General features: G+C 54.7%; 52 protein-coding genes and 1 other RNA gene (2 of these 53 running past the window's edge). 39 read left to right on the top strand and 14 right to left on the bottom strand.

Annotation, left to right across the window (positions count from 1 at the left end; genetic code table 11):
• Both argO and F3I20_RS13830 read left to right on the top strand, forming a co-directional pair.
• A protein-coding gene (gene argO, locus F3I20_RS13835) for an arginine exporter ArgO (protein WP_150038766.1) crosses the window boundary here: on the top strand, nt 1-381 show its 3' portion. Its footprint begins 243 nt before the window's first position; 381 of the gene's 624 nt are visible here — the last part of the coding sequence; the start codon falls outside the window, past its left edge; the stop codon is at nt 379-381.
• Nucleotides 382-525: 144 nt separating this feature from the next.
• The gene (locus F3I20_RS13830; RefSeq protein WP_150014177.1) at nt 526-1,248 is read left to right on the top strand and encodes an oxidative stress defense protein; all 723 of its coding nucleotides are present in this window, start codon (nt 526-528) and stop codon (nt 1,246-1,248) included.
• Nucleotides 1,249-1,280: 32 nt separating this feature from the next.
• Here F3I20_RS13830 and F3I20_RS13825 read toward each other — a convergent pair whose 3' ends face one another.
• Nucleotides 1,281-2,186, bottom strand: coding sequence for a LysR family transcriptional regulator ArgP (locus F3I20_RS13825; RefSeq protein ID WP_010248822.1), 906 nt, complete (start codon nt 2,184-2,186; stop codon nt 1,281-1,283).
• Nucleotides 2,187-2,368: 182 nt separating this feature from the next.
• Between F3I20_RS13825 and rpiA the strand changes: the two genes are divergently transcribed.
• Together rpiA and serA are read left to right on the top strand one after the other, a co-directional pair.
• Nucleotides 2,369-3,028: a ribose-5-phosphate isomerase RpiA gene (gene rpiA, locus F3I20_RS13820; protein WP_013358954.1), complete on the top strand. Its 660-nt coding sequence runs from the start codon at nt 2,369-2,371 to the stop codon at nt 3,026-3,028.
• 279 nt (nt 3,029-3,307) lie between these two features.
• Complete coding sequence (gene serA, locus F3I20_RS13815) at nt 3,308-4,546, top strand: phosphoglycerate dehydrogenase (protein ID WP_033733680.1); 1,239 nt, start codon at nt 3,308-3,310, stop codon at nt 4,544-4,546.
• Nucleotides 4,547-5,214: 668 nt separating this feature from the next.
• Here serA and F3I20_RS13805 read toward each other — a convergent pair.
• The 3 genes from F3I20_RS13805 to zapA all read right to left on the bottom strand — a co-directional run bounded on the left by F3I20_RS13805 (nt 5,215) and on the right by zapA (nt 6,458).
• Nucleotides 5,215-5,808, bottom strand: a complete 594-nt coding sequence (locus F3I20_RS13805) for a 5-formyltetrahydrofolate cyclo-ligase (RefSeq protein WP_150014230.1) — start codon at nt 5,806-5,808, stop codon at nt 5,215-5,217.
• A gap of 92 nt (nt 5,809-5,900) precedes the next feature.
• Nucleotides 5,901-6,084, bottom strand: a non-coding RNA gene (ssrS, locus tag F3I20_RS13800) — 6S RNA.
• Between the two features lie 44 nt (nt 6,085-6,128).
• Nucleotides 6,129-6,458 carry a cell division protein ZapA gene (gene zapA, locus F3I20_RS13795; protein WP_008925677.1) on the bottom strand — a complete coding sequence of 110 codons (330 nt, stop codon included), beginning with the start codon at nt 6,456-6,458 and terminating at the stop codon, nt 6,129-6,131.
• Between the two features lie 170 nt (nt 6,459-6,628).
• On the opposite strand from zapA, the gene F3I20_RS13790 reads away from it, so the two are divergent.
• The 8 genes from F3I20_RS13790 to F3I20_RS13755 all read left to right on the top strand — a co-directional run bounded on the left by F3I20_RS13790 (nt 6,629) and on the right by F3I20_RS13755 (nt 16,671).
• Nucleotides 6,629-7,207, top strand: coding sequence for a YecA/YgfB family protein (locus tag F3I20_RS13790; protein WP_033733679.1), 579 nt, complete (start codon nt 6,629-6,631; stop codon nt 7,205-7,207).
• A 46-nt stretch (nt 7,208-7,253) separates the two neighbouring features.
• On the top strand, nt 7,254-8,576 hold the full coding sequence (gene pepP, locus F3I20_RS13785) for a Xaa-Pro aminopeptidase (RefSeq protein ID WP_150037810.1): 1,323 nt from the start codon (nt 7,254-7,256) through the stop codon (nt 8,574-8,576).
• A complete protein-coding gene (gene ubiH, locus F3I20_RS13780; protein WP_150037809.1) occupies nt 8,573-9,751 on the top strand; it encodes a 2-octaprenyl-6-methoxyphenyl hydroxylase in 1,179 nt (392 codons plus the stop codon). The genes pepP and ubiH overlap by 4 nt, the downstream gene beginning before the upstream one ends.
• A 13-nt stretch (nt 9,752-9,764) precedes the next feature.
• The gene (ubiI, locus tag F3I20_RS13775; protein ID WP_150037808.1) at nt 9,765-10,967 is read left to right on the top strand and encodes an FAD-dependent 2-octaprenylphenol hydroxylase; all 1,203 of its coding nucleotides are present in this window, start codon (nt 9,765-9,767) and stop codon (nt 10,965-10,967) included.
• 432 nt (nt 10,968-11,399) lie between these two features.
• Nucleotides 11,400-12,497, top strand: a complete 1,098-nt coding sequence (gene gcvT, locus F3I20_RS13770) for a glycine cleavage system aminomethyltransferase GcvT (RefSeq protein WP_150037807.1) — start codon at nt 11,400-11,402, stop codon at nt 12,495-12,497.
• 23 nt (nt 12,498-12,520) lie between these two features.
• Nucleotides 12,521-12,907 (top strand): glycine cleavage system protein GcvH, encoded by a 387-nt coding sequence (gene gcvH, locus F3I20_RS13765; protein WP_033733675.1) that lies wholly within the window; start codon nt 12,521-12,523, stop codon nt 12,905-12,907.
• An 80-nt stretch (nt 12,908-12,987) separates the two neighbouring features.
• Nucleotides 12,988-15,861 carry an aminomethyl-transferring glycine dehydrogenase gene (gene gcvP, locus F3I20_RS13760; protein ID WP_150037806.1) on the top strand — a complete coding sequence of 958 codons (2,874 nt, stop codon included), beginning with the start codon at nt 12,988-12,990 and terminating at the stop codon, nt 15,859-15,861.
• A 66-nt stretch (nt 15,862-15,927) separates the two neighbouring features.
• Nucleotides 15,928-16,671, top strand: a complete 744-nt coding sequence (locus F3I20_RS13755) for an SDR family oxidoreductase (protein WP_150037805.1) — start codon at nt 15,928-15,930, stop codon at nt 16,669-16,671.
• Nucleotides 16,672-16,701: 30 nt separating this feature from the next.
• On the opposite strand, the gene F3I20_RS13750 is transcribed toward F3I20_RS13755, so the two are convergent.
• Together F3I20_RS13750 and F3I20_RS13745 are read right to left on the bottom strand one after the other, a co-directional pair.
• A complete protein-coding gene (locus tag F3I20_RS13750; protein WP_150037804.1) occupies nt 16,702-18,141 on the bottom strand; it encodes a 6-phospho-beta-glucosidase in 1,440 nt (479 codons plus the stop codon).
• 115 nt (nt 18,142-18,256) lie between these two features.
• Nucleotides 18,257-18,976: a MurR/RpiR family transcriptional regulator gene (locus tag F3I20_RS13745; protein ID WP_150019343.1), complete on the bottom strand. Its 720-nt coding sequence runs from the start codon at nt 18,974-18,976 to the stop codon at nt 18,257-18,259.
• A 168-nt stretch (nt 18,977-19,144) separates the two neighbouring features.
• Between F3I20_RS13745 and trhA the strand changes: the two genes are divergently transcribed.
• On the top strand, nt 19,145-19,810 hold the full coding sequence (trhA, locus tag F3I20_RS13740; RefSeq protein WP_150037803.1) for a PAQR family membrane homeostasis protein TrhA: 666 nt from the start codon (nt 19,145-19,147) through the stop codon (nt 19,808-19,810).
• 51 nt (nt 19,811-19,861) lie between these two features.
• Here the strand turns inward: trhA and ygfZ are convergent, their stop codons facing one another.
• On the bottom strand, nt 19,862-20,848 hold the full coding sequence (gene ygfZ, locus F3I20_RS13735; RefSeq protein ID WP_150037802.1) for a tRNA-modifying protein YgfZ: 987 nt from the start codon (nt 20,846-20,848) through the stop codon (nt 19,862-19,864).
• A gap of 226 nt (nt 20,849-21,074) precedes the next feature.
• Here ygfZ and sdhE point away from each other — a divergent pair, with 226 nt between their 5' ends.
• Nucleotides 21,075-21,341, top strand: a complete 267-nt coding sequence (gene sdhE, locus F3I20_RS13730) for an FAD assembly factor SdhE (RefSeq protein WP_013358937.1) — start codon at nt 21,075-21,077, stop codon at nt 21,339-21,341.
• Complete coding sequence (locus F3I20_RS13725) at nt 21,316-21,726, top strand: protein YgfX (RefSeq protein ID WP_150014148.1); 411 nt, start codon at nt 21,316-21,318, stop codon at nt 21,724-21,726. Before sdhE ends, F3I20_RS13725 begins: the two co-directional genes overlap by 26 nt.
• A 72-nt stretch (nt 21,727-21,798) precedes the next feature.
• On the opposite strand, the gene fldB is transcribed toward F3I20_RS13725, so the two are convergent.
• A complete protein-coding gene (gene fldB, locus F3I20_RS13720; protein WP_150037801.1) occupies nt 21,799-22,317 on the bottom strand; it encodes a flavodoxin FldB in 519 nt (172 codons plus the stop codon).
• 102 nt (nt 22,318-22,419) lie between these two features.
• On the opposite strand from fldB, the gene xerD reads away from it, so the two are divergent.
• From xerD to F3I20_RS13665, 11 genes are all read left to right on the top strand, one after another.
• A complete protein-coding gene (gene xerD / locus F3I20_RS13715) occupies nt 22,420-23,313 on the top strand; it encodes a site-specific tyrosine recombinase XerD (protein ID WP_150014144.1) in 894 nt (297 codons plus the stop codon).
• A 21-nt stretch (nt 23,314-23,334) separates the two neighbouring features.
• A complete protein-coding gene (gene dsbC / locus F3I20_RS13710; protein WP_150014142.1) occupies nt 23,335-24,048 on the top strand; it encodes a bifunctional protein-disulfide isomerase/oxidoreductase DsbC in 714 nt (237 codons plus the stop codon).
• A gap of 3 nt (nt 24,049-24,051) precedes the next feature.
• A complete protein-coding gene (gene recJ, locus F3I20_RS13705; RefSeq protein ID WP_150037800.1) occupies nt 24,052-25,788 on the top strand; it encodes a single-stranded-DNA-specific exonuclease RecJ in 1,737 nt (578 codons plus the stop codon).
• A 218-nt stretch (nt 25,789-26,006) separates the two neighbouring features.
• Nucleotides 26,007-27,105 (top strand): peptide chain release factor 2 gene (gene prfB, locus F3I20_RS13700; protein WP_150014138.1). Its coding sequence is split into 2 segments (ribosomal slippage): nt 26,007-26,081 and nt 26,083-27,105, totalling 1,098 coding nucleotides; the frame shifts between segments, so codons are not numbered across the junction.
• Nucleotides 27,106-27,114: 9 nt separating this feature from the next.
• The gene (lysS, locus tag F3I20_RS13695) at nt 27,115-28,635 is read left to right on the top strand and encodes a lysine--tRNA ligase (RefSeq protein ID WP_150014136.1); all 1,521 of its coding nucleotides are present in this window, start codon (nt 27,115-27,117) and stop codon (nt 28,633-28,635) included.
• A gap of 557 nt (nt 28,636-29,192) precedes the next feature.
• Nucleotides 29,193-29,771: a LuxR C-terminal-related transcriptional regulator gene (locus tag F3I20_RS13690; protein WP_190286162.1), complete on the top strand. Its 579-nt coding sequence runs from the start codon at nt 29,193-29,195 to the stop codon at nt 29,769-29,771.
• Between the two features lie 750 nt (nt 29,772-30,521).
• On the top strand, nt 30,522-31,076 hold the full coding sequence (locus tag F3I20_RS13685; protein ID WP_150014132.1) for a fimbrial protein: 555 nt from the start codon (nt 30,522-30,524) through the stop codon (nt 31,074-31,076).
• A 140-nt stretch (nt 31,077-31,216) separates the two neighbouring features.
• Complete coding sequence (locus tag F3I20_RS13680; RefSeq protein ID WP_150037798.1) at nt 31,217-31,921, top strand: fimbrial biogenesis chaperone; 705 nt, start codon at nt 31,217-31,219, stop codon at nt 31,919-31,921.
• Nucleotides 31,922-31,955: 34 nt separating this feature from the next.
• Nucleotides 31,956-34,562, top strand: a complete 2,607-nt coding sequence (locus F3I20_RS13675) for a fimbria/pilus outer membrane usher protein (RefSeq protein ID WP_150014128.1) — start codon at nt 31,956-31,958, stop codon at nt 34,560-34,562.
• Nucleotides 34,563-34,601: 39 nt separating this feature from the next.
• Nucleotides 34,602-35,561, top strand: coding sequence for a fimbrial protein (locus tag F3I20_RS13670; protein ID WP_150014126.1), 960 nt, complete (start codon nt 34,602-34,604; stop codon nt 35,559-35,561).
• A 14-nt stretch (nt 35,562-35,575) separates the two neighbouring features.
• Nucleotides 35,576-36,088, top strand: coding sequence for a fimbrial protein (locus F3I20_RS13665; RefSeq protein ID WP_150014124.1), 513 nt, complete (start codon nt 35,576-35,578; stop codon nt 36,086-36,088).
• Between the two features lie 81 nt (nt 36,089-36,169).
• On the opposite strand, the gene F3I20_RS13660 is transcribed toward F3I20_RS13665, so the two are convergent.
• The gene (locus F3I20_RS13660; RefSeq protein ID WP_150037797.1) at nt 36,170-36,796 is read right to left on the bottom strand and encodes a serine protease; all 627 of its coding nucleotides are present in this window, start codon (nt 36,794-36,796) and stop codon (nt 36,170-36,172) included.
• Nucleotides 36,797-37,156: 360 nt separating this feature from the next.
• Here F3I20_RS13660 and F3I20_RS13655 point away from each other — a divergent pair, with 360 nt between their 5' ends.
• Entirely contained in the window at nt 37,157-38,320 is a 1,164-nt protein-coding gene (locus F3I20_RS13655) for an MFS transporter (RefSeq protein ID WP_150037796.1), read from the top strand.
• On the opposite strand, the gene F3I20_RS13650 is transcribed toward F3I20_RS13655, so the two are convergent.
• Entirely contained in the window at nt 38,317-39,237 is a 921-nt protein-coding gene (locus tag F3I20_RS13650; RefSeq protein ID WP_150014118.1) for a LysR family transcriptional regulator, read from the bottom strand. The two genes, F3I20_RS13655 and F3I20_RS13650, sit on opposite strands and share 4 nt — an antisense overlap.
• 102 nt (nt 39,238-39,339) lie before the next feature.
• Between F3I20_RS13650 and lysA the strand changes: the two genes are divergently transcribed.
• Together lysA and F3I20_RS13640 are read left to right on the top strand one after the other, a co-directional pair.
• On the top strand, nt 39,340-40,596 hold the full coding sequence (lysA, locus tag F3I20_RS13645; protein ID WP_150037795.1) for a diaminopimelate decarboxylase: 1,257 nt from the start codon (nt 39,340-39,342) through the stop codon (nt 40,594-40,596).
• A gap of 3 nt (nt 40,597-40,599) precedes the next feature.
• Complete coding sequence (locus tag F3I20_RS13640) at nt 40,600-41,049, top strand: GNAT family N-acetyltransferase (protein WP_150014114.1); 450 nt, start codon at nt 40,600-40,602, stop codon at nt 41,047-41,049.
• Between the two features lie 40 nt (nt 41,050-41,089).
• On the opposite strand, the gene F3I20_RS13635 is transcribed toward F3I20_RS13640, so the two are convergent.
• The 4 genes from F3I20_RS13635 to mutH form a co-directional block, all read right to left on the bottom strand.
• The gene (locus tag F3I20_RS13635; RefSeq protein ID WP_061063274.1) at nt 41,090-42,130 is read right to left on the bottom strand and encodes an NADP(H)-dependent aldo-keto reductase; all 1,041 of its coding nucleotides are present in this window, start codon (nt 42,128-42,130) and stop codon (nt 41,090-41,092) included.
• A 139-nt stretch (nt 42,131-42,269) separates the two neighbouring features.
• On the bottom strand, nt 42,270-42,488 hold the full coding sequence (locus F3I20_RS13630; RefSeq protein WP_150014112.1) for a YgdI/YgdR family lipoprotein: 219 nt from the start codon (nt 42,486-42,488) through the stop codon (nt 42,270-42,272).
• A gap of 118 nt (nt 42,489-42,606) precedes the next feature.
• Nucleotides 42,607-43,317, bottom strand: a complete 711-nt coding sequence (locus F3I20_RS13625) for a TerC family protein (protein ID WP_003853954.1) — start codon at nt 43,315-43,317, stop codon at nt 42,607-42,609.
• Nucleotides 43,318-43,417: 100 nt separating this feature from the next.
• Entirely contained in the window at nt 43,418-44,095 is a 678-nt protein-coding gene (gene mutH / locus F3I20_RS13620; protein ID WP_150037794.1) for a DNA mismatch repair endonuclease MutH, read from the bottom strand.
• A 684-nt stretch (nt 44,096-44,779) separates the two neighbouring features.
• Between mutH and rppH the strand changes: the two genes are divergently transcribed.
• From rppH to ptrA, 10 genes are all read left to right on the top strand, one after another.
• On the top strand, nt 44,780-45,307 hold the full coding sequence (gene rppH / locus F3I20_RS13610) for an RNA pyrophosphohydrolase (RefSeq protein ID WP_009087042.1): 528 nt from the start codon (nt 44,780-44,782) through the stop codon (nt 45,305-45,307).
• Nucleotides 45,308-45,319: 12 nt separating this feature from the next.
• Complete coding sequence (gene ptsP, locus F3I20_RS13605; protein ID WP_150037793.1) at nt 45,320-47,566, top strand: phosphoenolpyruvate--protein phosphotransferase; 2,247 nt, start codon at nt 45,320-45,322, stop codon at nt 47,564-47,566.
• A 138-nt stretch (nt 47,567-47,704) separates the two neighbouring features.
• Complete coding sequence (lgt, locus tag F3I20_RS13600; RefSeq protein WP_150037812.1) at nt 47,705-48,586, top strand: prolipoprotein diacylglyceryl transferase; 882 nt, start codon at nt 47,705-47,707, stop codon at nt 48,584-48,586.
• Nucleotides 48,583-49,377, top strand: a complete 795-nt coding sequence (thyA, locus tag F3I20_RS13595) for a thymidylate synthase (RefSeq protein WP_150014105.1) — start codon at nt 48,583-48,585, stop codon at nt 49,375-49,377. Before lgt ends, thyA begins: the two co-directional genes overlap by 4 nt.
• Nucleotides 49,378-49,565: 188 nt before the next feature.
• A complete protein-coding gene (locus F3I20_RS13590; RefSeq protein WP_150037792.1) occupies nt 49,566-50,036 on the top strand; it encodes a prepilin-type N-terminal cleavage/methylation domain-containing protein in 471 nt (156 codons plus the stop codon).
• Nucleotides 50,033-50,560, top strand: a complete 528-nt coding sequence (locus F3I20_RS13585) for a prepilin peptidase-dependent protein (protein ID WP_150037791.1) — start codon at nt 50,033-50,035, stop codon at nt 50,558-50,560. The genes F3I20_RS13590 and F3I20_RS13585 overlap by 4 nt, the downstream gene beginning before the upstream one ends.
• Nucleotides 50,557-50,961: a DUF2509 family protein gene (locus F3I20_RS13580; RefSeq protein WP_150037790.1), complete on the top strand. Its 405-nt coding sequence runs from the start codon at nt 50,557-50,559 to the stop codon at nt 50,959-50,961. The genes F3I20_RS13585 and F3I20_RS13580 overlap by 4 nt, the downstream gene beginning before the upstream one ends.
• Before the next feature lie 46 nt (nt 50,962-51,007).
• Entirely contained in the window at nt 51,008-51,247 is a 240-nt protein-coding gene (locus F3I20_RS13575; RefSeq protein ID WP_190285934.1) for a prepilin-type N-terminal cleavage/methylation domain-containing protein, read from the top strand.
• A gap of 101 nt (nt 51,248-51,348) precedes the next feature.
• Entirely contained in the window at nt 51,349-54,726 is a 3,378-nt protein-coding gene (gene recC, locus F3I20_RS13570; RefSeq protein ID WP_150059920.1) for an exodeoxyribonuclease V subunit gamma, read from the top strand.
• Between the two features lie 108 nt (nt 54,727-54,834).
• Nucleotides 54,835-57,671 carry the 5' portion of a pitrilysin gene (ptrA, locus tag F3I20_RS13565; protein ID WP_150037788.1) on the top strand. Its footprint extends 55 nt past the window's final position, so 2,837 of the gene's 2,892 nt are visible here — the first part of the coding sequence; the start codon lies at nt 54,835-54,837; the stop codon falls past the right edge of the window.

Genomic DNA, 57,671 nt, shown 5'->3' with positions numbered 1-57,671 from the left:
TGGTATGGCTGGGGCGCGTTGCGCAGTGCTTTTCGCGGTGAGGCCGATCTGACGGATGGTGCGCCGTTAAAGCAGAGCAGGGGGCGCATCATCGCGACGCTGCTGGCGGTGACCTGGCTCAATCCGCACGTCTACCTCGACACCTTTGTGGTGCTGGGCAGTCTTGGCGGTCAGTTGCCGACCACCACGGCGCGTCAGTGGTTCGCGCTGGGCACCGTCAGTGCGTCAATCCTGTGGTTCTTCGGCCTGGCTCTGTTGGCCGCGTGGCTCTCACCACGCCTGCATACCGCGAAAGCTCAGCGCATCATTAACCTGCTGGTAGGCGCGGTAATGTGGTTTATCGCCCTGCAACTGGCACGCCAGGGCATGGCCGGTTTTTGATCACGGCTGCGATCCGTGCCGGTAATTGCCGCGCCGCGGGCGAACTTTTGCCATAATGACCACTCAAAGCATGGCGCATACCGATGCGCTGTTGGGCTTCGCCGGTTAGAAGCCGTCATAGTGACCTTTTCAAGGAGGACTTTCATGAAACTGAAAGCATTGGCTCTGGCCGCAATCATGAGCGCCGGGGCATTGCCTGGCGTATACGCTGATGAGTTACCAAACGGACCGCACGTGGTGACCTCTGGCAAGGCAACGGTCGATGCCCGTCCCGATATCGCCACGCTCTCTATCGTGGTGAACGTCTCGTCAAAAGATGCCGCAGATGCGAAAAAGCAGGCGGATAGCCGGGTTGCGCAATATTTCGATTTTCTGCAAAAAAACGGCATTGAGAAGAAAGATATCGATGCAGCTAACCTGAGCACACAGCCTGAGTACGATTACACCAAAGAGGGTAAATCGGTACTGAAAGGCTACCGCGCGGTGCGTCAGGTGCAGGTCACCCTGCGTCAGCTGGACAAGCTGAACGATCTGCTGGACGGGGCGCTGAAGTCCGGTCTGAATGAGGTGCGCAGCGTCGAGTTAGGCGTGGCAAACCCGGAAAGCTACAAAGAGCAGGCGCGCAAAGCCGCGATTAAAAACGCGACTCAGCAGGCATCACAGCTGGCTGAAGGCTTCAACGCGAAGCTGGGATCCATCTACAGCATTCGTTATCAGGTTGCCAACTATCAGCCGATGCCAATGAACCGCATGTATAAAGCGGCGGCGGCGGCAGATACTTCGGCGCAGGAAACCTACGATCAGCAGAGCATTAACTTTGACGATCAGGTCGATGTGGTGTTTGAGCTCAAGCCCAACACGCCATAATGCAAAACGGGGCTTTCGCCCCGTTTTTGTTTTCAGGCTGCCACGTCATCCTGCCGCAGCACCCGATGTCCATGCGCAATCAGCGCATCGGTCACCCGACGCATTAACCGGCTTTCCGGCGCAAACCGATGCCAGTAGAGCATCCGCCGCTGACACAGACCCGGCGTCAAATCGATTAACTCACCGCTTGCCAGCTCACGCTCAATCTGAAGATGTGGGATCATACAGCAGGTTGAACCCTGCCGAGCCATCTGCACAAAGGCTTCAGAGGAGTTCACAATGTGACAGGGCACGCTGCCCGGTGAAAGATCAAAGTTCTGCTGCAGGAAGGCCTGATGCATATCATCAAGATGGTCAAACGCTACCGCAGGCGCTTTCAGCAGAGCAGATCGGGTGACGCCGTTTGGAAAGAAGCGATCGGCAAAGTCGCGTGATGCCACAAACAGATAGTCGAGCGCACCGAGCTGATCCACCAGGCAACTTGGCAGCGGCTGCGGCTGAATACTCACCGCACCCACCACTTCACCCCGACGCAGACGCTCCTGAGTGCGGGTTTCATCTTCGACCTGCAGATTCAGACGCACAGGTGAATCCGCCAGTACATCTTTCAGTGCGGGCAGCAGCCAGGTCGCAAGACTATCGGCATTGACCGCCAGCGACAGCAGCAGCGGCGTGGTGCCACTGTTCTCATCGCCCAGCCACTCCTCTTCCAGCAATTCTACCTGATGCAGCAACGCCAGCAGTTTTTGTCCCTGTTCGGTCGGACGCGGTGGCACGGTGCGCACCAGCAGCGGCTGACCAAACAGGTTCTCCAGCTGCTTGATACGCTGTGAAACCGCCGACTGGGTGATACACAACTTTTGTGCGGCACGCTCAAAGCCGCGTTCGCGGATCACTGAATCCAGCGCCTGAAGCGTTCGATAATCCGGGCGTTTCATTCTTCTTCTCTCTCCTTCAGGGTGGACGTCACTATGCCACAAAAGTGTCACCTGTGATGGCTCTCTTGTTTTTTGTGGGCTGGCTTCCAAAGCGATAAATCCACGTCGGACAGCCGAGCATTTTCAGCAAGCCTTGTTTTATACTACGCGCACTTCGTTGTCGCACAGGTTTTAAACATACCATGACCCAGGATGAACTGAAAAAAGCCGTTGGCTGGGCTGCACTTGACTATGTGCAGCCGGGCACCGTTGTTGGTGTAGGCACCGGATCCACCGCTGCCCACTTTATTGATGCGCTGGCCACGGTCAGGCATCAGATCGAAGGTGCTGTCTCCAGCTCCGACGCCTCTACCCAGAAACTGAAAAGCCTGGGCATTCAGGTGTTTGATCTGAACGAGATTGACCTGCTGTCGGTTTACGTTGATGGCGCGGATGAGATCAACCCACAGATGCAAATGATCAAAGGCGGCGGCGCAGCGCTGACGCGTGAAAAGATCGTGGCCGCGGTGGCCGAGACCTTTATCTGCATCGCAGACGCCTCAAAAGAGGTCGATGTACTGGGGCGTTTCCCGCTGCCGGTCGAAGTCATTCCGATGGCGCGCAGTTACGTGGCACGTCAGCTGGTGAAAATGGGCGGCTTACCTGAGTATCGTCAGAACGTGGTGACCGATAACGGTAACATTATCCTCGATGTGCATAATCTGCGCATTCTCGATCCGATTGAGCTGGAAAAAACTATCAATGCCTTACCTGGCGTCGTTACCGTTGGCCTTTTTGCCGCACGCGGTGCCGATATCGCCTTGATCGGCGGTCCTGATGGCGTGAAAACCATTAAAAAATGATCTGTCTGGCGCTGTAAAGGCGCCGGTTATTTCTGCCTGCAAATCATCTTTTCTCACGTCGGTGAAATTTGGTGACTTATGTCACATAACCGTCATCGACAGTAGGTTCGTTCTCTCTTCATCGCTGACCTCATGATTTTGTCCGGCAATGTGCTGTTGCCAGCCATTGCCATGCTGGCTGGCGGGCAATCGTTTGTATTGCCGGACGCGATTTTTTTGATATTTTGACAGAAGGCTGGCTTATGGTAGTCCTCATTGAATGCTGAATAGGATCGGGAAATGGCAAAGGTATCACTGGAAAAAGATAAGATTAAGTTCCTGCTGGTGGAAGGTGTCCATCAGAGCGCGCTGGAAAACCTGCGGGCTGCAGGCTATACCAACATCGAATTCCACAAGGGCGCACTGGACTCCGACGCGTTAAAAGCATCCATCCGCGATGCGCACTTCATTGGTATCCGTTCCCGCTCCCAGCTTACTGAAGAGATTTTTGCGGCGGCTGAAAAGCTGGTCGCCGTGGGCTGTTTCTGTATCGGCACTAACCAGGTTGATCTGCAAGCGGCAGCGAGCCGGGGTATCCCGGTGTTCAATGCGCCTTTCTCGAATACCCGCTCGGTGGCGGAGCTGGTCATTGGTGAGATGCTGCTGATGCTGCGTGGCATCCCGGAAGCAAACGCAAAAGCACACCGTGGCATCTGGAATAAGATTGCCAAAGGCTCATTTGAAGCGCGTGGCAAAAAGCTGGGAATCATCGGTTACGGCCATATCGGTATGCAGCTGGGCGTGCTGGCAGAAAGTCTGGGCATGCATGTTTTCTTCTATGACATTGAAAACAAGCTGCCGCTGGGTAATGCCACGCAGGTACGCCATCTGGCGGATTTGCTCAACATGAGCGACGTTGTCAGCCTGCACGTGCCGGAAACCGCCTCTACGCAGGATATGATTGGTGCAGAGCAGCTGGCGCAGATGAAACCCGGTGCGCTGCTGATTAACGCCTCACGCGGCACCGTCGTGGATATACCGGCGCTGTGTGATGCCCTGGCCAGCAAGCATGTGGGTGGTGCAGCCATCGACGTCTTCCCGACCGAGCCGGCCACAAACAGCGAGCCGTTTATCTCTCCATTGAGTGAGTTCGACAACGTGATCCTGACACCGCACATTGGCGGATCGACAGAAGAAGCGCAGGAGAACATCGGGATTGAAGTCGCGGGCAAGCTGGCGAAATACTCCGATAACGGCTCGACTCTCTCGGCTGTTAACTTCCCGGAAGTATCTCTGCCGATTCACGGTATCAGCGCCAGTCGCCTGCTGCACATCCATGAAAACCGTCCCGGCGTGCTGACGGCCATCAACCAGATCTTTGCAGAGCAGGGCATCAACATCGCCGCGCAGTATCTGCAAACCTCGCCGTTTATGGGATATGTGGTTATCGACATTGATGCAGAGCCGGAAGTGGCAGAGAACGCGCTGCAGCTGATGAAGGCGATTCCGGGTACTATCCGCGCGCGTCTGCTTTACTAAGGGGATTTTTACAGCCTGTAGCGTTTAGTGACGCTACAGGCTATTGAGAAACCTGAATCTGATAAATCTGACCGCAACACATTAATTCAATACGCTGGGAACACGATCAGAAGAGGAAAGCGTCCCGCCGCCCGGAAAAAAACGCCGGGAGCGTTTTTGAACAACGCCACGCGTTGGCCCGTTTACGGGTGCACCTCAGGGATGAGGTGCGTACTAAAAACGCCGGGAGCGTTTTTGAACAATGCCACGCGTTGGCCCGTTTACGGGCGCACCTCAGGGATGAGGTGCGTACTAAAAACGCCGGGAGCGTTTTTGAACAACGCCACGCGTTGGCCCGTTTATGGGCGCGCCTCAGGGATGAGGTGCGTACTAAAAACGCCGGGAGCGTTTTTGAACAACGCCACGCGTTGGCCCGTTTATGGGCGCACCTCAGGGATGAGGTGCGTACTAAAAACGCCGGGAGCGTTTTTGAACAACGCCACGCGTTGGCCCGGCAACGGGCGCACCTCAGGGATGAGGTGCGTAATCGCGCGGGCCGAGCATGTCACGGGCTGGCCTTAGCGTCTTTTCAATCTGACCGTGTTTCCTGCGCTGGCTCGATCTCACCGCTGACAGGACAGAATTGCCAGTCATCTCAGGCGCTTCACTGCGCACGTTTCTTAACAATTCTACTCCCACTGCCAGAGCTTTGACGGCGTCATCACCGCTGGCAACGGCACATCCCATTCTGCAACCGGCAGGCTATCCACCTGCTGACAATCGTGTGCCAGACCGACGGGCAAAAAACCGTGCTGCCGCCAGTTCTGCAGCGTGCGGTCATAGAAGCCGCCGCCCATCCCCAGCCGTTGCCCATGCTGATCAAAGGCCACCAGCGGCACCATCATCAGATCCAATTGATCAAGGGTGATCAACTGCCGGATATCGAGCGGCGGTTCGGGAATGCGCAGTTTATTCGGAAGCAGTGGCGTATCGGGCGAGTAGCGCAGAAACAGTAAATTACCGGGGGAGAAGGGGTGTAAAACCGGCAGATAGACGGCTTTCTTCAGATGCCAGAGCCGGGCAATCAGCGGACGGGTATTCAGCTCACCATCAACGGATAAAAACAGGGCAATATTGCGTGCGGCTGAGAGGGGGGCGTAGTTAAGGGCGAGATCAGCGAGCTGTTCGGCCGCCTTAGCCTGCTGATCATCCGTCATTGCACGACGCAGATGGCGCACCTGCTGACGAATTTCCTGACGCTGCAACATTGAAGGTGATGACATGGAAGGTTCAGACATGATTTCCCCGCCGGATAAGCCGCTGTGCAGCGACTATAACATGTCGATCTGGGGAAAAAAGCAGGACTGCAGAAAGGGAGATCTCCGAGATGCCGCCGTAGGCTGTAACCCTTGAACCCTTGGTTCAAGGTGAACATGCCGTCATAACCATCAGGCTTCTCGGACGAACCGAGCATGCACACAGGTTACAGAGCGTCACATTCTGTTTTTTCGAAATATCGGCTCAGGGGACTGGCCCACTTGCAAACATCTCAGAGAAAATTTACCTCACCGTTGCCGTACTGAATGGTAGCAACCATGAAGTTTTATTCGAACTTCGCACCTTCACGCTCAGAGATGCGACCTTGCTCAACCAGTGCCTGTTCTATCGTCTGCTGCAACATACGGATACGCTGTTCCATATTAGCAGCATAATCGCGCGTTTTCACTTTCTCTTGCGCCAGTTCGTGGCAGACGTTTAACGCGGCGATGAACACCAGTTGTTCTGTATTTGTGACTCTAGTGCGAACTTTTAGATCTTGCAACCGTTGATTGAGATCTTCAGCCGCGCTATTGAGCGCATCTTGCTGCTCTGGCGGACAATTCACTCTCAACGAACGACCAAAAATTTGTAAATCTACCGGTTGTGCAGACATGCCACCTTCCTGACTGATTACTTCGCTCGCAACTCCCTTAGCAGTCAATGGCTTGGGAGGCGGGCAACTATATAGACCCACGAAATAAGATACAACCCCTTTTCTGGAAACCTTGAGGCAGCTAGTGGTAGCATAACACGAACTTATTCTGCCAACGACGATGAAAACTTATGTCCTTACAGAACGCAACCCCCGATTACAACGCGCTCGCGGCAGTGCTCTCCCAGCAGGGTGTTGGCATGACGCCCGCAGAAATGCACGGCCTGCTGAGCGGGATCCTCTGTGGCGGTAATCAGGACACCAGCTGGAAGACGCTGGTACACGACCTGGCTAACGAAGGCATGGCGTTTTCACACACTCTTGCCGTGCCGCTGGCGGCGCTGCATGAGCACACGGCGACCACGCTGGAAGATGACGGCTTTCTGTTTCAGCTGATGCTGCCTGCTGACGATGACATCACGGTATTTGACCGCGCAGATGCACTGGCTGGCTGGGTTAACCATTTTCTGCTCGGCCTGGGCGTAACACAGCCTAAACTGGATAAGGTCACCGGCGAAACCGGCGAAGCAATCGATGATTTGCGCACTATCGCCCAGCTTGGTTACGAAGAAGATGAAGACCAGGAAGAGCTGGAGCAGTCGCTGGAAGAGGTGATTGAGTATGTACGTGTCGCCGCACTGCTGTGCCACGATACGTTTACCCGTCCCCAGCCCACCGCGCCAGAAGTGCAAAAACCGACGCTACACTAATTTCAGGTCAACGCGTTTAACCGGTCAGTTTACAGGGAGTGCAGAGATGATTTCACTGGAACGATACCTGCAGCGTCGTCAGGCGCTGCTGGCAAAGATGGTGCCTGGCAGCGCAGCGCTGATTTTTGCTGCGCCCGAAGTGACGCGCAGTAATGACACGGAATACCCGTTCCGCCAGAGCAGCGACTTCAGCTATTTCACCGGCTTTAACGAGCCGCAGGCGCTGTTAGTGCTGATTAAAAGCGACGAAAATCATAATCACAGCGTGCTGTTTAACCGCGTGCGTGACCCGGCAGCAGAAGTCTGGTCTGGCCGTCGGCTGGGCCAGGAGGCGGCTCCCGAAAAACTGGGCGTCGATCGTGCCTTACCCTGGAGTGATATCGGTGAACAACTCCACCTGCTGCTGAATGGCCTTGATGTCATTTACCATGCGCAGGGCGAATATGCCGAGGCGGATACGCTGGTGTTCAGCGCGCTGGGCAAGCTGCGTCGCGGTTTCCGTCAGAATCTCAGTGCGCCCGCTACCGTCACTGACTGGCGACCGTGGGTGCATGAGATGCGCCTGTTCAAAGATGCAGAGGAGATTGCGCTGTTACGTCGCGCCGGGGAAATCAGCGCACTGGCGCATACCCGTGCCATGCAATTCTGTCAGCCCGGCATGTTTGAGTACCAGCTTGAAGGGGAAATTCATCACGAATTCACCCGCCACGGCGCGCGTTATCCCTCCTACAACACCATCGTGGGTGCCGGTGAGAACGGCTGCATTCTGCACTACACCGAAAACGAAAGTGAAATGCACGATGGCGATCTGGTCCTGATCGATGCAGGCTGTGAATTCTACGGCTATGCGGGCGATATCACTCGCACCTTCCCGGTTAACGGCAAATTCAGCCCGGCGCAGCGCGCGATTTACGACATCGTGCTGGCTTCGCTGAAGCGATCGCTTGAGCTGTTCCGCCCTGGCGTCAGCATTCGTGAAGTGAATGATGAAGTGGTGCGCATCATGATTACCGGTCTGGTTGAGCTGGGCATTCTTGAAGGCGACGTTGATACCCTGATCGCTGAAGAAGCGCATCGCCAGTTTTACATGCATGGCCTGGGGCACTGGCTGGGGCTGGATGTGCACGATGTCGGTCACTATGGGACTCCCAGCCGCGACCGGATTCTGGAGCCGGGCATGGTGTTAACCGTCGAGCCAGGTCTCTATATCGGGCCGGATGCAGACGTGCCCGCACAGTATCGCGGCATCGGTATCCGAATCGAAGATGACATTGTGATCACTGAAAATGGCATTGAAAATCTCACTGACAGCGTCGTAAAAGAGGCCGATGAGATTGAAGCATTGATGGCGGCGGCAAAACAGGCATGACGATTCTGATTGCCGGAGGCGGCATGACCGGGGCGACGCTGGCGCTGGCGATCTCCCATCTTACCCAGGGCACACTGCCGGTGACGCTGATTGAAAGCAGTGAGCCGGGCAGTCGGGCGCATCCCGGTTTCGATGGCCGCGCGATTGCGCTCTCTGCCGGCACCTGCCAGCAGCTGGCGGACATCAATCTGTGGCAGCGCATCGCCAGCTGTGCCACCCCGATTACCGACATCCATGTTTCCGACCGCGGGCACGCTGGCTTTGTATCGCTGGCAGCGGCGGATTACGCGATTCCGGCGCTGGGACAGGTGGTCGAACTGTTTGACGTCGGTCAGCGGCTGTTTGCTGAACTGAAAAAAGCGCCAGGCGTGACGCTGCGCTGTCCGGCGCGCGTCACGCATGCCCAACGCAGCGAGCAGCAGGTAGAGGTATCGCTGGACAGTGGCGAGCAACTCAGCGGCAAACTGCTGGTGACGGCGGATGGTACGCGCTCTGCGCTGGCCGCCTCATGCGGTATTCAGTGGCAACGGGACGACTATCAGCAGCTCGCTGTGATTGCCAATGTCACCACTGCGTTGCCTCATCATGGCCGCGCGTTCGAACGTTTCACCGAACATGGCCCGCTGGCGTTGCTGCCGATGTCTGGCAACCGTCTGTCGCTGGTCTGGTGTCATCCGCTGTCGGAGCGTCAAAGGATTCAGGAGTGGAGCGAGGCTGAATTCCTGAGCCACTTGCAGCGAGCCTTTGGCTGGCGCCTGGGCAAATTCACCCACACCGGTCAGCGTGAATACTACCCGCTGGCACTCCACCGGGCGATCTCGCCCGTGACCCACCGCGTGGCGGTGGTGGGCAATGCAGCGCAGACGCTGCATCCGATTGCTGGTCAGGGCTTCAATCTTGGCCTGCGGGATGTGATGTCGCTGGCTGAAACTCTGGCCGCCGCCCATCGCCAGCAGCAGGACCCCGGCAGCTATGCGGTGCTGAACCATTACCAGCAGCGTCGTCAGCCCGACCGCGCCGCGACCATCGGTATTACCGACGGGCTGGTTCGTGTCTTTGCGAATCGCTATGGCCCGATGGTGGCCGGTCGCAACCTGGGTCTGCTGGCGATGGATCATCTGCCGTGGCTACGAAATCAACTGGCTGAGCGTACGCTTGGCTGGGTTAAGCGTTAATAAAGAGGCTCAGATGCAAACTTTTGATGTGGTGATTGCCGGTGGCGGTATGGTGGGGCTGGCGGTGGCCTGCGGCTTGCAGGGCAGCGGACTGCGCATCGCCGTGCTGGAAAAATCGCCGGAGCCACCGCTGGCGCTGAGTGCGTCTCCGTCCATTCGCGTGTCAGCCATCAACGCTGCCAGCGAACGGCTGTTACAGAAGCTGGATGTCTGGTCGACCATTCTCTCGCTGCGCGGCCGCGCGTATCACGGCATGGAAGTGTGGGATAAGGACAGTTTCGGTACCATCGCCTTTGATGGTCAGCAGCAGGGCCTGTCGCATCTGGGCCATATCATCGAAAACCCGGTGATTCATCACGCGCTCTGGCAACGCGCCAGCGCCTGTAGTGACGTAACGCTGATGGCACCCTCGCAGTTACAGCAGGTGGCATTTGGCGACAACGAAGCCTTTATTACTCTGCAGGATGGCAGCATGTTAAGCGCGCGATTGATGATTGCCGCTGACGGGGCTAACTCCTGGCTGCGTAATAAAGCCGATATTCCGCTGACCTTCTGGGATTACGAGCACCATGCGTTAGTGGCTAACGTCCGCACTGAGAAGCCGCACGACGCGGTGGCGCGCCAGGTGTTCCACGGCGACGGCATTCTGGCTTTCCTGCCGATGCAGGATCCCCATCTGAGCTCCATCGTCTGGTCGCTCTCGCCGCAGGAAGCGAGTCGTCTGGAAACCATGCCAGACGCGCTGTTCAATCAGCAGCTCTCGGTGGCGTTTGATATGCGCCTCGGCCTGTGCCAGCTGGAGAGCGAGCGTAAGTCGTTCCCGCTGGTGGCGCGCTATGCCCGCAACTTTGCGGCACACCGTCTGGCGCTGGTGGGCGATGCGGCCCACACCATTCATCCACTGGCGGGTCAGGGCGTTAACCTTGGCTTTATGGATGCCGCCGAACTGATTGGTGAAATTCGCCGTCTGCATCAGCAGGGAAAAGACATTGGTCAGCACCTTTATCTGCGTCGCTACGAGCGCAGCCGTAAGCACAGTGCCGCGATGATGCTGGCGGGAATGCAGGGCTTTCGTGAAATGTTCGCTGGTAACAATCCGGCGAAAAAACTGCTGCGCGATGTCGGCCTGAAGCTGGCGGATCGCCTGCCGGGTGTCAAACCGGTAATGCTGAAGCAGGCGATGGGCCTGAATGATTTGCCCGCCTGGCTACGCTAAATCCGTGCCTTCTGATAAGCCAGCGTCTGCTGGCTTTTTTTATATCTGAACGCTTCTGCACTACCAAAAGGCAACGCTGCACCATCAGGGAACTTCGTTTGATTTATTCTAATTTTGCGACTGAATTCGCATTACTTTTTCTCATTCATCTCCTGGCGGGGTACGGAATTTTTTTAACATCCTGAATGCCATCCCGCATAAATTTGCTGCGTATATTTAAAAGACCTGCATTTATTGCGCGATTAATCACAAAATTGCAGTTTTTTATCCTGTGGCAGGTCGTTTCTGGTTAGGCTGTGCATCTGCTTTCGACCCCGGTTTGCTTATGGTTAATCGTCAGATTCGGTGGTAACGTCAGCCGTAAGAGAACGTTTGCGTCGGCCCTGAATTCCGACGCACTTTTGCACTCAACCGCTTCTGCACAGGATGGTTATGACTCAGCAAACACCTCTGTTTGAACAGCATCAGGCCTGCGGTGCCCGCATGGTGGATTTTCATGGCTGGATGATGCCGCTGCACTATGGCTCCCAGATGGATGAACATCATCTGGTGCGCACCGACGCCGGTATGTTTGATGTCTCTCACATGACCATTGTTGACCTGACAGGTCCGCGTACCCGCGAATTCCTGCGCTACCTGCTGGCAAATGATGTGGCAAAACTGACGCAGCCGGGTAAAGCGCTCTACACCGGCATGCTGAATGCATCAGGTGGCGTCATTGATGATTTGATTGTTTACTTTATGAGCGAAACGTTCTTCAGGCTGGTGGTGAACTCCGCCACCCGTGAAAAGGACCTCGCCTGGATCACCCAGCACGCAGAGGGCTATGGCATTACGCTCACCGAACGTGATGACCTGGCGCTGATTGCCGTGCAGGGGCCGCAGGCGCAGCAGAAAGCACAGACCCTTTTCAGCGAAGAGCAGCGTCAGGCCGTCGCAGGCATGAAGCCGTTTTTCGGTGTGCAGTCTGGTGACCTGTTTATCGCTACGACCGGCTACACCGGCGAAGCGGGCTATGAAATTGCGATGCCCGCTGAAGAAGCGGCCGATTTCTGGCAGCGTCTGCTGGCCGCTGGTGTAAAACCGGCTGGCCTTGGCGCACGCGATACGCTGCGTCTGGAGGCGGGTATGAATCTTTATGGTCAGGAGATGGATGAAGGCGTGTCACCGCTGGCCGCCAACATGGGCTGGACCGTCTGCCGGGAACCCGCCGATCGCGATTTCATCGGCCGGGAAGCGCTGGAACTGCAGCGTGAACGTGGCACCGAAAAACTGGTGGGGCTGATCCTCACAGAAAAAGGGGTGCTGCGTAACGGCCAGCCGGTACGCTTCACCGATGACCAGGGGAAGTTGCAGGAAGGCATCATTACCAGTGGTTCTTTCTCACCAACGCTGGGTTGCAGCATCGCCCTTGCGCGTGTTCCGGCCTCCGTCGGCAGCACTGCCATCGTTGAGATTCGTAACCGCCAGATGCCGGTTCAGGTTACCCGTCCCGTTTTTGTCCGCGCCGGTAAACCGGTCGCCCAGTAAATTTTATTCAGGAGAAATGGCCAATGAGCAATGTGCCGAATACGTTGAAGTACCGCGACAGCCACGAATGGGTGCGCAAAGAAGCCGATGGCAGCTACACGGTGGGGATTACGGAACATGCGCAGGAGTTACTGGGCGACATGGTATTTGTTGATCTGCCTGAAGTGGGCGCGACGTTTGCTGCCGGTGAAGAGTGCGCGGTGGCGGAATCTGTTAAAGCGGCCTCAGACATCTATGCGCCGATCAGCGGTGAGATTGTGGCGGTCAACGAAGCACTGACCGACTCACCGGAGCAGGTTAACAGCGAGCCTTATGACGGCGGCTGGTTATTTAAAATCAAAGCCAGCGACGCGTCTGAAATCGACACGCTGCTGGATGCGGATGCTTATAAAGCCTCCATCGACGAGTAGTCGTCAGGCGGCCTCGCGCAGAGGCCGCAGATTTCTGTTTGCTCTCCGGTTCCCCCAGCCCGATTCAGGATTTACTGCTAATGACCCAGACTCTCAGCCAGCTTGAACACAACGGTGCATTCATTGAGCGCCATATTGGTCCTTCGCCTGAGCAGCAGGCACAGATGCTTGACGCGATTGGTGCCCGTTCGCTGGACGCGTTAATCAGCACGATTGTGCCGGCAGACATTCAGCTGCCAGGCCCGCCCGCGGTGGGCGAAGCCGCTACGGAACAGCAGGCGCTGGCCGAACTGAAAGCCATTGCCAGCCAGAATCTGCGGTACAAATCCTGGATCGGTATGGGATACAGCGCGGTCATCACCCCACCGGTCATCCTGCGTAACATGCTGGAGAATCCGGGCTGGTACACCGCCTATACCCCATATCAGCCAGAGGTCTCGCAGGGCCGTTTGGAAGCGCTGCTGAACTTCCAGCAGCTGACGCTGGACCTCACCGGCATGGATATCGCCTCCGCGTCACTGCTGGATGAAGCCACTGCCGCCGCTGAAGCGATGGCGATGGCAAAGCGCGTCAGTAAGCTCAAAAACGCCAATAAATTCTTCATTGCCGACGATAGTCATCCGCAGACGCTTGATGTGGTCCGTACCCGTGCGGAGACGTTCGGCTTCGAACTGATCATCGACAGCGCCGACAAGGCATCCGAACACGACGACCTGTTTGGTGTGCTGCTGCAACAGGTGGGCACCACTGGCGAAGCGCACGATTACAGCGCATTGATTACCGGACTGAAAGCACGCAAAGTCGTGGTCAGCGTGGCGGCAGACTTTATGTCGCTGGTGTTACTGGAAGCGCCAGGCAAGCAGGGTGCAGACATTGTGTTTGGTTCCGCTCAGCGTTTCGGTGTGCCAATGGGTTATGGCGGCCCGCACGCGGCCTTCTTCGCCAGCCGCGACGAGCATAAACGTTCCATGCCTGGCCGCATCATTGGTGTGTCACGTGATGCCGCGGGCAATACGGCGCTGCGTATGGCGATGCAGACCCGTGAACAACATATCCGCCGTGAAAAGGCCAACTCCAACATCTGTACCTCGCAGGTGCTGCTGGCCAACATCGCCGGTCTCTACGCAGTGTTCCACGGCCCAACCGGTCTGAAGCGTATCGCCTCACGCATTCACCGCTTCACGAATATTCTGGCAGCCGGACTGCAGCAGGGCGGCCTGAAGCTACGCCATCAGCACTGGTTCGATACGCTGACGGTGGAAGTGGCGGATAAAGCCGCCGTGCTGAACCGCGCCCTGAGCTTTGGCGTTAACCTGCGCAGCGACATCCATAACGCCGTCGGCATCACGCTGGATGAAACCACCTGCCGCGACGATATTCTGGCGCTGTTCGCTATTCTGCTGGGTGATGAACATGGCCTGGATCTGGAAAAGCTCGACAGCGAAGTCGCCAGCGAAAGCCACGCGATTCCGGCTGGCCTGCAACGCCACAGCGAAATCCTGGCCCATCCGGTGTTCAACCGTCATCACAGCGAAACCGAGATGATGCGTTACATGCACAGCCTGGAGAAAAAGGATCTGGCGCTGAATCAGGCGATGATCCCACTCGGCTCCTGCACGATGAAGCTGAATGCCGCCGCCGAGATGATCCCGATCACCTGGCCGGAATTTGCGGAGCTGCATCCGTTCTGCCCGGCGGAACAGGCGACCGGCTATCTGCAGATGATCGGCCAGCTTTCGCAGTGGCTGGTGCAGCTCACCGGCTATGATGCACTCTGTATGCAGCCGAACTCCGGCGCGCAGGGTGAATATGCCGGTCTGCTGGCGATCCGCCGCTATCACGAAAGCCGCGGCGAGGGCGATCGTCATCTCTGCCTGATTCCCAGCTCGGCGCATGGCACTAACCCGGCTTCCGCCCAGATGGCGGGCATGGATGTGGTGGTCGTGGCCTGCGATAAACAGGGCAACATCGACCTTGGCGACCTGCGGGAAAAAGCGGCGCAGGCGGGCGACAAGCTCTCCTGCATCATGGTGACGTATCCCTCCACCCACGGCGTTTACGAAGAGACCATCCGTGAGGTGTGCCAGATTGTGCATCAGTACGGCGGCCAGGTGTATCTGGATGGCGCGAACATGAATGCGCAGGTCGGCATCACCACGCCGGGCTATATTGGCGCGGATGTTTCGCACCTCAACCTGCACAAGACCTTCTGCATACCGCACGGCGGTGGCGGCCCGGGTATGGGACCGATCGGCGTCAAAGCGCACCTGGCACCGTTTGTTCCGGGACACAGCGTGGTGCAGATCGACGGTGTGCTGACGCAGCAGGGCGCGGTCTCCGCAGCGCCGTTTGGCAGCGCCTCTATTCTGCCGATCAGCTGGATGTACATTCGCATGATGGGCGCGGAAGGGCTGAAGCAGGCCAGTTCGGTGGCGATTCTGAATGCCAACTATATTGCCAGCCGCCTGCAGTCTGCCTATCCGGTGCTCTACACCGGCCGTGACGGGCGCGTGGCGCATGAATGTATTCTCGACATCCGCCCGCTGAAAGAGCAGACCGGTATCAGTGAACTGGATATCGCTAAGCGCCTGATCGATTATGGCTTCCATGCACCGACCATGTCTTTCCCTGTGGCAGGCACGCTCATGGTGGAGCCGACCGAGTCTGAGAGTAAAATCGAACTGGATCGCTTTATCGACGCAATGCTGGCGATCCGCATGGAGATTGACCGGGTTACGGCAGGAGAATGGCCGCTGAACGACAATCCACTGGTGAATGCGCCGCATACCCAGCTGGAAATCGTCAGCGAGTGGTCACATCCTTACAGCCGAGAACTGGCGGTTTTCCCGGCGGGCAGCCACAACAAATACTGGCCGACGGTGAAACGTCTGGATGATGTATTTGGCGACCGTAATCTGTTCTGCTCCTGCGTGCCGATGAGCGACTATCAGTAAGCTCACCGCAGGTAAGTATTAACTATCAGGGGCCGATTTTTCGGCCCTTTTTACTGGAGAATCAGTATGAAACTGGCACTGGTTACGGGTGGCAGCCGCGGTATCGGACGGGCCACGTCGCTGTTACTGGCCGCGCGGGGTTATCGGGTTGCGGTGAACTATCGTCAGCGCGAGGACGAAGCGAAACAGCTGGTGGCGCAGATCCAGCAGCAGGGCGGTGAAGCCTTTGCGGTTCAGGCGGATATCAGTGATGAAGCCCAGGTGATGGCGATGTTTGCGCAGCTCGACCAGCAGCCTGTGCCGCTGGCGTTGCTGGTAAACAACGCCGGGATTCTTTTTCAGCAGTGCCATACAGAGCAGCTGGATGCGGCGCGTCTGCATAAGGTCTTTGCCACCAACGTTATCGGGAGCTTTCTCTGCTGTCGTGAGGCGGTGAAGCGGATGGGTACCCATCACGGCGGTCAGGGCGGTACGATCGTCAATGTCTCGTCGGCCGCGTCGCGTACCGGTGCGCCTGGTGAATATGTCGATTACGCCGCCTCAAAAGGGGCGATGGACACGCTGACGAAAGGCTTGTCGCTGGAAGTGGCGCAGCAGGGGATTCGTGTCAACGGCGTCCGTCCGGGATTCATCTATACAGAGATGCATGCCGATGGCGGCGAGCCAGGCAGGGTGGACCGGCTTGCCAGCGTGATCCCGATGGGACGTGGCGGTGAGGCAGAAGAGGTGGCGGAAGCGATCGTCTGGCTGGCCAGCGACGCGGCCTCTTACGTCACCGGCAGCATCATTGACGCTGCCGGTGGGCGTTAATCGCCGCTGCTGATGCGGCGAGGTATTAAATCAAAGGTTTTCGCCGTTGCTGGCGATAACCTGCTGATACCAGCTAAAGCTCTTCTTCTTCGCACGAGAAAAATCACCGCTGCCATCATCGTTTTTATTCACATGAATAAAGCCGTAACGCTTGTCGTACTGACCGGTAGTGAACGAAACGCAATCCAGGCAGCCCCACGGCGTATAGCCCATTAAATCCACACCATCATATGCCACCGCTTTCTTCATCTCTTCGATGTGTGCACGCAGATAGTCGATGCGGTAATCATCTTCAATCAGCCCGTCGGCATTGGGCTTATCGATAGCACCAAAGCCGTTCTCTACAATGAACAGCGGCTTCTGGTAACGTTCGTACATCTCGTTCATGGCATAGCGCAGGCCAACCGGATCGATCTGCCAGCCCCAGTCTGACGCTTTCACATGCGGGTTTTTTACCACACCTTCAAAGCTGGTGATCGGGTCGTCAACACCGCTGGCATCGGTCTTCACGGCGTTGCTCATGTAGTAGCTGAAACCGACATAGTCGGCGCAACCCTGACGCAGGGTTTCGGCATCGTCCGCTTCCATCTGGATGTCATACCCTTTGCGCGCCCACTCTTTCAGGGTGTACGCCGGATAGTAACCGCGCATCTGCACATCACTGAACACATAGCGCTGATGCATCGACTCCTGCGCCAGTACCACATCGTCCGGGTGGCAGGAGAACGGATAAACCGGGACCATGGCGATCATGCAGCCAATCTGAAAGTCTGGATTGATATCGTGGCCGAGTTTGACCACTCTGGCGCTGGCAACAAACTGGTGGTGCATCACCTGATACATTGCCTGTTCAGGCTTCTCGTGTTCGGTGAAGATCACGCCTGAACAGCAGTAACCAAACAGCGGATACTGCCAGTTACGCTGGTTGTTGATCTCGTTAAAGGTCATCCAGTATTTCACTTTATTCTTATAGCGATTCATCACCACTTCGCTGAAACGAACAAAGAAGTCGACCACTTTACGGTTATGCCAGCCGCCATACTCTTTGACCAGGTGATAGGGCATTTCGAAGTGCGAAAGGGTGATGACCGGTTCAATGCCATACTTCAGCAGTTCATCAAACAGATCGTCATAGAATTGCAGGCCCGCTTCGTTGGGCTGTTGTTCATCTCCGTTGGGGAAGATGCGGGTCCAGGCAATGGAGGTACGGAAGCATTTGAAGCCCATCTCGGCAAACAGCGCGACATCCTGTTTGTAGTGGGAGTAAAACTCCACGCCTTTATGGTTCGGATAGAAATGGCCCGGCTGCACGCCGTCGGTGATCACCCGGTCAACGCCATGCGAACCGCCGGTCAGCACGTCAGCAATACTGACGCCTTTGCCGCCCTGATCCCAGCCGCCTTCAACCTGATGGGCGGCCACTGCGCCGCCCCAAAGAAAACCTTTTGGTAACTGCAATTCTGCACTCATGCTTCACCCCATTGCGGATATTGAAATTGGGCTGAGTGTAGCAAGGCAATAATGAAAGTCACGATATAACAGCGCGCCAGTAATTGCGTTTGTCACATCTGAAAAACAGGCTGTTTTATTTCCCCAGCTGACGGCCTATAGCTTCAATAATATAGGTCACTGGCACCTGCGTCGTAATATCGGTATTGTCCGCCATGCGGATAATCGGCACGTGATAGCAGAGGTTGAAATCACCAATTTTTGCCAGCGAACAGCTTTCCGTATTGGTTATCGCGATGATTTTGCACTTATTCAGACTAAACTGGCTGGCAATGCGCAGGATCTCTTCGGTTTCGCCTGAGACCGATAAAATAATGGCAATAGCATTTTCATAGAGATCGGGTGCAACCGGATAATAGGGATCGTCAATCGCATGGCTGAATTTACCGAGGTTTGAGAAAAAACGCGCGCCATATTTTGCCAGGCTGCCGGAGGTGCCGACGCCAATAAAGAAAATTCGCTCCGCCTGATTAATCTTCTGCGCTGCCTGGGCAATGAGTTGTTCAAATTCCGGGTTATTAATGCTCTTAAAAAAGCTCAGCATTTCGCTGACGCCCGCCGTGTTGAGCAGCGGCGCGCTCTGTTGTTCGCTTAAGCGCAGGCGGATACGAAATTCCGACCAGCCTTCGCAGTCCATCTTGCGGCAGAAGCGCAGCACGGTGGTGGTGGAGACACCAGCCTGCGCAGCCAGCTCTCGGATCGTCATGTAGCTGACGCCTTCGCGGTGCTTAATGATGAACTGATAGACCTGCATTTCCAGATCGTTAAGGCGGGCAAGATCGCGATGCGAAAACATGGATGACTCATTGAACAGTTGACCGGCAGTCAGTTTACCAGATTCAGCAACCGGTTTAACGGATAGTGAAATTCATCAGATAATTTTAGCGTACAGGTGTACACTGAAATCGTTATCATCCCGTCTGGAGAATATTATCACTGCGATTACGCTGTTCAGGACACACTTATGACCTCCACACTTTCTCAAAAACAACGACACGCCGCAGACGAGTGGTTCGGCGAAGAAATTGCCAACAGTATCAGTCATGGTCTGGGCTGTCTGTTCGGCATCGTCGGACTGGTGCTGATGCTCTATCAGGCCATCGAACATCAGGCGGACGCCCTGACCTTTGCCAGCTACAGCCTCTATGGCGGCAGCATGATCCTGCTGTTTCTGGCCTCGACACTCTATCATGCGGTGCCGGATGGACCGGCCAGACCCTGGCTGAAAAAGCTGGATCACTGCGCCATCTATCTGCTGATTGCCGGCACCTATACGCCGTTTCTGCTGATCGGGTTAAGAACGCCGCTGGCGTATGGATTAATGGCGGTGATCTGGGGTCTGGCGCTGGCCGGTATTCTGTTCAAGCTCACAATTGCGCATCGCTTCAAAGCGCTGTCGCTGGTGACCTATCTCTGTATGGGGTGGCTGTCGCTGATTGTTGTTTATCAGCTGGCGATGATCCTGCCAGCGGGCTGCATCTGGCTGCTGGCCGCAGGCGGAATTATCTATTCGCTGGGCGTGATCTTCTACGTGGCGCGCCGCATTCCCTATAACCATGCCATCTGGCACTTATTCGTGCTGGGCGGCAGTCTCTGCCACTTCTGCGCCATCTACTTGTATGTGCGTTGATCTGAATTGCAGCACTGGCCCTTCCCTTAACGGAAGGGCCATTCGGTGGAATCAGTTCTCATCCAGTGAGTAGGGCAGCGGCTGAATGGTCAGATGGCCGCCTTCATCACCTTCAACCCGCAGCACGCTATCCGGCTCCAGATCGTTATTCAGCACCACCTGAATCCAGCTGACGCCATCATCTAACTGCACTGCAGCCAGCACGCTGCCGGTGCGACGCCAGCGTTCACCCATCTGTAACTCCAGCGAGGCATTCGCTTCGGGCAGATGACTTGCCTGACCCGCCAGCCAGTAAAGGGCGCGTTTATTGGCACCGCGATATTTCGCCCTGGCGACCATCTCCTGACCGGCATAGCAGCCCTTTTTAAAGCTGATGGCATCCAGCGCCTGCAGGTTGGTGGCCTGGGGAATAAACTGCACGCTGGTGGCCGGATCGATCACCGGAATTCCCGCTTCAATATCCAGCGCCAGCCACTGCTGACCGTCATTGAACTGTGCATCATCGTTGAGCTTCTGCTTCAGCGCTTCTGCCTGAGACAGCGAAGTGACAATCAGGAAACGCTCGGCCGGATGGGCAAACCATAGCAGCGTCGTTTCGCCCTGCTGTACCACCGGTTTCTCGCTGTCGGGCAGGCTATCAAACAGATTGGTCAGCGCGGCACGCGCCTGAAAACCGGCTACGCCCAGCAGCACAGACTCGTCGTCAGCCGCCATCGTCACTTTCGAAAACACCGCGTATTTCTTCAACTCGGTAAGCTGGGTGTCGCGCAGTTCACGGCGAATCAGATAGGCATAGCCTTCGCCGCGATGGAACAGGCGCAGGTTGCTCCACATTTTGCCTTTGGCATCGCAGTGAGCGGCGGGCGAATGGTGGTCAGCATCCAGCGCCGCGACATCCAGCGTTAACTGACCCTGCAGGTAAGCGGTGCTGTCGGCCCCGGCAACGGAGACCAGCGCCCAGCTATCCAGTGACATCAGGGTTAACGGCAGACGAGACGACGCGGCAGGCTGGCGCGGCGGTAAAGTAAAAGTGGGCATGGAGATATCCTGTGTAAGAAGGTTCATCCGGAATATTGTCTTCAATGTTAAAAGAGCCGACTGGCAATGCAACCTGTTTACGGAAAACGGCGCACAAAAGGCGTGATACCCCTGAAAACATGCGCTCTGAAATGTGGCAGGTTGCACAGCCTGCGACACTGTGCCTGCGAGCCACAGTAAACCAGGTTACACTAGCGGCCACGTTGTGACTTGTGGAAATTGATGCATGGATATTAATGATAAATCACGTATTCAGTGGGCCTGCCGTCGTGGCATGCTGGAACTGGATGTGGCGATTATGCCGTTCTTCAAATTTGAGTATGACACGCTGAACGACACCGATAAGCAGGTCTTTGTTGCCCTGTTGAAGAGTGACGATCCCGATCTGTTTAACTGGCTGATGAACCACGGTGAACCCGCCGATCCGGAGCTTAAGCGGATGGTAAAACTGATCCAGCAGCGTAACCATGATCGCGGCCCGGTGGCAATGTAAGCTGCGCCCCTCTCGCCTGGCATGCGGATGTCTGTGCGCCTGGCTGATGGCTGCCGTTCCCGGTGTGATGCTGATGACGCTGCCTGTGAGCGGCTGGTTGATTAAAACGCCGGTTATTCTGCTGATGCTGGCTGAGGGCTGGCGTTGTTACCGGCGATTGATTCGGCGACACGGCACATTGCAGCGGGAAAGCGTTCATTGCTGGATCTGGCAGGGAAAACGCTGGCGGCCAACCCAGCCGCTGCGCTGGTTGCCGATTGGCGTGCTGCTGGTAGCGACGAGCGAACAGGGTGCCACGCTGCGCTGGTGGCTGATGCGGGACAATATGCAGCCTGCCGAATGGCGGGCGTTACGCGCCTGCTGTTTCAGTAAGGCGCGGCATTAACGGCAGCAGGCAAGGCAATCATCATCTGCTGGCGCATCGGTTCGACAACTGCAAACCAACGCGCCTGATCAGTCAGAGCAGCGCGGCGGTTTCGGTCAGCACCTGCTCGCACCACTGCTCAACGCGCTCGTCGCTGACCTCGAACTGATTCACATCATCCAGCGCCAGACCCACAAACTGCGAACCATCAGCAGTCAGCGGTTTCGGGCTGGTAAACTCATAGCCCTCAAGCGGCCAGTAGCCGACAAAACGCACGCCCATTGGCTGCAGCAAATCGTGCAGCATGCCAAGCGCATCTAAAAACCACTCGCCATAGCCAATCTGATCGCCCATGCCATAGAGCGCGACAATCTTGTTTTGCAGATTCAGCGCGGGCAGCTGCGTCCAGATCGCCTCCCAGTCCTCCTGCAACTCACCGAAATCCCAGGTCGGGATGCCCATGATCAGCAAATCGTACTGCTCCATCAGGCGCGGGTCGTCATCTTTGACGTTATGCAGCCTCACTAACTCTTCGCCAATAAAATCGCGAATTTTCTCCGCTACGATTTCGGTGTAACAGGTACTGGAACCGTAAAAAAGACCGATTTTCATGCAGATAACACTCTGTAAATACTGACTTTGGCGCAATTGTACCAGAAGCGCTGCTGAATCAGGCATAATGAGCATGATTTTACACCAGACGGCGGAGATAACGTGCAGGACAGCGATCTGACAGAACAGTTTCTTGATGCGCTCTGGATTGAACGCAATCTGGCGCAGAACACGCTCTCCTCTTATCGTCAGGATCTTCAGACGCTGACCGGCTGGCTGGCGCATCATCAGCTGACGCTGCTCAGCGTGACGCCACTGGATCTGCAGCAGTTCCTGGCCGAACGGCTGGAGGGGGGCTACAAGGCGACCAGCTCAGCGCGGCTGCTCAGCGCCATGCGTCGCTTGTTCCAGTATCTTTATCGCGAAAAGCTGCGCCCGGACGATCCCAGCGCGCTGCTGTCCGCACCAAAACTGCCCCAGCGTCTGCCGAAAGATCTTAGCGAAGCCCAGGTTGAGCGGCTGTTGCAGGCACCGGATACCAACATCCCGTTAGAGTTGCGCGACAAAGCGATGCTGGAAGTGCTCTATGCCACCGGCCTGCGCGTGTCTGAACTGACTGGCCTGACGCTCAGCGACATCAGCCTGCGACAGGGGGTGGTCCGGGTTATCGGTAAAGGGGATAAAGAGCGGCTTGTCCCGTTAGGTGAAGAAGCGGTTTACTGGCTGGAGCAATATATGGAACATGGTCGTCCGTGGCTGCTCAACGGGCAGACGCTGGACGTAATGTTTCCCAGCAACCGGGCGCAGCAGATGACGCGCCAGACCTTCTGGCATCGAATTAAGCACTACGCCACGCTGGCGGGTATTGATAGCGAGAAGTTGTCGCCGCATGTCATGCGCCACGCCTTTGCGACCCATCTGCTGAACCACGGCGCGGATCTGCGTGTCGTACAGATGTTGCTGGGACATAGCGATCTCTCCACCACCCAGATTTATACGCACGTCGCTACTGAGCGTCTGCGTCAGTTACATCAACAACACCATCCGCGAGCCTGATTCGCGGCCATAAGGATAAAAATGAACAAGCATTTTGCCATGCTGGCCCTGTTAGCCAGCGCCTTTTCCGGTCTGGCCCATGCCGATGACAGCGCCATTCAGCAATCCCTTAAAAAGCTCGGTCTGAACCAGACGGAGATCAGCCCGTCACCGCTGCCAGGTTTTAAAACCGTGCTGTCTGAAAGCGGTGTGCTGTATGTTACAGACGACGGCAAACATATGATCCAGGGCCCGCTCTATGATGTCAGCGGCAAACAGCCCGTTAACGTCACCAATCAGTTGCTGGACAAAAAAGTCGAGGCGCTGGTGCCGGAGATGATCGTCTACAAAGCGCCAAAAGAGCAGCACGTGATCACGGTCTTCACCGATATCACCTGTGGCTACTGTCACAAGCTGCACGAGCAGATGGCGGACTACAATGCGCTGGGCATTACCGTGCGCTACCTGGCGTTTCCGCGTGAAGGGCTGAATGGTCAGATCGCACCGGCGATGAAAGCGATCTGGTGCAGCGCTGACCGTAATAAAGTGTTCGACGAGGCGATGAAAGGTAATGCGCCGAAGATGGCCGCGCCGGACAGCTGCAAAATTGATATTGCTCAGCACTACAAACTGGGCGTGCTGTTCGGCATTCAGGGCACTCCTGCAATGCTGACCGACACCGGCATGATGATACCGGGTTATCAGTCGCCGCAGGAGCTGAAGCAGGTGCTGGACAATCAGAAGCGTGGTGGTTAATCGGTGGTAAAACAGGATGTAGAACTCCGTCGCCGTGAGGTAACGGTTGACGATGCGCTACCGGCCACGCTGCCGCCGCTGCTGAAACGACTTTATCTGCAACGCGGCGTATGTGACGCTGCGGAGCTGGAGCGCGGTGCAAAAAACCTGCTGCCCTATCAGTCCTTAAGCGGGATTGAAAGCGCCGTGGAACTGCTGCATCAGGCGCTGCTGGATGGGCGTCGCATTATGGTAGTGGGCGACTTTGATGCCGATGGTGCCACCAGTACCGCACTGACGGTCATGGCGCTGCGCAGCATGGGCGGCGGCAACGTGCAGTATCTGGTGCCTAACCGCTTTGAAGATGGTTATGGCCTCAGTCCGGAAGTGGTTGAGCAGGCGCGCGCGCGTGGTGCCGCAATGATTCTGACGGTCGATAACGGCATCTCCTCTCATGCCGGTGTAGAGTGCGCGCATCAGCACGGTATTCCGGTGCTGATTACCGACCACCACCTGCCGGGCGAAACCCTGCCGGCCGCTGAGGCGATCGTGAATCCCAATCTGCAGGACTGCAACTTTCCTTCACGCGCGCTGGCGGGCGTGGGCGTTGCGTTCTATCTGATGCTGGCGCTGCGCGCCCATCTGCGTATCCAGGGCTGGTTTGGCGCTACCCGCACTGAACCGAATCTGGCAGAGATGCTGGATCTGGTCGCGCTCGGCACGGTTGCTGATGTGGTGCCGCTCGACGTTAATAACCGCATTCTGGTGTGGCAGGGGCTCAGCCGCATCCGGGCCGGAAAATGTCGGCCAGGCATCCGGGCGCTGCTGGAAATTGCGAATCGCGATGCCCGTCAACTGGCGGCCAGCGATCTCGGCTTTGCGCTGGGGCCACGGCTCAACGCCGCAGGCCGCCTCGACGATATGTCGGTGGGCGTGGCGCTGTTAATGACCGACGATCTTAGCCAGGCGCGCATGCTGGCCAGTGAGCTGGATGCGCTGAACCAGACGCGCAAAGAGATAGAGCAGGGCATGCAGAGTGAAGCGCTGGCGCTGTGTCAGGCGCTGGAGCGTGAACAGAGCGATCTGCCGCTGGGACTGGCCTTCTATCATCCCGAATGGCATCAGGGCGTGGTGGGCATTCTCGCCTCTCGTCTGAAAGAGCGTTTCCATCGTCCGGTCATTGCCTTTGCGCCCGCGGGCGACGGCACGTTGAAAGGCTCGGGCCGCTCGATTGCCGGTCTGCATCTGCGCGATGCGCTGGAGCGCCTGGACACGCTGAATCCCGGCCTGATGCTGAAGTTCGGTGGTCACGCCATGGCGGCCGGTTTATCACTGGAAACCGCACGCTACGAGGAGTTTCGTCAGCGCTTTGCCGACCTGGTCGGAGAGTGGCTGGATGGCGAAGCCCTGCAGGGCATCATCTGGTCTGATGGCGCGTTACAGCCGCAGGAGTTTTCGCTGCAGACCGCAGAGATGCTGCGCGAAGCGGGTCCCTGGGGCCAGGCCTTCCCGGAACCTGCGTTTGACGGCAAATTTAAGCTGCTGCAACAGCGGCTGGTGGGCGAGCGGCATCTGAAAGTGATGGTCGAGCCGCTGGATGGCGGTCCGCTGATCGACGGTATCGCCTTTAATGTCGATACCACGCTCTGGCCCGACAGCAGTATTCGTCAGGTCGAACTGGCTTATAAGCTGGATATTAATGAGTATCGCGGTAATCGCTCGGTGCAGCTGATCATCGACCATATCTGGCCGCTCAACTGATTCAGACAGGGTGCGCGCATCGCCTGCCATGGCAGATGCGCGACAGTCTGATTATCTCCGGCGTTAAGCTGCTGCGCGCGAGGATGTCACATAAATGCGACGCCTCACGCAACCCCGGCATCCGCCCGCTGTCTCAGCGCTACAATCTGCCGCCAGTTTCGGGTAAACTTGTGCGTTAATTTTCCTGTCCCATCGAACATAAGAAAGACGCTAAAGCCATGTTTGAAATCAACCCGGTCAAAAACCGTATTCAGGACCTCAGTGAGCGCAGCGACGTTCTTCGGGGGTATCTTTGACTACGATGCCAAGAAAGAACGCCTCGAAGAAGTAAACGCCGAGCTGGAACAGCCCGATGTCTGGAACGAACCTGAGCGTGCTCAGGCGCTGGGCAAAGAGCGCGCCTCGCTGGAAGCGATCGTGCAGACGCTGGATCAGATGTCGCAGGGCCTGGAAGATGTGCAGGGTCTGCTTGAACTGGCCGTAGAAGCGGAAGACGAAGAGACCTTCAACGAAGCCGTTATTGAGCTGGATGTCCTTGAGGGCAAGCTGGGCGAGCTGGAATTCCGCCGCATGTTCTCTGGCGAATATGACAGCGCCGACTGCTACATCGACCTGCAGGCGGGTTCGGGCGGCACCGAAGCGCAGGACTGGGCCAGCATGCTGATGCGTATGTATCTGCGTTGGGCGGAAGCGAAAGGCTTCAAAACCGAAATTATCGAAGAGTCTGAAGGTGAAGTTGCGGGCATCAAATCTGTGACCATTCGCGTATCAGGCGACTACGCCTTTGGCTGGTTACGCACCGAAACGGGCGTTCATCGCCTGGTGCGTAAGAGCCCGTTCGATTCCGGCGGCCGACGTCACACCTCGTTCAGTTCCGCCTTTATCTATCCGGAAGTGGATGACGATATTGATATCGACATCAACCCGGCCGATCTGCGTATTGACGTCTATCGCGCGTCAGGTGCGGGCGGTCAGCACGTTAACCGGACAGAATCAGCGGTGCGTATTACCCATATTCCAACCGGTACCGTCACCCAGTGTCAGAATGACCGTTCTCAGCACAAGAACAAAGATCAGGCGATGAAGCAGATGAAGGCGAAGCTGTACGAGCTTGAGATGCAGAAGAAAAATGCTGAGAAACAGGCGCTGGAGGACAATAAGTCCGATATCGGCTGGGGAAGTCAGATCCGTTCTTACGTTCTCGATGATGCACGCATCAAAGATCTGCGCACCGGCGTAGAGACGCGTAACACCCAGGCGGTGCTGGACGGCGATCTGGATCGATTCATTGAAGCTAGTTTAAAAGCAGGGTTATAAGGAACCGACATGTCTGAACAACAACCGCAGAGCGCTGATGCCGCCGTTGAGTTAAATAACGAACTGAAAACGCGTCGCGAAAAGCTGAGCGTGCTGCGTGCAAATGGCGTGGCGTTTCCTAACGATTTCCGTCGTGACAGCCTCTCTGACCAGCTGCACGCCAGCTATGGCGAGAAGAGCAACGAAGAGCTTGAAGATCTCGGCATCGAAGTGAGTGTTGCTGGCCGTATGATGACCCGTCGCATCATGGGTAAAGCCTCTTTCGTGACCCTGCAGGATGTGGGTGGCCGCATTCAGCTGTACGTTTCGCGTGATGACCTGGCGGAAGGGATCTACAATGAGCAGTTCAAAAAGTGGGATCTCGGCGATATCCTCGGCGCGCGCGGCAAGCTGTTTAAAACCAAAACCGGCGAACTGTCGATTCACTGTTCTGAACTGCGCCTGCTGACCAAAGCCCTGCGTCCGTTGCCGGACAAGTTCCACGGCCTGGCCGATCAGGAAACCCGTTACCGTCAGCGTTACCTTGATCTCATCGCCAACGAAGAGTCTCGCAACACCTTCAAAATTCGTTCGCAGATCATGGCTGGCATTCGCCAGTTCATGGTGGGCCGCGACTTTATGGAAGTGGAAACCCCGATGATGCAGGTGATCCCGGGCGGCGCGTCTGCGCGTCCGTTTATCACTCATCACAATGCGCTGGATATCGACATGTATCTGCGTATTGCGCCAGAGCTTTATCTGAAGCGTCTGGTGGTGGGTGGCTTCGATCGCGTGTTCGAGATCAACCGTAACTTCCGTAACGAAGGTATTTCGCCACGTCATAACCCTGAGTTCACCATGATGGAACTCTATATGGCCTATGCGGATTACAAAGATCTGATCGAGCTGACCGAAAGCCTGTTCCGTACGCTGGCGCAGGACGTGCTGGGCAGCACCGTAGTGCCTTACGGCGAGCAAGAGTTTGATTTCGGCAAGCCGTTTGAAAAACTGACCATGCGTGAAGCGATCAAGAAATACCGTCCGGAAACGGATCTGGCCGATCTGGAAGACTTCGATAAAGCCGTGGCGATTGCACAATCCCTGCACATCAAAGTGGAGAAGAGCTGGGGTCTGGGCCGTGTCGTAACCGAGATCTTTGAAGAGACGGCAGAAGCGCATCTGATTCAGCCGACCTTTATTACCGAATATCCGGCTGAAGTCTCGCCGCTGGCCCGTCGCAATGACGAGAACCCGGAAATCACCGATCGCTTTGAGTTCTTCATTGGCGGTCGTGAAATCGGTAACGGTTTCTCCGAGCTAAACGATGCGGAAGATCAGGCTGAGCGTTTCCTGCAGCAGGTGAATGCCAAAGATGCGGGTGATGACGAAGCGATGTTCTATGACGAAGACTATGTCACCGCGCTGGAACATGGTCTGCCGCCAACTGCCGGTCTGGGCATCGGTATTGACCGCATGGTGATGCTGTTCACCAACAGCCATACTATCCGCGATGTCATTCTGTTCCCGGCACTGCGTCCAGGCAGTAAGTAAGTAAGTAAGTAAGTAAGTAAGTAAGTAAGTAAGTAAGTAAGTAAGTAATATCCTGCCCTGAGCACAGGATAAAGCTGCACCTCAAAGGTCTGTTTCAGGCTGATTAGGGTGCAGCTTTTTTATATCTGTAACGACCATACGATATCGCGTGGCAATGTAACTAAAGGGATTGAGTAGCAAACAGTTATCCTAAAAAAGACTTCATAAGCAAAGTTTCGTTCTTTTTGAAAGGAATACTTGCCCGGTAAATAGAATTGTTTAAATGGTAATTTAATAATTAATTTTAAAAAAAACAGTTCTCGAACCAATTGAATGTGAAAAATTGCATGAAGCTGCTTCAGTAACCTGTTGTTAATTATCATTAAAAATAAAGGTATTTAAGTGATGAGCTTTTTTTTATCGTTAAAGTAATAATATCTGTAATTTTAGGTTGCATGTTTTAAATGTTAAAGCACGTTAAGATTAAGCCCTGTCTGTTTATCTCATTATCATTTTCCCGATAAAAATTCACGCTATTCTCTATTTATGGCAGCATGTATTTAACAGGGGTAATTATAATGAGCTACGACTGGTTCATTCTTGGTGACGACGAGATGCTTTTATTCGGTGCGCAGGCGCTGGCGAATAGTATGCTGACTGGCAGAGCCATTACTATTACGATAAAACGTGTGACACTGCTGGAATTGATGAGGATTGATGCAAATTATAAGCGCAGTAAAAAAAAGAGCGTCGCCATAGTTCCCGATGACATGTATGAGGTATTAAAAACTTTTTCTGGTATGGACACGATAGAGGTTGTGTCCAGCAAAATGAGCTTGCTTTCCTATTCTGCAATAATAAATGACGCCATTCTGTTAAATGAATCAGTTAAATCAGTTAAATCAGTTAAATCAGTTAAATCAGTTAAATCAGTTAAATCAGTTAAAGATGACTATACAATGCGCTCCTTGTTTCTTACCACTAAAGAGAGACGTTATTGCTATATGCTTTACAATGGCATACCTAGTAAAAAAATTGCCATTTATTTTCAGTGCAATAGTAAAAACATCAGTTATCTTAAGCGAAAGATAATGTCAAAATGGAAATGTAGAAATAAAATAGAATTTTACAAAATGATTAACTATTTTTATCATTAATTGTAGGGTTTTATTTTAATCAGATTTTTGCTCAGCCCTGGCACTAACATAACAAGCTGCGATTGTTAATAACCCAAAGGCTGAGCTGTAATCCCCATAGTGCATCATACTCATCCTTTCTCCTCTGTTGCCTAATCCCCGCCTGGTGATGCGTTTGTCGTAGATAAAAGCGACTAAAATGCCCACTGTTGTGTTCTGATTTCATTCTTTTATCAAAAAACAGAATAGTTGGTTTGCAATCCGGTTTAACAACTGGACATCTGAATTTTTTCATATTCATTGTGGTTTGACAACGCTTGTTCTTTTTTATTTAAACACTAGGGCTAATGATCCGGTCAACGACTGAATGCCAGCAAGAGTGAAATTCGATTAAGGAATAGCGTTGTTTTTTTAATTGCACATTCAATAAACTAAGACACATATCTCCCTGAGTGAAAATTCTTAAAAATGTCAGCAGGTGTGTTACGCATCTTTACTGCGCACTCAAATGAATTATCTATTCTTTTTTTAGTTTTGTTATCATTTGATACTGGGGCTGGCATTCCTTCTTATGCCGATTTGGATTTTTCCTATAAGTTCTCTGCTTTTCATTTTTTTATTTGGTTGTATAAATAGCGCGGTCAGAGCGTGCTGGTAACGCTTCTGGGTTTTTTCAATAAAGATAAATGTTTTTCCTTAGTCCGATAACAGAATGGGTTAGGTAAACATTTATACAACACGTGTAGTCAATTTAATTTAAGGATGATGTAAATGAACTTCAATTTAAAAGCTATTGTAACTGCTATGGGTCTCGGTCTGGTACTGTCTGCTTCTATGGCACAGGCTGCCACTACTACTGTTGTAGGTGGTACAATAAAATTTGAAGGTGACGTTGTTAACGCTGCCTGTGCAGTTGATGCTAACTCGACTAAACAAACTGTACAGATGGGTCAGGTGCGTGTAGCTGATTTGAAGAAAGATACTGAAGCGTCTACCCGCATTCCGTTCACTATTGGACTGGAAAACTGTGATACCACTGTAAGTACAACTGCGGCGACTTATTTCACCGGTACAGCAGCAAGTGGTTACACCAATGCTCTGCAGGCGGGTGAAGGTACTGATGCTGCTTCAGGTGTGGGTATCCGCATGTATGATCAGGCTAGCAAGGTTGTGACGCTGAATACACCTGCAACAACGACTACCGCGCAAACTCTGGTTGATGGTTCGAACACCCTGAGCTTCAACGCAGTATATGTGGGTGTGGCTGATACCATTACAGCAGGTAACGGTGACGCTACTGCTACCTTCAATATGGTTTACAACTAATTTATCACTTAAAAGTCCGGGGGGCACTCCGGGCTTTTTTTCTGAGTAAAGATTTTATTTTCAGGGATTTTCATACTTGGAAAAAATAAAAATATCAAAACCCAACGGTCGTTTTACGCTAATTATGTCAGGGAGCTAACATGCTTAGTTTGTCTAAAAACTATAAAATATTTATAACATTGCTGAGTCTGGTGCTATCTGTTTGCTTTTCTGTCGCTCAGGCTGGTGGTGTAGGGCTGGGAGCAACACGCCTGATTTTTTCATCTCAAAATAAACAGGCTTCACTTTCCATCAATAATACAGATGATAAAAATGTATTTTTAATCAAGTCCTGGGTAGAAGACAAGGAGGGTAAAGTTACCAGTGACTTTTTAGTGACGCCTCCTCTTTTCCTGATTAAGCAGAAAAGAGAAAATATATTGAGGATTATGTCAGTAAATAAATATCTCGCTACTGACCGTGAAACCGTGTACTGGTTGAATGTCAAGGCCATTCCATCACGTCAAAAGGATACTGACAGCGAGCAGAAAAATGCATTGCAGCTAGCAATACAGTCGAGGATTAAGCTTTTTTATCGGCCTGTTAACCTTCAGGGTGATCCTATGACTGCTTATAAAGAACTGACGTTTTCTCGTGTCGGTAACGTGCTGATAGTAAAAAACCCTACGCCTTACTATGTTAACCTTGTCAATATTAAATCAGGCGATAAGAAGTTTGCGCAGATGATAGCCCCCAAATCGTCGGAGCCGCTAAATGTTGATTTACATGGTAGTAATACAATCAGCTTTCAGGCGATTAATGATTATGGTGCTACCATGCCAGTACGCTCTGCTAATATAAATTAATTTTCGTTTGGCATGGAATGGCCAGGGGGCAATTGTGCACTTTTACGATTTTCGAAAGTTAACAAAATCAAAAATAAAAAGAATCGCTGTTCTGGTTTTTTTATCCTGTTACTCAGGGGTAGGCTCTGCGGGAGAATATAACTTTGATCCCTCTTTTTTATCAGATAACCCGGAAGATGTTGCCGATTTAGCGCGTTTCAATAAAGGCCTAAGCGCCGCGCCTGGCAGTTACCATGTTGATGTTTATGTCAATGGAACGGCTGTTGGTGCACGAAATATTAATTTTTTTGAAAAAGAACGCACTAATGCACCTTCTGAACTTAGTCCTTGTCTGAATATGGAAAAGCTGCGTGACTTCAATATAAATATCGAATCACTGGAAAAACTGATTAAAAATGAAGTTGAACGTCATGCAAAATGCGTCGATATTGCACGATATATTCCTGAGTCCAGTGCCGATTTTGATGTGGAGCATTTACGACTCGATCTGAAAATACCTCAGGCGATGATGAACCGTAATGCGCGCGGATATATTCCTCCTTCCCAGTGGGATGAGGGTATCCCTGCCGCACTGTTAAGTTACGCATTCACTGGTTCCAATTCCCGTGGTGATGACACTAAAAATGACAGCTATTTTTTACGTCTGAATAGTGGTCTTAACGTCGGATCATGGCGTCTGTACGATCAGTCCAGTTTTACCTACTCAAAATCCCGTTATGGAGATGCGACGCGAGACTGGAACCATATGCAGACTTATCTGCAGCGCGCCATCATTCCGTGGGATTCTCAACTGACAGTCGGTGATACTTATACCTCATCCGAAATTTTTGACTCTGTTAGCGTTCGAGGGATCACACTTGCCACTGATGAGTCAATGCAGCCTGACAGCTTGCGCGGTTTTGCGCCTGTCATTCGCGGCATTGCTAATGGCGATTCGCAGGTTACACTCAGGCAGAACGGCAACGTTATTTATCAGTCTTACGTGCCTTCCGGTCCGTTTGAGATTAACGATCTCTATCCTACCGGCTCCAGCGGCGATATCGAGGTCACTGTAAAAGAGAAAAATGGCAACGTTCGCACTTATACAGTGCCTTTTGCTTCAGTGCCAAAACTTCAGCGTGAAGGGCATCTGAATTATTCCATCATGGCCGGACGTTTCCGGAGTACGGATGGAAATCAGTCAGAGCCATATATGACTCAGGCGTCACTACTCTGGGGGTGGCGAAACGGGATAACACTTTATGGTGGCAGTCAGGTTGCAGAGCGTTATCTTGCTTTCACAGCCGGTGCAGGTAAAAACCTTGGCTTTCTTGGTGCAATTTCGATAGATGCGACGCAGGCTAATAGTAAGATTGCCGATGGCACTCGTCATAGCGGGCAGTCTTTCCGTTTTCTCTATGCTAAATCGCTAAATGAACTAGGCACTCGCTTTGAACTATTAGGCTATCGTTATTCAACCCGCGGTTTTTATACGCTGGCGGAAACCACGCGCGAAAATATGTCAGGCGGCGTGACACACGACAGTGATGGCAATCTCGACTATTCCGGCTATTACAACCTTTATAATAATAAACGTAGCCGTGTTCAGCTTTCGCTGACTCAACAGTTGGGGCGTAACTATTCAGTCTATGCCAGCGGTAGCGATCAAAGCTACTGGAATACGGACGGCAAGACGCGTCTGCTGCAGCTTGGTTTTACCGGCATGGTAAAAGACGTCAGCTATAACCTGAATTACAGCTATAACAAAAATACCTGGAGCAGCGAAGCCGATCGCGTCTTTAACTTCTCTGTTTCATTGCCTATAGGCAAGTGGTTATCAGGAAACCGAGCCAGCAACAGTAACCTCGACTCAATGAAGGCTACGTACGGTCTTTATAATGATGGAGAAGGGAATATGACGAATACGGCTGGGTTATACGGCACCATGCTGGCTGATAAAAACCTGTCATATAACATGCAGATGGGCACTGTTAACCGTGGCAATGGCAGTACCGGTAGTCTCAATCTTGATTACTACGGTCGCTATGGACAGGTTAATGCGGGATATAGCTCCAGCCAGGATACTCACCGTGTGAACTACGGTGTGCAGGGCGGTATGGTGCTCCATCAGGATGGTCTGACACTTTCTCAACCTTTAGGTAAAACCAACGTTCTGGTGAAAGCGCCGGGCGTTAAAGATGCGGCCATTCAGAATAAAACCGGTGTGCGAACCGACTGGCGCGGCTACACCGTGGTGCCTTATGTCACTAACTATCGCCTTAATCGTATCAGTCTGGACGTAAATTCTCTTGCAGCGGATAGCGAGATTGATAACTCAGTGGTTTCAGTGGTGCCGACCGCGGGTGCATTAGTGAGGGCGGAGTTTAAAACCCACATCGGTCAGCGCGCCCTGATTACCCTGACGAATAATGGCAAGCCGTTACCGTTCGGAACCACTGTTGTGGTGATGCAGGAGGGTGATGAAGAGAGCACCGGAATCGTGGGGGATAGCGGACAGGTTTATCTTTCCGGGCTGCAACCCTCAGGAATGCTGGAAGCGGTGTGGGGGACATCGGCAAACAGTCGCTGCAGAATTCCATATCAACTGCCACAAACAAAAACGCAGCAGGATATTGTTTATCTGAAGGCCCGTTGTAACTGAGTCTGGCTAATAATAGACGGGCGCTGACAAGGATATTAAATGAAAAAATTAATTAATTATTTTACTTCATTATTGTATTTCCAGATGCTTTTATTTCCTCACGTCTCTCAGGCAGCATTAACAAATGTAGTCCCTGCGGGAGGGGTAGGCACTGTTACAATAACTTTTCCGGCTGTAACTGTAATGAAAGATGCACCAGTAGGAACTGTGCTATCGACGCAGACGGTCTATACCGGATTAAAATCATTTTTAACCACATCATCCGGCACGTTAGGTTTCCTTTTCTCATGCGAGACTGACACCTGCCCAACCGGTGTTGAGGGCATCAGCTATAAGCTGAGCGCCAGTAGTGACACTTTTCTTTGGCCTCATACTTTTACTAATGTGCCGGGAGGAATTGGCTGGATGTGGGGTACCGCGGGAATGAGCGTTGTTGTTGAGCTTTATAAGTCTGGTGAGAAAACAGTCTCTGGTACCATTCAGCCGCAATCTATTGGTAAATACAATGTGCAGATGGAAGAGGATGCTACACCACAAACACTTGCCGAAATCGTCTTGTCTGGAGCCGTTCAGGTTACAGCACTTGGATGTAGCCTGTCTTCATCCGATAATCTGAACGTAGATCTGGGTAATGTGCCGTCACGTAATTTCAGCGGTATTGGTTCTACATCCGGAGCCAAAGATTTTAATGTCAATCTCGAATGTGATGCTGGTACCAACGTTAATGTCAACATGAGCGGTACACAAAGTGCCGACTCGACTGATAGCAGCGTGCTGGCGCTAACCAGCGCGGGCAGCACAGGCGTTTCGAGTGGTATAGGCGTGCAGGTTCTCTACAACGGAACTCCGCTGGCACTCAACAGCGATGTGGTATTGGGAACGTCTGTTGCAGGTGGGGCGACCACGTATACTTTTTCTGCTCGTTATATTCAAACGCTCTCGAAAATTACGGCGGGAACCGCAAATACGATTGCCACGCTCAATATTAGTTACGAGTAGTCAGGAGCCGGTTAATGATACTTAACAGAATATTTGCATTAATAGCTATCCTCGTTTCCGGAAGTGCCCTGAGTGCCAGTGAAGTAACGGTCAACATTAATGGCAATATTTCCTCAAATACCTGCGAAGTCGACACAGCTTCATCGAAACTGACTGTTCCGATGGGAATGATCGCCACCAGTACCTTTTCGCAGACAGGTGCAGCAAGTCCATCTGTACCTTTCGATATTAAACTGGTCGATTGTGGTGCGGACGCTTCCAGCGTGTCGGTAACATTTACCGGAACGGGCGACTCGACAAACAGCGATCTGGTGGCTGTTGCAAGCGGTGGTGCAACTGGCCTGGGGATTGCACTTTATGATTATCAGGGCAAACAAATTGCAGTAAATAAGGTAAGTAACGCTGTCACGCTGACTGCTAACGCGGACAACACGCTAAATTTTAGCGCTGCCTATGTCTCGACTGCATCAAACGTGACGGCCGGATCCGCGGATGGCAGCGTGACTTTTTCGTTAACTTATGAATAGCATTGTGCGGACAGAAGGTTTTAGTGCTTAAAGCAGGGCGTAGTACGTCCTGTTTTTTCAAATAATGTCGTCACTCGTATCTCAGGACTTAATCGCCTGATCCAGCCAGGTCTGGAATCGCGAATAGGGCACATAGAGCGCAACGTTCTTGTAGAGCGTCTTACCGGTGACATTGTCATCGATGTTATTGCTGTAGCCCACAATTACCCCCGCCAGCGTATCGTCAGAGGCGTTATAAACCGCACCGCCTGACATGCCTTTCACCACACCTGCATTCGCCGCCACGACGACGCAGTCCGGCTTATTCCAGCGGTTTGCCAGCGTGGTATTAATCAGATTCTGCCCGCTCGAGCTGACCGGCATGGCCGAAATGAAACTGTAACCGTAGAGATTTACCTGGTCGCCGATATGACTGTTGCGGAAGCTGGGTGGCAGGTTTATTTCGCTGTTTTTGTGGTAGACCACCGCCAGATCGCATTGCGGATGCCAGGCTTTGACGCGGTAAAGTGAAAACTTCGCCACGTGCGCGGCGGTCAGGCTGTACTCCGGCGTCAGCGGGATAGTAGTTCCAAGCGTACCAAAGCCCAGCACGGTGGGAATGCCGGTCACGGTCATATCAACCCGTTTTTCAGCCTCTTTACTGTACTCATAATGACCCACCGAGCAACCGGTTAAGCCAAACACCATTAAGGCTATGAGTCGTTGCATTCTCTCTCCCTGCGTCAGAAGTTGATTACATCACCTGGCAATTGATTAGGGATATATCGGCAACGTTAAAGATTTATTAACTAATTCCGCATTAAAAAGCGTAACCGGTTAACGAAAAATGACAACCTGACCGTGGGATATTGGGCCTGTGCAGGCTTTGCCTTCAGGCCGGAGGCGAAAGATTTTTCCCCTGAGCGGCAGGATTATTGCGGTGGCGGCAATAATCCTTTGCTGCATGCAGGCTATGTCGCAAATCAGCGCTGTGCTGTAATACTCAATGTGACGCAGATCAAATTCTAATAGGCGTCGAGGGGCTGTGCGTCTGTGCGGTTCACCTGCAAATAAAACCTGGAGAGTGTTATGCCTGTAGCATTAATGGCGCTGGCGTTAAGTGCGTTCGCCATCGGAACTACCGAATTTGTCATTATGGGGTTGCTGCCGGAGGTGGCGCGTGACCTTCAGGTGTCGATTCCGTCGGCGGGCTGGCTGATCAGCGGCTATGCGCTGGGAGTGGCGATAGGAGCGCCGATAATGGCGATGCTCACCGCCAGACTGCCGCGCAAAAAAACGCTGATTCTGCTGATGGTGATCTTTATTGTCGGCAATCTGCTGTGTGCGCTGGCTTACAACTATAACCTGCTGATGCTGGCGCGAATCGTCACCGCGCTTTGTCATGGTGCTTTCTTTGGTATTGGCGCGGTGGTTGCCGCCAGCCTGGTGCCGGCGGGTCGTCAGGCTTCCGCTGTGGCGCTGATGTTTACCGGGCTGACTCTGGCTAACGTGCTGGGCGTTCCGCTGGGAACCAGCTTCGGACAGATGTTTGGCTGGCGCGCCACGTTCTGGGGCGTAGCGGTGATCGGCGTGCTGGCGTTTATCGCCCTGATTGTGAGTCTGCCCAACAATAGAGAGGAGAAGCCGGTTCATCTGGCGAGTGAAATCGGTGCGCTGGCCAACGGGAAGCTCTGGCTCTCGCTGCTGATGACGGTGTTCTTTGCCGCGGCGATGTTTGCACTGTTCAGTTACATTGCGCCGCTTCTGTTAGAGGTAACGGGCATCAGCGATCGGGGTGTCAGCTGGACGCTGTTCCTGATTGGCGCGGGCCTGACGGTGGGTAATATCCTTGGCGGCAAACTGGCCGACTGGAAAGTCTCCTTCAGTCTGATCCTCAGCTTCTCTCTGATCGCCATCTTCTCGCTGCTGTTCAGCTGGACCAGCCATGCGCTGTGGCTGGCGGAGCTCACTCTGTTCCTGTGGGCGATGGCGACTTTCGCGACAGTACCGGGTCTGCAGATCAATGTGGTCCGTCACGGTAAAGAGGCCCCGAACCTGGTCTCAACCCTGAACATTTCAGCGTTTAACGTCGGTAATGCGCTGGGTGCCTGGGTCGGCGGGGCGGTCATTGGTCGTGGTTTTGGCCTGACGGCCGTGCCGGTTGCCGCGGCTGCGCTGGCCGTTATTGGCCTGCTGATCTGCCTGATTACCTTCCGTAAATCGGGCAGCGCAGCCGCCAGCGTTCGCGCTTAAGCCAGGCGGGCGGCAATACGTGCAGGAAAGTCAGCCACCTGCTGTTGCAGATGGCTGACAAAAGCATCGACCAGTGCCGACGCGGGGCGGTGCTGCGGCCTCACCAGGCTGACGGTAAACGGCACCGTCACGCTGAATTTTCGCATCACCACACCGCTGTCGGCGTAATCCAGCGCCGTCAGCGGATTCACAATCGAGACCCCCACGCCCGCTCTGACCATCGCGCACACCGACGCGGCGCTGTGCGTCTCCATCACCAGCCGCCGTTCGACGCCCTGTTCCTGAAACAGCGCATCCAGCAACTGACGATAGCTGTCGCTGCGCGACAGACTCACATATTTTTCGCCCGCAAAATCGTGCGGCGTCAGTTCTGCACGCTGACTCAGAGGATGATGCTGCGGCAATACGCACACTTCATCACAGGTCAGCAGGGCGAGGCGGTCAGTCCCGGCCGGAGCATGCTGGGTTTCGGTTAAGCCGATATCGTAGCGCTGGGCTGACAGCCACTCCTCCAGCAGCGGCGACTCCTGCGGAATCACATTCAGGCTTACATCCGGGTAGCGCTGTAAAAAGGGCTGACACAGCGGAGGCAGCAGCGACTGCGAAAAAACCGGCAGGCAGGCGATCGACAGCTCACCCTGACGAAACTGACGCAACCCTTCTGCCGCTTCCATAATGCGATCCAGCCCATACCAGGAGCGCTGCACCTCTTCAAACAAACGTAACCCCTGCACGGTCGGTTGCAGGCGACCGCGTACCCGCCCGAAGAGCGCTAATCCCAGCTGCTGCTCCAGTCGCGCCAACTCACGGCTTACGGTCGGCTGTGAGGTATGCAGCAGCGTAGCAGCCTGGGTCAGGTTGCCGCTGGTCATCACCGCATGAAAGATCTCAATATGTCGCCAGTTAATGTTCGCCACGCTGCCTTCCTATATCCATTCTGAATAGATGCTATTAAAACAGATATTTTTCGCTATGGCATGATTCTGGCTTAATGCAGTTATTGCCACAGGAGAATTGCTATGCCACGTTCCTTACAGAGTACCGACACCGCCCTCAACGCCGCTAACCTGCTGCCGCTGGCACGCCGTTATGCCGGGCCATTCTGGGCTTATGATGCGCAGATTATTCAGGCGCGTATTGCTCAGTTGCAGGCGTTTGATGTGGTGCGCTTTGCGCAGAAAGCCTGCTCAAATATTCATATCCTGCGCCTGATGCGCGCAGCGGGTGTAAAAGTGGATTCGGTATCGCTGGGTGAGATAGAACGTGCGCTGGCTGCTGGCTACCAGCCTGGCGGTGACGAGATCGTCTTTACCGCGGATCTGTTTGATCAGCCGACACTGGCGCGGGTTACCGCGTTGAAGGTGCCGGTCAATGCCGGTTCGATTGATATGCTGCATCAGCTCGGTGCGGTGTCACCGGGACATGCGGTGTGGCTGCGAGTGAATCCAGGCTTCGGTCACGGTCATAGCCAGAAAACCAACACCGGCGGTGAAAACAGCAAGCACGGTATCTGGCACGGCGATTTAGCCGAGGCGCTGGCAGCGATTCAGCAGCACGGCCTGAAGCTGGTGGGCATTCACATGCATATCGGCTCAGGCGTCGATTATGCGCATCTGCAGCAGGTCAGTGATGCGATGGTGGGGCTGGTGATGGCATCGGGTCAGGATCTGACTGCGATATCCGCAGGCGGCGGTCTTTCTATCCCTTATCGCTACGGTGAAGAGGCGATCGATACCGATCACTACTTTGGACTGTGGGACGCGGCACGTCAGCGTATCGCTCAGCATCTGGGTCATGCGGTTAAACTGGAGATTGAACCGGGCCGTTTCCTGGTGGCCGAAGCGGGCGTGCTGGTGTCGCAGGTGCGGGCAGTGAAGTCGATGGGCAGCCGTCACTTCGTGCTGGTCGATGCTGGTTTCAGTGACCTGATGCGCCCCTCCATGTATGGCAGCTATCACCATATCTCGCTGATGGCAGGCGATGAACGGGCGATTGATGAGCAGCAGACCATCAACACGGTGGTTGCGGGGCCGCTATGCGAATCGGGCGATGTCTTCACCCAGCTAGAGGGCGGCATGGTTGAACCGCGCGCGATTCCGGCGGCAAAAGTGGGCGATTATCTGGTGTTCCACGACACTGGCGCTTACGGCGCATCCATGTCTTCTAATTACAACAGCCGTCCACTGATCCCGGAAGTGCTGTTTGAACAGGGCCAGCCGCGCGAAATCCGTCGCGCGCAGACAATTGAGTCGTTGCTGGCGCTGGAAATCAATTAACCCATGAAAATCGTCCCGCTCAGCGATGTGCCGCAGTTTGCCGATCAGATCATCGACTGGCAGTGGCGCGCTTTTGGTGAAGCCAGTAGCCGGGCGTTCTTCGCCAGCGTAGTGAACAGCAGCCTGGCTGGCGCTGATTTTCCGGTGACGTTTGTCGCCGTGGAGGCGGGCAGGGCAATCGGCACGGTGGGATTCTGGCGCTGCGATCTGATCAGCCGTCAGGATCTCTATCCGTGGCTGGCGGCGCTCTATGTGGATGAGTCGGCGCGCGGCAAAGGGGTCAGTGAGGCGCTGCAGCAGCACGTCATTGCTTATGCACAGGCTCGCGGCTATCCACGGCTGTGGTTGTGGTCAACGTTTGGGGGATATTATGAACGGTCTGGCTGGCTGCCGCAGGGAGAGGCGCTGGAGTACCCCGATAAGCCGGTAAAGCTCTATTATCGTGACCTGTGAGAGAGGCCAGCCGCCCCTGCGGCAGCTGGCAACAGAGTGCTTATGGCGCAGGATAGGTGTAACGGCGGTGGATCGCCTCAATACCTTCCAGAATCTCTGCATTTAAGGTCAGATTGAAGCTGTCGATGTTAATCTGCAACTGCTCAAGCGTCGTGGCGCCCAGCAGCGTGCTGGCCACAAACGGCTGCTGACGCACATAGGCGAGCGCCATCTGCGACGGGTCAATCTGATGCTGTTGCGCTAACGCCACATATTCGGCAATCGCTTTCTGTGACTGCTCGCCGCTATAGCGGGTAAAACGGCTGAACAGGGTATTACGTGCGCCCGCAGGCTGCGCTCCGTTCAGATATTTGCCGCTCAGCGTACCAAACGCCAGGCTTGAATACGCCAGCAGCTCTACGCCTTCATGCTGGCTGATTTCGGCCAGACCCACTTCAAAGCTGCGGTTCAGCAGGCTGTAGGGATTCTGAATGCTGATAATGCGCGGCAGTTCATGCTTCTCCGCCAGCTGCAGGTAGCGCATCACGCCCCACGCGGTTTCGTTCGACACGCCGATATAACGGATTTTACCGGCGCGCACCTGCTCAGTCAGCGCTTCCAGCGTCTCCAGCAGCGTCACCTGCGCTGTGGTCTCGCTGTACTGATAGCCCAGCTTGCCAAAATAGTTAGTCTGGCGCTGAGGCCAGTGCAGCTGGTAGAGATCAAGGTAGTCGGTGTTCAGGCGTTTCAGGCTGGCATCGAGTGCAGCACGGATGTTTTTACGGTCAAGTGCCATATCCGGGCGAATCGACGCATCATTACCGCGTGACGGACCCGCCACTTTACTGGCCAGAATGATTTTGTCGCGGCTGCCGCGCTGTTTAAGCCAGCTGCCAATATATTGTTCGGTCAGACCCTGGGTTTCCGGGCGCGGTGGCACCGGATACATTTCGGCGGTATCAATAAAGTTGATGCCGGAACGGATAGCCAAATCCAGCTGAGCATGGGCGTCGGCTTCGCTGTTCTGTTCGCCAAACGTCATAGTGCCCAACCCCAGCTGACTCACTTCCAGCGTGCTGTGGGGAATACGATGATAGTGCATTGCCAGCTTCCTTTTTTTATGGAATGGAATGTTGTGTCCTCAGGGACTATAGCGCGAGCAACGGCGAGGAAGGAAGGGGGAAAAGTCGGGGAAATCACCTGCCAGCGCGGAATCGGTGGCAGGTAATTAAATCGGGCACTTAACGTTCAATGATCGTTGAAACCTCATCGCTGTTAATCTGCACCTCGTGACCCGTCTGGTCGGTGTACTGCACCAGGCCGGTCTCTTTATCAATGCTCGGCTTTCCCTCAGTCATGATCATCCGGCCATCTTTGGTCGCCATGACATAATCAGAACTACATCCACTCAGGAACGCTGCGGTTACCATCACCATTGCTACGCCTGCCCACCCTTTCATCACGCTTCTTCCTCACAAATCGTTAAGTGCAAAAAGTGTAGTAATAAATGGTTTTGCCGGCAGGGTTAATCGTAGGATTCTGAAAATAACCGGGCGAGCCTCCTCGCCCTTGACTTTATCAGGCGTGCTTTTTCTTGCTGCGCATCAGGTTAAGGCACTCAACCGCCATGGAGAAGAACATAGCAAAATAAATGTAACCTTTTGGTACGTGAACCGCGAAGCTCTCCAGAATCAGGGTAAAACCGACCAGAATCAGGAAGGAGAGGGCCAGCATTTTCACTGACGGATGGCGTTCTACAAACTCACCAATAGCGCGTGCCGCAAACATCATCATCAGTACTGCAATGACCACTGCCGCCATCATAATAAACAGATGATCGGAGAGACCGATGGCGGTAATCACGGAGTCGAGGCTGAAAATAATGTCGAGCATCATGATCTGCACTATCGCACCAAGAAACGAATGAACGCGGGTGTTGTGCTCGCCTTCGCTGCCTTCAATCGTTTCATGGATCTCCATGCTCGATTTCCACAGCAGGAAAAGACCGCCAAAAAGCAGAATCAAATCACGCGCCGAGAACGCATGATCCATCAGCGTAAACAGCGGATTAGTCAGACGGGCGACCCATGCGATGGAAGCCAGCAGGCCAAGACGCATTAACATCGCCCCCATCAGACCAATGCGGCGTGCACTGGCTTGCTGGTGTTTTGGTAGTTTAGCGACCACCAGCGACAGGAAAATAATGTTATCAATACCCAGCACCACCTCAAGGATGGTCAGGGTGCCCAGCGCCAGCCAGGCGTTGGGATCGGAAATCCACTCAAACATACCGGCATTCAATCCTAAACGAAAAGTAAACGGCGATTATACGCATTGAATTCGCCAATCTCCCACAAAATTGCGACGCTGGTCGCGCAGGGTAAGCGATTTACAGGAGAAAATGGCGCGCCAGCAGGGGACCGGTGAAGCTCTTCTTCAGGTAGAAGCCGCGCGGCAGTGTCATGATGGGCTGGCCCTGATCGCCAATTCCCTCGGTCAGTGCCTTACTGTTGGCGGCTTTGGGCCGGATTTGCAGCCAGGCACCATGCCGCGCGGTAATCTGCTCAACGCGCCCCAGCACGATCATATCCATCAGTTCTTCCCAGTCCTGACGCAACATCTCATCTTCTTCCGCATTCGGGCTCCATAACAGCGGCGCACCGACACGACGTTCCCGCAGCGGAATTTCACGCCCACCTTCAACCGGGATCCACAACACCCGCGCCAGCTTGTGACGCACATGGCTGGTGAGCCAGGTCACGCCGCTGTTACCGGTCAGCGGTGCGACACAGACAAAGGTCGTTTCCAGCGGTTTACCCTGTGCATCAATCGGGATGGTTTTCAGTTCGATACCCAGATGGGCAAAGTCCTGTTCCGCTTTGCTGCCCGCGCTCGCCCCAAGGTACCACTCCAGCAGCATGCCGACCCAGCCTTTATCGCGTTTAAGATCCACAGGCATGGGCAGACCGGCACGTGCAGCCAGGGTTTCCATAGGTAATCCGGCTAAATCCTGCGCGCGTGCCAGCAGGCTGGCTTCATCTTCGGGTGGTCCTGGTGGATAACGCATGTTGATAACTCACAATGATTAAAATTTGTACAGGTGCGGATAAGTAAGTTGTCCCGCTAAAATGAATCGTGTCCGGGCTCGATAATAACATGATAGATCATGCTTTTTTGAGTGGATTGGCCTTGCGCTATCGGCGATGAGCCAGGGTTATCCCAGCTTACCCGCAACAATGAACAGGATCTCCAGCCCGGTTATCCACAGAAAAGTGGGATAACCCCCTTATCTTTGCAGTACTGGTTCCATTTACAGCCTTGACTTTTCGTTATCTGAGCATAATTTCACCGCTCTGACCTAACGATGAGCGATTATCTGTGGATAAAAAGCGATGTGATTATAATTTAATCAATTGTATGTGGGCGTAAAAATATTCGCTGTTTATAGAAAGCTTCTGAAGCAGGACTTTTCATTAATTTCCTTTATAATCAAACAAATAATAAATTAACTCTTTTCGGCTCTCCCGGGTGCGATGGCGGGGTTATTCAGTTAACTCCCGCGTTCTGCACAAAGCTATCCACAGAAAAGGTGAATAAGATCGATATTTTTTGCGGTTTTTGTTTATAACTTTGCCCTTTTCTGTGAGTTATCCCGCTATTAATGGCTCAACCCCCCATGAATCCAGTGGTTTACCGCCTGTAAGGAGTGTGAAACAATCAGGCCATTCAAATTTTGCTTTGAGGTAGTCCGGTGATCGATGATGATGGCTACCGCCCGAATGTTGGTATCGTAATCTGTAACCGGCAGGGACAAGTGTTATGGGCCAGGCGCTTTGGACAGCATTCCTGGCAATTTCCTCAGGGAGGCATCAATCCCGGTGAAACCGCAGAACAGGCGATGTATCGCGAACTGTTCGAAGAGGTTGGATTACACAGGAAAGATGTTCGAATACTTGCCTCTACCCGTAACTGGTTACGTTACAAGTTGCCAAAACGTTTGGTGCGTTGGGACACAAAGCCGGTATGTATCGGCCAGAAACAAAAGTGGTTTCTTCTGCAGTTAATGTGTAATGACGCGGATATCAATGTGCAGCACAGCAGCACGCCGGAATTTGACGGCTGGCGCTGGGTCAGTTTCTGGTATCCGGTGCGTCAGGTTGTCTCCTTTAAGCGCGATGTCTATCGTCGGGTAATGAAGGAATTCGCTGGCGTGGTGATGTCTATGCAGGAGAGTGCGGGGCAGCGAAATAATCCTGCCCATCGACGTAAGAGAGGATAGGCCACGCCCTTTATGCTCACTCAGTTGCGCGAAATTGTAGAAAAAGTGGCGAGTGCACCGCGTCTCAATGAAGCACTCGACATCCTGGTCAATGAGATCTGTCTGGCGATGGATACGGAAGTCTGTTCTGTTTACCTCGCCGATCACGATCGTCGCTGCTATTACCTGATGGCGACGCGCGGCCTCAAAAAACCGCGTGGCCGCACCGTGACACTGGCGTTTGACGAAGGTATCGTCGGTTTAGTGGGCCGTCTGGCCGAACCGATTAACCTTGCTGACGCCCAGAGTCACCCCAGCTTTAAATATATCCCCGCAGTCAAAGAGGAGCGTTATCGCTCCTTCCTCGGCGTGCCCATTATCAGCCGCCGCCAGCTTCTTGGCGTGCTGGTGGTGCAGCAGCGCGAACATCGTCAGTTTGATGAAAGCGAAGAGTCATTCCTGGTTACGCTCGCCACTCAGATGGCGGCGCTGCTGTCGCAGTCTCAGATGGGCCAGCTATTTGGTCAGTTCCGGCAGACGCGGGTGCGCGCGATTGCGGCAGCGCCCGGTGTAGCAGTGGCACCCGGCTGGGTCGATGAGACGCAGCCTCTGCTCGATCAGGTTTCGGCCGCCTCAACGCTGGATGTGCAGCGTGAACGTGAGCGTCTGTCGCTTGCCATGAGCGAAGCGGCCAGTGAATTCCGCCGATTCAGCAAACGCTTCAGCGCCAGCGCCCAGAAAGAGAGCGCGGCCATTTTCGATCTCTACTCTCACCTGTTAACCGATGCCCGGCTGAAGAAAGGTCTGTTCGACGAGATCGAGCGCGGATCGGTCGCGGAGTGGGCCGTGAAACAGGTGATCGAGAAGTTTGCTGAACAGTTCGCCAGCCTGACTGACAACTATCTGCGTGAACGCGCAGGCGATCTGCGGGTGCTGGGTCAGCGTCTGCTGTTTCACCTCGATGATACCCTGGTCGGCACCAATGCCTGGCCGGAACGCTTTGTGCTGGTCGCCGATGAGCTGACCGCCACCACCTTAGCGGAGCTGCCGCAGGAGCGGCTGGCGGGTGTGGTCGTGCGTGACGGCGCGGCTAACTCCCACGCGGCGATTCTGACCCGCGCCATGGGCATTCCAACGGTGATGGGCGCTGACATCCAGCCTCATCAGCTCAACAAACGCCTGCTGATCGTTGATGGCTATCGCGGTGAGCTGCTGATCGATCCCGAGCCGGTGCTGGTGCAGGAGTATCAGCGTCTGATCAGCGAAGAGAACGCGCTGAGCAAAATGGCGGAAGGCGTGGTCGATCAGCCGGGTGAGCTGAAAAGTGGCGAACGCGTTCAGGTGATGCTGAATGCCGGATTAAGCCCGGAACATGAACAGGCGCTGGGCAGCTGGGTCGATGGCATCGGTCTCTACCGCACCGAAATCCCGTTTATGCTGCAGAACGGCTTCCCGTCGGAAGAGGAGCAGGTGGCGCAGTATCAGGGCATGTTGCAGCTATTCCACAACAAGCCGGTAACGCTGCGAACGCTGGATGTGGGGGCAGACAAACAGCTGCCCTACATGCCAATCAGTGAAGAGAACCCCTGCCTGGGCTGGCGTGGCATCCGCCTGACGCTCGACCAGCCGGAAATTTTTCTGGTGCAGGTGCGCGCGATGCTGCGCGCCAATGCTGCCTCCGGTAACCTCAGTATCCTGCTGCCGATGATCAGTCATATCGACGAGATTGACGACGCAAAGCAGCTGATTGAGCGCGCCGGACGCGAGGTTGAAGAGATGCTGGGCTATGCGATCCCCACGCCCCGTATCGGCATCATGATCGAAGTGCCGTCGATGCTGTTTATGATCCCGCATCTGGCGTCACGGGTCGATTTTGTCTCGGTCGGCACCAACGACCTGACGCAGTATCTGCTGGCGGTGGATCGCAACAACACCCGCGTCGCGAATCTGTACGACTCGCTGCATCCGGCGATGCTGCGCGCACTGAATGCGATTGCGCAGGAAGCCCGCCAGGCCAATCTGGAATTGTGCCTGTGTGGTGAAATGGCGGGCGATCCGATGTGCGTCGCGCTGCTGATAGGCCTGGGGTATCACCATCTCAGCATGAACGGTAAAAACGTACCGCGCGTGAAGTACCTGTTGCGTCATCTGGATCATGAAGAGGTACAGAAGCTCAGCGAGCAGGGAATGAATGCCGACACTGCCACCGAAGTTCGCCATCTGGTCTCGGCCTTTATGGAGCGGCGCGGATTAGGTGGTTTGATTCGCGGCGGTCGCTAAACGCTGAAGCAGGCTTTACGCGTTATCCGCGTTTACATTTGCAAGACAATTCACAAAACCGGCTGTGCTATGATGCGCAGCCTTAATTTATGTGCCTGACAACGCCCCTTTTCAGGGTTGAAAAATAGACGGTGAATGATGAATAACGGCTATATTGCATTTCCGCAGTTCGATCCGGTGATCTTCTCGATCGGACCGATTTCGCTGCACTGGTACGGTCTGATGTATCTGGTGGGCTTTGTTTTCGCCATGTGGCTGGCGGTACGCCGTGCTAACAAACCTGGCAGCGGCTGGAAAAAAGAGGAAGTTGAGAACCTGCTGTACGCCGGTTTTCTGGGCGTCTTCCTGGGCGGCCGTATCGGCTATGTCCTGTTCTACAACTTACCGCTGTTCCTGGAAAATCCTCTCTATCTGTTCAAAGTCTGGGATGGCGGAATGTCGTTCCACGGTGGCCTGATCGGGGTGATTGTGGTGATGCTGATTTTTGCCCGCCGCACTAAACGTAACTTCTTCCAGGTTTCGGATTTCATTGCGCCGCTGATCCCGTTTGGTCTGGGTGCCGGTCGTCTCGGCAACTTCATTAACGGCGAGCTGTGGGGACGTGTCGATCCGGGCTTCCGTTACGCCATGCTGTTCCCGGGCTCCCGCAGCGAAGATGTCGCGCTGGCGGCCACCAATCCGCAATATCAGGAACTGCTTAACACCTACGGCGTACTACCTCGCCATGCTTCGCAGCTCTATGAACTGGCGCTGGAAGGTGTGGTGCTGTTTATCATTCTGAACCTGTTTATTCGCAAGCCGCGCCCGATGGGCAGCGTCTCTGGCCTGTTCCTGATTGGCTACGGTGCCTTCCGTATCATCGTTGAGTTCTTCCGCCAGCCGGATGCCCAGCTTGGCCTGTTTGAAGGCGGAATCAGTATGGGACAGATCCTCTCTGTGCCGATGATTGTTGCCGGTATTATTATGATGATCTGGGCGTATCGTCGTCGCCCGCAGCCACAATTTCGTGAGGAAAAATGAAACAGTATCTGGATTTAATGCAACATGTGCTGCACGAAGGCACACCAAAAGCTGACCGTACCGGCACCGGTACGCTTTCAATTTTTGGTCACCAGATGCGTTTCAATCTGCAGGATGGTTTTCCGCTGGTCACCACCAAGAAATGCCATATCCGCTCCATTATTCATGAGCTGCTGTGGTTCCTGAAAGGTGACACTAACATCGGTTATCTCAAGGAAAACAACGTCTCCATCTGGGACGAGTGGGCCGATGAGAATGGCGATCTTGGCCCGGTGTATGGCAAACAGTGGCGCAGCTGGGGAACGGCCAGCGGTCAGGAAATTGACCAGTTAAGCCAGGTGATCGAGCAGCTGAAGCGCGATCCTGACTCACGTCGGATTATCGTTTCTGCCTGGAACGTCGGCGAACTCAGCGAGATGGCGCTGGCTCCCTGCCATGCCTTCTTCCAGTTCTATGTGGCGGATGGCAAGCTCTCCTGCCAGCTTTATCAGCGCTCGTGCGACATCTTCCTGGGTCTGCCGTTTAACATCGCCAGCTATGCGCTGTTGGTGCATATGGTGGCGCAGCAGTGCGATCTGCAGGTAGGTGACTTCGTCTGGACTGGCGGTGATACACACCTCTACAGCAACCATCTGGAGCAGGCACGCCTGCAGCTGACTCGCGAGCCGCGTCCGTTGCCAAAGCTTAAGATCAAACGCAAACCGGCGTCACTGTTTGACTATCAGTTCGACGATTTCGAGATTGAAGGCTACGATCCGCATCCCGCGATCAAAGCGCCTGTCGCTATCTGATTCGCGATAAAAGATAACGCCCTGGCAACGTCGCCGGGGCTTTTTTTTGCCTGCATACCGGTAAATTTGCGACATCGCTCGCACGCTTCTGCCACTGCCTGAGTGTGGGGGGAGATTCTCTGCGGCACGCTTTCCAGCCTGTCACATAGCCTGTTGTTTCGGCTGTTCATCACCCGCACTCTGACGCCATGAAAACAGCAAACTTACGCGGTTTTACTCTGCCGGAGCTGCTGCTGGTGATGGTGATTACCGGCCTGCTCAGTCTTACCGCGTTGCACGGCTGGCAGCGCTGGCAACAGCGGCAGCAACTACGCGACAGCGCTCAGCAATTGCAGGGATTCCTGCTACGACTGCGTGCCCAGGCTAACCGGCAAAATAGCGACCTGGTGTTATGGTCACAGCCTGGCAATCCCTGGTGCATCGGTGCCGGCAGCCGCCCCGTAGCGGGGTGTGTTCACGGGAAACGGCTGCATTTCATCGTGCCGCACGCGGGCGTTGCACTCTATGACATTCGGGGCGAGCCGGGTTTCTATGGCCGCCGCAATGTTGCCAAAGCGGGCAGTATTGAGCTGGGGAACAGCGCCGGACGCATGCGGCTGATTATCTCAGCCAGAGCACGAATTCGCCTCTGCATAACGGATGAGGAGACGTGCCGTTGAAAATCGACGGATTCAGCCTGCTGGAGATGCTAATCGCCATGGCAATCAGCGCAGTCGTGATGCTAAGTACCGGACGTTTTCTGCCGCTGCTGCTGGCGGAGAATGCGGGCGTACTGCAACAGGCGCAGCTGCGTCAGGAGTTGCAGCAGATGATGGCCACGCTGGAAAAGGTGGTGCGACGTGCCGGTTATTGTCACGGTGAGTGTGGCAGTGGTGCACTGAAAATCAGCGAGAACTGCCTGCTGCTGCGCTGGGATGAGAACAGCAATGGTAAATGGGAACCGGTTGGTCATGCAGAGAGTGACTACTACGGCTTTCGCCTGCGCCAGCAGCAGCTTGAGATGCAACGCGGTGTTGACCAGTGTCAGTCAGCGGGCTGGGAACGGCTCTCCGATCCCGCATTCATGACAGTGGAGCAGTTCGGCATCAGCCAGCAGGGCGGTCAGATCAGGATAGTGCTGCAGGGGCGGGCCGGGCGCTGGCTTGAAACCGTGGAGAGCTGGGTGGAGGGCGCAAACCTGTGAAGCAGCGAGGCAGCAGTGCGCTGGGCATGGTGTTGATGATTATGGTGATCGGCAGTTTTACGCTGCATGCCAGCCGAAAGATGTCTGAACAGGGAATGCGACTGCTGGCGGATGAGCAGCAGTTTATTCAGGATTTCTGGCGGGCGCAGTCGGCGCTGCAATGGGGTCTTTCCCTGAGCTGGCCAGCGACGGAGGCAGCCCTGTGTCAGCGGGATGATCGCCAGGGCTGGCGCAGCTGTTTACAGCGAGGTGAAAAGGATGACGGTCTGCTTAAAGGTGAGGCCAGCGGCAGCGGCATGGCGGTATGGCATTGGGTGCGTTTACGGGGCAATCAGATTAGTGCGCTGCCGCACGGCTGGATTGATTACTGTCCGCTCACGCCACCGGCAACCTGCCAGTAAATGTGCCGGATTCAGTCTGCCGGAAGTGTTGTTTGCTCTGCTGTTAATGGCATTAAGCAGCAGCACGCTGCTGAACTATCATCGCGCACTGGCGCTGGGATTCAGTCAGCAGTGGTATCAGCGCGAGGCATGGCGGGTGGCTGAGCAGCGCCTGGCAGGGCATGACGTTGCCGGGTGGAAATCGACGCTGCAACAGCAGAGCGGCCCTTCAGGCTGTACCCTGGAGCGGGCGGATGTGACAGGGCCTTATCAGCGCAGCGCGACTCTGACCCGGCTGCGATGTTAAAGGTCACGGGTCGCCCTTTTGATGGGTTTCAACCGCGATACGCGGTAAAGTGACAGTGCCGCAATACCGCAGTCACGTTCTGAGTTATCACAGGAGTTTTCATGTTTCACGTTTATCACTCAAATCAGCTTGATGTGCTGAAGATTCTGGCGGCGGCGGTGATTAAACATGATCCTCTTGATGATCCTTTCGCCTCAGAAATGGTGCTGGTGCAGAGCCCGGGAATGGCGCAATGGCTGCAGATGGAGCTGGCGCAAACCTTTGGCATTGCGGCCAATATTGAATTCCCGCTGCCCGCCAGTTTTATCTGGGAGATGTTCGTCCGCGTTCTGCCCGATATCCCGGTAGAGAGTGCTTTCAGCAAGGCCAGCATGGGCTGGAAGCTGATGCACCGGCTGCCAGTGATGCTCGAACATGACGAGTTTGTCTCTTTACGCCACTATCTCCATGACGACGGTGACAAGCGTAAACTTTATCAGCTCAGTTCACGCGTGGCCGATCTGTTCGACCAGTATCTGGTTTATCGTGCCGACTGGCTCAACAGCTGGGAGCGTGGCGAAACCATTGACGGACTGGGTGAAGCGCAGCGCTGGCAGGCCGCACTGTGGCGCGATCTGGTAAGTTATACCCAGGCGTTGCGCCAGCCCGAATGGCACCGTGCCAACCTCTATTCGCGATTTATTCAGACGCTGGAGCAGGCGAAAACCACGCCGGAAAATCTACCGAAACGGGTCTTCATCTGTGGTATCTCTGCACTGCCGCCAGTCTATCTGCAGGCGTTGCAGGCGCTGGGACGTCACATCGACATCCATCTGCTGTTCACCAATCCCTGCCGCGACTACTGGGGCGACATTCAGGACTATGCGTTTCTGGCGAAACTGCAGAGCCGTCAGCGCCGACGTCATGGTGCCGATGAATCACGCGGGCTTTTCCGGGATGCAGAGCAGGCACCCGCGCTGTTTAACGACGCTGGCGAACAGCAGCTCACTAACCCGCTGCTTGCCTCATGGGGCACGCTGGGACGCGATAACCTGTTTCTGCTCAGTCAGATGGAGTCAAACGACGATATTGATGCGTTTGTGGATGTAGAGCCGGATAACCTGCTGCACTGCATGCAGCACGATCTTCTCAACCTGCAGGATAACGCCATCATCGGACTGAATGCGGCGGAACTGGCGCACAGCGATCAGAAGCGCCGCCTGGATCCGAACGATCGCTCTATTGCGGTACAGGTCTGCCACAGCGCCCAGCGTGAAGTCGAAGTATTGCAGGATCATCTGCTGGCGATGATGGAGACCGATCCGACGCTGAAAGCACGTGACATTATCGTCATGGTGGCAGACATCGACGCTTACGCGCCGTTTATTCAGGCGGTGTTCGCCAACGCACCCGCCGATCGCTACCTGCCGTTTGCGATTTCAGACCGGCGGGCCAGTCAGGCGCATCCGGCCATTGTGGCCTTTCTGAATCTGCTGGCACTGCCGGACAGCCGTTTTGTCTCAGAGGATGTGCTGGCGCTGCTGGATGTCCCGGCGCTGGCTGCTCATTTCTCTATTGATGAAAGCGGCCTGCGCTTACTCCGGCGCTGGGTCAGCGAATCGGGTGTGCGCTGGGGGCTGGATGATGCCAGCGTGGAAGCGCTGTCACTTCCGATTACCGGCCAGCACACCTGGCGCTTTGGCCTGCAGCGCATGCTGCTGGGCTATGCGATGGAGAGCCACAACGGTGACTGGGAAGGGATTCTGCCTTATGACGAGTCGAGTGGTCTGGTGGGGGAACTGGCGGGACATCTGGCAGAGCTGCTTTCCCGGCTTAATCACTGGCGGCAACTGCTGGCCGAACCCCGTCCGCTGGTCGCCTGGCTGCCACTGTGCCGGGAATTGCTGAACGCCTTTTTCAGCCCTGATGCAGAAACCGAGGCTGCCCTGCTGCTGGTGCAAGAGCAGTGGCAGCAATTGATCGAATATGGCATGGATGCGCGCTTTGAAGAGGCGATTCCGGTGGCGCTGTTGCGTGATGATTTGCGTAGCCGGCTTGATCAGCAGCGCATCAGCCAGCGTTTTCTGGCTGGACAGATTAACTTCTGCACCCTGATGCCGATGCGCTCAATTCCTTTTAAACTGGTCTGTCTGCTTGGCATGAATGACGGCGTCTATCCCCGTACCCTGGCACCATTAGGTTTTGACCTGATGCAGCAGCAATCCCGCAAAGGCGATCGCAGCCGCCGCGATGATGATCGCTACCTCTTTCTGGAGGCGATGATTTCGGCACAGCAGCAGCTCTACATCAGTTATATCGGACGCGCGATTCAGGATAATACGGAACGCTACCCTTCGGTGCTGGTCACAGAACTGCTGGATTACATTGGTCAGAGTTTTTATCTGGAGGGTGACGGTCATCTTGAGCTTGATGAGAGTGCTGCGCGGGTGCGGATGCACCTGCAGCACCTGCACAGCCGGATGCCATTTGCTGCAGAAAACTTCCAGCCAGCTGCCAGACTCCAGAGCTTCGCCCGTGAGTGGCTGCCTGCCGCGCAGGGAACCGGGCAGCCGCAACCTGATTTTGTTCAGCCGCTGGAAGCGCCGTTAATTGATGCGCTGACGCTGGAGGCGTTTCTGCGTTTCTGGCGACATCCGGTCCGCGCCTGGTTTCACCAGCGGCTCGGTGTAAGTTTCTGGCTGGAGGAGAACGAACTGCCCGACAGCGAGCCATTTGCCCTCGACAACCTGGAGCGTTACCAAATCAATGCGCAGCTGCTGAATGCCCTGGTCGAAGGCGAGGACACCCAGCGGCTTTATGCGCACCATCGTGCGGCCGGTAATCTGCCTTATGGCGCGTTCGGTGAGCTGTTCTGGCAGGCGCAGCGTGATGAGATGCAGGAAGTGGCTGCTGAAGTGGTCACTCAGCGCAGTGATGGCGAGAGCTGGGAAGTAAACCTGCAGCTGGAGCAGGTCAGCTTAACCGGCTGGCTGACGCAGGTGCAGAGTGACGGATTACTGCGCTGGCGGCCTGGCGTGCTCAACATGAACGACGGACTGTTACTCTGGCTGGAGCATCTGGTCTACTGCGCACTGGGCGGCACCGGCAGCAGCCGGATGTTTGGCCGGCAGCAGAGCCGCTGGTGTTTCCTCGCCGTGCCGCAGGCTGAGGCGATCGCTGCGCTGAATGAATATGTCGCAGGCTATCTCGCGGGTATGCGCCAGCCGCTGATGTTGCTTAACAAGAGTGGCGGCGCGTGGCTGACCGCCAGCTATGACAAAAAAAGCCAGCAGTTGCTGACCGATGAAGCGACGCAGCTCAAAGCGCGTAATCGACTGCTGACCGCCTGGCAGGGTAATTATCAGGTTGAGGGCGAGGGCGGCGATCCCTATCTGCAGCGTCTTTGCCGTGTGCTGGATGAGCCACAATTGCAGCAGATAACTGAGGCGGCACAGCACTGGTATTTACCGGTGCTGGCTGCACATCAGGATGATGAATAGCAGGTCAGAAGGCACTTTTGCTAACTGGCTTATTACACAGAAATTTTGCTCTGCTTTGAGCCGCCGTGTCAGAGATTGGCGGCTTATCGGGAAACGAGAGGGGTTTACATGCGGGTACACGCACGCTGGATAGCGGCGCTATTGTTAAGCCTGGTGGCCTGGACAGCACAGGCGCAGGCATCATCAGGCTGGCAGCCAGTTAACGACACCATTCGCAAAAGTGAACAGGATCCTCGCCACTATCAGGCAATCCGACTTGATAACGGGATGACGGTGTTACTGGTTTCCGATCCTGTCGCACCGAAATCGCTGGCAGCACTGACGCTGCCGATAGGATCGCTGGACGATCCCAATCAGCAGGCGGGACTGGCACACTACCTCGAGCATATGGTGCTGATGGGCTCAAAGCACTACCCGCAGCCGGATAACCTGGCCGAGTTCCTGAAAAAGCATGGCGGCAGCCACAACGCCAGCACGGCCTCTTACCGCACCGCCTTTTATCTGGAAGTAGAAAACGATTCGCTGGAACCGGCGGTTGATCGACTCGCGGATGCGGTGGCTGAGCCACTGCTGGATCCGGTTAACGCCGATCGCGAACGCCACGCCGTGAACGCCGAGCTGACCATGGCGCGCTCGCGCGATGGCCTGCGTATGGCCCAGGTGGGCGCTGAAACGCTTAATCCGGCGCATCCGGCGTCACGTTTCTCGGGCGGCAATCTTGAAACATTGAAAGATAAGCCCGGCAGCAAACTACACCAGGCGCTGCTGGATTTTTATCACACCCATTACTCTGCGAACCTGATGAAGGCGGTGATCTACAGCAACAAACCGCTGCCGGAGATGGCATCAATTGCGGCCAGAACCTTTGGCCGGGTGCAAAATCATGACGCCAGCGTGCCGGAGATTACGGTGCCGGTGGTGACGGAAGCGCAGCAGGGCATCATCATTCATTACGTTCCGGCCCAGCCGCGCAAGCAGCTCAAAATTGAATTCCGCATTGCCAATAACAGCGATCGCTTCCGCAGTAAAACCGACACGCTGATTAGCTATTTAATCAGCAACCGCAGCAAAAATACGCTGACTGACTGGCTGCAAAAGCAGGGGCTGGCCGATGGGGTCAATGCGGGCGCTGACCCGATGACCGAGCGTAATAGTGGCGTATTTGCGATTACCGCGTCACTCACGGATAAGGGGCTGGCACAGCGTGACGAAGTGGTAGCGGCTATATTCAGCTACATCAATCTGCTGCGTCAGCAGGCCGATGATAAGCGCTATTTCGATGAAGTTTCACACGTGCTGGCGCTCGATTTCCGCTATCCCTCTATCACCCGCGATATGGATTACATTGAATGGCTGGTTGATACTATGCTGCGTGTGCCGGTTGAACACACGCTGGATGCGCCTTATCTGGCGGATCAGTACGATGCTGCCGCGATTAAAGCCCGGCTGAACGAGATGACCCCGCAGCATGCACGCATCTGGTATATCAGCCCGCAGGAGCCACACAACAAAACCGCCTATTTTGTGGATGCGCCTTATCAGGTTGAGAAGATCACGCCACAAACCTTTGCCGACTGGCAACAGCGCGCCAGCCAGATCACGCTGGCGATGCCCGTGCTGAACCCCTATATCCCGGACGACTTCACCCTGTTGCCGTCGGACGGAAAAACGTATCAGCATCCGGTGAAGCTGGACAACAATGACGGTATGCGCATTTACTGGATGCCCAGCCGTTATTACGCCAGCGAGCCTAAAGCGGCGATCACCCTGGCGTTACGCAATAAAAACGCCATCCGCGACGCCCGTCAGCAGGTGCTGTTTGGCCTGAATGATTACCTCTCCAGCCTGGCACTGGACGAACTTAACTCGCAGGCTTCGGTGGGCGGCATCAGCTTCACAACCGGCGAAGATGAAGGGCTGGTGTTCAGTGCCAACGGCTTCACGCAACGTCTGCCGACGCTACTGAAGAAACTGGTGGAGGGTTATGCCACTTTCCAGCCGACAGAACAGCAGCTTGAGCAGGCTAAATCCTGGTATCTGGAGCGGCTGGACGCGGCAGAAAAAGGCAAGGCGTTTGAGCAGGCGATTCAGCCGATGCAACTGCTGTCGCAGCTGCCTTATACCCAGCGCGAGACGCGCCGCAGGCTGGTCAGCACAATCTCACTCAAGGATGTGACGACCTACCGCGATACGCTGTTCCGCGATGCGACGCCAGAGATGCTGGTAGTGGGTAACCTCAGTGCTGACAGCGTGAAGCAACTGGGACATGAGCTTAAGCAGCAGATGCAGAGTAATGCCACCCGCGACTGGCACAGCCAGTATGTGACCATTAAAAAACCGCTGAAAGCCAACCTGCAGCAGAAGGGCAGCAGCACCGACTCCGCTCTTGCCGCCCTCTATGTTCCACTGGGATATGGTGAATATCAGAGCATGGCGCACAGCTCAATGTTGAGCCAGATCGTTCAGCCGTGGTTTTACAATCAGCTGCGTACTAAAGAGCAGCTCGGCTATGCGGTCTTTGCCTTCCAGATGCCAGTGGGCCGCCAATGGGGTGTCGGCTTCCTGCTGCAAAGTAACAGCAAGCAACCGGACTGGCTGTTGCAGCGTTATAAGGCCTTCTATCCACAGGCAGAAAAACGATTACGCAGCATGAGTAAGGCAGATTTTGCCCAGTACCAGCAGGCGATGATCAATGATTTGCAGCAGCGTCCTCAGACGCTCTTTGAGGAAGCAGATCGTTTTAGCCGCGACTTTGATCGGCAGAATGATCACTTTAATACCCGGCAAAAAGTGATCGAGCAGGTTCAGCAGTTAACCCCGGCCAGCCTGGCAGACTTTTTCCGGCAGGCCGTGATTGAACACAAGGGCATGGCAATGACCTCGCAGATTGCCGGCACCGGCAATGGCAAAACTGAATTTGCCCGCCAGCCTGGCTGGAAAACCTG

Source organism: Candidatus Pantoea gossypiicola, from assembly GCF_008632075.1.
GTDB classification, from domain to species: domain Bacteria; phylum Pseudomonadota; class Gammaproteobacteria; order Enterobacterales; family Enterobacteriaceae; genus Pantoea; species Pantoea gossypiicola.
The sequence above is the reverse complement of the archived record's forward strand: the minus strand, read 5'-3'. Positions and strand labels throughout refer to the sequence as shown.

Bases quoted from the DNA above. Each gene is read 5' to 3' on its own strand.
- F3I20_RS13755 (WP_150037805.1), top strand. From the start codon at position 15,928: ATGAAACTGGCACTGGTTACGGGTGGCAGCCGCGGTATCGGACGGGCC.
- pepP (WP_150037810.1), top strand. From the start codon at position 7,254: ATGATTTCACTGGAACGATACCTGCAGCGTCGTCAGGCGCTGCTGGCA.
- fldB (WP_150037801.1), bottom strand. From the start codon at position 22,317: ATGAAAATCGGTCTTTTTTACGGTTCCAGTACCTGTTACACCGAAATC.
- F3I20_RS13830 (WP_150014177.1), top strand. From the start codon at position 526: ATGAAACTGAAAGCATTGGCTCTGGCCGCAATCATGAGCGCCGGGGCA.
- zapA (WP_008925677.1), bottom strand. From the start codon at position 6,458: ATGTCTGCACAACCGGTAGATTTACAAATTTTTGGTCGTTCGTTGAGA.
- F3I20_RS13630 (WP_150014112.1), bottom strand. From the start codon at position 42,488: ATGAAAGGGTGGGCAGGCGTAGCAATGGTGATGGTAACCGCAGCGTTC.
- sdhE (WP_013358937.1), top strand. From the start codon at position 21,075: ATGGATATTAATGATAAATCACGTATTCAGTGGGCCTGCCGTCGTGGC.
- mutH (WP_150037794.1), bottom strand. From the start codon at position 44,095: ATGCGTTATCCACCAGGACCACCCGAAGATGAAGCCAGCCTGCTGGCA.
- F3I20_RS13665 (WP_150014124.1), top strand. From the start codon at position 35,576: ATGATACTTAACAGAATATTTGCATTAATAGCTATCCTCGTTTCCGGA.
- trhA (WP_150037803.1), top strand. From the start codon at position 19,145: ATGACCTCCACACTTTCTCAAAAACAACGACACGCCGCAGACGAGTGG.
- ygfZ (WP_150037802.1), bottom strand. From the start codon at position 20,848: ATGCCCACTTTTACTTTACCGCCGCGCCAGCCTGCCGCGTCGTCTCGT.
- gcvH (WP_033733675.1), top strand. From the start codon at position 12,521: ATGAGCAATGTGCCGAATACGTTGAAGTACCGCGACAGCCACGAATGG.
- ubiH (WP_150037809.1), top strand. From the start codon at position 8,573: ATGACGATTCTGATTGCCGGAGGCGGCATGACCGGGGCGACGCTGGCG.
- rpiA (WP_013358954.1), top strand. From the start codon at position 2,369: ATGACCCAGGATGAACTGAAAAAAGCCGTTGGCTGGGCTGCACTTGAC.
- F3I20_RS13745 (WP_150019343.1), bottom strand. From the start codon at position 18,976: ATGTTTTCGCATCGCGATCTTGCCCGCCTTAACGATCTGGAAATGCAG.
- ptsP (WP_150037793.1), top strand. From the start codon at position 45,320: ATGCTCACTCAGTTGCGCGAAATTGTAGAAAAAGTGGCGAGTGCACCG.
- F3I20_RS13660 (WP_150037797.1), bottom strand. From the start codon at position 36,796: ATGCAACGACTCATAGCCTTAATGGTGTTTGGCTTAACCGGTTGCTCG.
- F3I20_RS13825 (WP_010248822.1), bottom strand. From the start codon at position 2,186: ATGAAACGCCCGGATTATCGAACGCTTCAGGCGCTGGATTCAGTGATC.
- F3I20_RS13575 (WP_190285934.1), top strand. From the start codon at position 51,008: ATGGCATTAAGCAGCAGCACGCTGCTGAACTATCATCGCGCACTGGCG.
- lysA (WP_150037795.1), top strand. From the start codon at position 39,340: ATGCCACGTTCCTTACAGAGTACCGACACCGCCCTCAACGCCGCTAAC.
- F3I20_RS13690 (WP_190286162.1), top strand. From the start codon at position 29,193: ATGAGCTACGACTGGTTCATTCTTGGTGACGACGAGATGCTTTTATTC.
- F3I20_RS13725 (WP_150014148.1), top strand. From the start codon at position 21,316: ATGATCGCGGCCCGGTGGCAATGTAAGCTGCGCCCCTCTCGCCTGGCA.
- serA (WP_033733680.1), top strand. From the start codon at position 3,308: ATGGCAAAGGTATCACTGGAAAAAGATAAGATTAAGTTCCTGCTGGTG.
- gcvP (WP_150037806.1), top strand. From the start codon at position 12,988: ATGACCCAGACTCTCAGCCAGCTTGAACACAACGGTGCATTCATTGAG.
- dsbC (WP_150014142.1), top strand. From the start codon at position 23,335: ATGAACAAGCATTTTGCCATGCTGGCCCTGTTAGCCAGCGCCTTTTCC.
- ubiI (WP_150037808.1), top strand. From the start codon at position 9,765: ATGCAAACTTTTGATGTGGTGATTGCCGGTGGCGGTATGGTGGGGCTG.
- lysS (WP_150014136.1), top strand. From the start codon at position 27,115: ATGTCTGAACAACAACCGCAGAGCGCTGATGCCGCCGTTGAGTTAAAT.
- thyA (WP_150014105.1), top strand. From the start codon at position 48,583: ATGAAACAGTATCTGGATTTAATGCAACATGTGCTGCACGAAGGCACA.
- F3I20_RS13680 (WP_150037798.1), top strand. From the start codon at position 31,217: ATGCTTAGTTTGTCTAAAAACTATAAAATATTTATAACATTGCTGAGT.
- F3I20_RS13790 (WP_033733679.1), top strand. From the start codon at position 6,629: ATGTCCTTACAGAACGCAACCCCCGATTACAACGCGCTCGCGGCAGTG.
- F3I20_RS13625 (WP_003853954.1), bottom strand. From the start codon at position 43,317: ATGTTTGAGTGGATTTCCGATCCCAACGCCTGGCTGGCGCTGGGCACC.
- F3I20_RS13655 (WP_150037796.1), top strand. From the start codon at position 37,157: ATGCCTGTAGCATTAATGGCGCTGGCGTTAAGTGCGTTCGCCATCGGA.
- F3I20_RS13590 (WP_150037792.1), top strand. From the start codon at position 49,566: ATGAAAACAGCAAACTTACGCGGTTTTACTCTGCCGGAGCTGCTGCTG.
- lgt (WP_150037812.1), top strand. From the start codon at position 47,705: ATGAATAACGGCTATATTGCATTTCCGCAGTTCGATCCGGTGATCTTC.
- F3I20_RS13805 (WP_150014230.1), bottom strand. From the start codon at position 5,808: ATGTCATCACCTTCAATGTTGCAGCGTCAGGAAATTCGTCAGCAGGTG.
- F3I20_RS13685 (WP_150014132.1), top strand. From the start codon at position 30,522: ATGAACTTCAATTTAAAAGCTATTGTAACTGCTATGGGTCTCGGTCTG.
- F3I20_RS13635 (WP_061063274.1), bottom strand. From the start codon at position 42,130: ATGCACTATCATCGTATTCCCCACAGCACGCTGGAAGTGAGTCAGCTG.
- F3I20_RS13750 (WP_150037804.1), bottom strand. From the start codon at position 18,141: ATGAGTGCAGAATTGCAGTTACCAAAAGGTTTTCTTTGGGGCGGCGCA.
- F3I20_RS13640 (WP_150014114.1), top strand. From the start codon at position 40,600: ATGAAAATCGTCCCGCTCAGCGATGTGCCGCAGTTTGCCGATCAGATC.
- F3I20_RS13670 (WP_150014126.1), top strand. From the start codon at position 34,602: ATGAAAAAATTAATTAATTATTTTACTTCATTATTGTATTTCCAGATG.
- recC (WP_150059920.1), top strand. From the start codon at position 51,349: ATGTTTCACGTTTATCACTCAAATCAGCTTGATGTGCTGAAGATTCTG.
- gcvT (WP_150037807.1), top strand. From the start codon at position 11,400: ATGACTCAGCAAACACCTCTGTTTGAACAGCATCAGGCCTGCGGTGCC.